This is a genomic window from Segeticoccus rhizosphaerae, from assembly GCF_005222685.1.
GTDB lineage: Bacteria > Actinomycetota > Actinomycetes > Actinomycetales > Dermatophilaceae > Segeticoccus > Segeticoccus rhizosphaerae.
In genome coordinates this window covers 1-55,629 of the sequence record NZ_SWMA01000014.1, presented here as the reverse complement: position 1 = coordinate 55,629, position 55,629 = coordinate 1, and the positions used below count along the sequence as shown (strand labels likewise).

Sequence of the window (55,629 nt, the reverse complement as noted above, 5' to 3'; positions counted from 1 at the left end):
AGCTGACCCACGGCGTCACCCAGTACACCGCCGGACTGACCTACGTCGGCCAGTCGGGTGCGCTCAACGAGTCGGTCTCCGACGTCTTCGGATCCCTGGTCAAGCAGATGAAGCTCGGCCAGACCGCTGACCAGGCCGACTGGCTCATCGGGGAGGGGCTGTTCACCGACAAGGTCCACGGCGTCGCCCTGCGCTCGATGAAGGCCCCCGGGACGGCGTATGACGATCCGCACCTGGGCAAGGACCCGCAACCCGCCACGATGGACGGCTACGTCGACCTGCCGCACGACCAGCAGCACGACAACGGTGGGGTGCACACCAACTCCGGCATCCCCAACCATGCGTTCTACCTGGCTGCCGTGGCGATCGGCGGCGAGGCGTGGAAGGCGCCAGGGCAGATCTGGTATGACGTGCTGACCGGCGGGAAGATCGCCAAGGACGTCGACTTCGCGGGCTTCGCCGCGGCGACGATCGATGCGGCCACCGCGCGGTTCGGTGCGGACAGCTCACAGACCAAGGCGGTCCACGATGCCTGGCTGCAGGTGAAGGTCCTCACCGAGTAGTCCGCTCGGACGGGCCGCCGCCGGGCAGCCGGCAGGGGTCAGTCGCGCCACCCCGCTCGTCGCGCCCACTCCCGCTGCTCCTGCCTGCTCCTGATCCGGTCGGCAGGCGCCCGCTGGCCTTCCGCCGCAGCTCGTTCGCGCAGGCGATGCAGCGCTGCCTGCACGGGCTCGAGCCCGACCTCCGCCCGGCGCTGATCAAGCCCGGAGGGATCCTCCACCGTGTGGGGAGACAGCTGCCCGTGCTCGTCCCAGTCCAGTTGGGTCCCATACCTCTGCGGGCGACCCTCGAACACCGCGATGCGGTCCTCCAGCATGGCCCACCGCGCCGCCGAGGCCTCGCCGCGAGCGACCGCGTCGGCCAGCAGCATCGCACCGCGTCGCTGCAGCGGCGGGTCACCGATGGCGTGCTGGAGGACCAACCAGGCGGCTTCGCAGGCTTGCTCGCCGACGTCAGCCGGACTCGGCCAGCCATGGTCGTCCAGGATGTCGGTGAGGCGCTGTGCGTGTCGGCGATGCAGCGCTTCCATCCCCGGGGCGTACCCGTCGAACAGCTCACCCGTCGCGGCGAGCTCGGCCCGCAGTGCCTCGTCCGCCTCGGCCATGGCGACCAGCTCGCGAGCAAGGCCGGCAGACCGCTCGTCCGCTGACATCAGTGGATCGCCCCCTCAAAACCCCAGTCGTTGCAGCTGTTTGGGATCGCGCTGCCAGTCCTTGGCGATCTTGACGTGCAGGTCGAGGTGCACCCGCTGCCCGAGCAGCTCCTCGATGCCTTGTCGCGCGGTCGTGCCCACCTCCCGCAGCCGGGTGCCGCCCTTGCCGATGATGATCGCCTTCTGGCTCTGCCTCTCGACGAAGACGTTGACGCGCACATCGAGCAGCGGCTTGCCTGCCGGCCGACCCTCGCGCGGGAGCATCTCCTCGACGACCACGGCCAGGCTGTGCGGCAGCTCGTCGCGCACCCCCTCGAGGGCTGCCTCGCGCACCAGCTCCGCCACCATCACCACGTCCGGCTCGTCGGTGAGCACGCCGTCGGGGTAGAGCTGCGGCGAGACCGGCAGGTAGGAGGCGAGCACCTCGGTCACCTCTTCGACCTGGTCACCACGGGTGGCCGAGCAGGGCACGATCGCGGCCCACTCCCCCAGCCGGTCGATCGCGATGAGGTGCTCGGCGAGGCGCTGCTTGTCGACCCGGTCGCTCTTGGTGGCGATCGCGACGACCGGTCGCGCCTTCCTCGCCTGCTGCAGCTCGACGAGCTCGCGGGCGATGAACCCGTCGCCCGGGCCGATGCGCTGGTCGGCGGGAAGGCAGAAACCGATCACGTCGACCTCGAGCAGCGTCTCGCGCACGAGGTCGTTGAGACGCTCACCGAGCAGGGTGCGCGGTTTGTGCAGACCCGGAGTGTCCACGAGGATCAGCTGGGCGCGCTCGGTGGTCGCGATCCCGCGGATGGTGTGCCGCGTGGTCTGCGGCTTGCTCGAAGTGATGGCCACCTTGTGGCCCACCATGGCGTTCGTCAGCGTCGACTTGCCGGCGTTGGGCCGCCCCACGAGGCAGGCAAATCCGGCCCGGAACTCGTGCTTCATGCGGGGTGCCCGCCAGGTATCGGAGCGCAGCGGACAGCGGGGTCCCCGCGAAGTACCGAGCGAGGCACCAGCGAGGACCGCCGGGGTCCTCGCGAGGTATCGCAGCGAGCCCGCGAGCGGAGAACCTCGTGGGGTGGCTTTGTGGGGTGCTCTTTGTGGGGAGCGATCATGACGCCTCTTCCCTGCTCTGCCGCGAGACGCCGGTCGTCCCGTCCTGTCCGCCCTCGGCGTCGTCCTGTGCCCCCACCGGCTCCACCAGCACGGTCGCGATGCGGTGGCGTCGACCGGCCATCCGCTCCGCGGTCAGCGACAGCCCGGCCACCTCGGCGTGCGAACCCGGGATCGGCACCAGTCCGATCGCCTTGCCGAGCAGCCCGCCCACGGTATCGACCTCGTCCTCGTCGATGGTGACGCGGAAGAGCTCGGCGAGGTCATCGACATACATGGTCGCCGGGACCCGTGTGCGGCCGTCCTCGAGCCGCTCGACGCCAGGGGCCTCCCGGTCGTACTCGTCGGCGATCTCACCCACGATCTCCTCGAGGATGTCCTCGATCGTCACCAGACCGGCCGTGCCGCCGTACTCGTCGATGACCACGGCGAAGTGCGTCTGGTCGCGCTGCATCTCGCGCAGCAGGTCGTCGATCGGCTTGCTCTCCGGCACGAAGTGTGCCGGACGCATCAGCTGCGACACCGGCAGCGACTGGGCCTGGTCGTCGGCGTTGACGCGACGGGCGACGTCCTTGAAGTAGAGCAGGCCGAGCACGTCGTCCGGTCCCTCGCCCACCGCCGGGATGCGAGAGAAGCCCGACCTCAGGAAGAGAGACATGGCCTTGCGAAGCGGATGCGTGGCGTCGATCGTGACCATGTCGGTCCGCGGCACCATCACCTCGCGCACCACCGTGTCACCGAGCTCGAAGACCGAGTGGATCATCTCGCGCTCGCCCGCCTCGATCAGCGCGTTCTCGCCGGCGAGGTCGACCAGGTCCCGGAGCTCCGCCTCCGAGTCGAACGGCCCGTCGCGGTAGCCCTCGCCGGGAGTTACCGCGTTGCCCACGACGATCAGCGCGCGGGCCACCGGGCCGAGCAGCCGCCGCAGCCACACCAGCAGCGGTGCCGAGAGGAGCGCCACCCGGTCCGCGTGCTGGCGCCCGATCGTGCGCGGAGACACGCTCACCAGGATGAAGGAGACCAGCACCATGATGCCGATGCTGACCAGGAGCAGCCACCAGAAGCCGTCCACCAGGTCGACCACGACCAGGGTGACCAGGACCGCCGCCGCGGACTCGGCGCCGACGCGCAGGAAGGTCGCCACCGACAGGTATGACGCGCTGTCACCGACGATGGCCGACAACGCGGCCGATCCGCGACGGGAGTCGTCGACCAGCTCCTGGACGCGCGGTCGCGACATCCGCATCAGGGCGGCCTCGCAGGCGGACAGCAGGAACGCCACCACGACGCACAGCAGCGCGGCGACGACCAGACGGGTGATCATGACGCTTCCTCAGGAGGGGGAATCGCCGTCACCGGCGCTACGCCCGGCTGAGTCCGACTGCCTGCTGCGCCCGGCTGAGTCCGACTGCCTGCTGCGCCCGGCTGAGTCCGACTGCCTGCTACGCCCAGCAAGAAACGTCAGCAGCAACGTCCGCTGCAGCTCGAACATCTCCGCCTGCTCCTGCGGCTCCGCATGGTCGAAGCCGAGCAGGTGCAGGATGCCGTGGACGGTGAGCAGCAGCAGCTCCTCCTCGGTCGCGTGACCCGCCTCCTTGGCCTGCCGCTCGGCCACGCTCGGGCACAACACGATGTCACCGAGGACGCCCTCCTCGGGCTCCTGGCCGTCGCGTCCGGGACGCAGCTCGTCCATCGGGAAGCTCATCACATCGGTCGGCCCCGGCAGGTCCATCCACTGGACGTGCAGCACCTCCATCGCCGCCTCGTCGACCAGCTTGAGGCACAGGTCCGCCTGGGGGTGGACGTGCATCTCCCCCAGGACGTAGCGCGCGCACTCGAGCAGCTCGTGCTCGTCGACCGTCGGGTCGGCCTCGTTGAGGACCTCGATGCTCATCGCGGCCCACCCGAGCGCGGACGGCGAGCCGCGCGCTGCGGGCGGTAGCCCCCGCTCTGCTGGATCTGGGTCTCGTCCCAGCGCCCGTAGGCATCGACGATCGCGCTGACCAACCGGTGCCGGACCACGTCCTGCGAGCTCAGCTGGGCGAAGTGCACGTCGTCGACGTCCTGCAGGATCTCCCGCACGATCTTCAGCCCGGACGTCGCACCACCGGGCAGGTCGATCTGGGTGATGTCACCGGTGACCACCATCTTGGAGCCGAACCCGAGCCGGGTCAGGAACATCTTCATCTGTTCCGCCGACGTGTTCTGCGCCTCGTCCAGGATGACGAACGCATCATTGAGCGTCCTGCCCCGCATGAACGCCAACGGGGCGACCTCGATCGTGCCCGCCGCCATCAACCGCGGGATCGAGTCCGGGTCGACCATGTCGTGCAACGCGTCATACAGGGGACGCAGGTAGGGGTCGATCTTGTCGTTGAGCGTGCCGGGCAGGAAGCCGAGGCTCTCTCCCGCCTCCACGGCCGGTCGGGTCAGGATGATGCGGTTGACCTGCTTGGCCTGCAGCGCGGCGACCGCCTTGGCCATCGCCAGGTAGGTCTTGCCGGTCCCGGCGGGCCCGATCCCGAAGATCACGGTGTGCGCGTCGATCGCGTCGACGTAGCGCTTCTGGCCGAGCGTCTTGGGCCGGATCGTGCGTCCCCGGTTGGAGACGATGTTCATCGTGAGCACGTCGGCGGGGCGCTCCGCGGTCTGGGCGCGCAACATGCCGATCGACCGCTCGACGGCGTCACGGTTGAGCGGCTGTCCTGCCTCCAGCACTCGGAGCAGCTCGTCCAGGAGCCGCTCGACGAGCGCGATGTCGGCACTGGGACCCGTCAGGTGGAACTCGTTGCCGCGCACGTGCACGTCGAGGTGCGGGAAGGCACGTTCCATCGTCCGCAACATCTCGTCACGGGGCCCGAGGAGGGTCACCATGGACACCTCCGGGGGGATGACGATCGTCTGGGTGGGGGCGTCGGGCGCGGGGTGGTCTTCACTCATCGTGCGGTCAGTCTACGGTGCGGCCGAGCCCGGCGGTCGCCGCTCAGCCTCGTGGTCGCACTCCTCGGCGCTCCGGGCCTCGCTCGTTCCTCGCTCGTTCCTCACGCTGTCGTCGCCGCTCAGCCGGGGGGCCAGGTCATGGCGCGTCCACCCACCACGTGCACGTGGGCGTGCGGGACGGTCTGCTGTGCGTCCTGGCCGCTGTTGGCCACCAGCCGGTAGCCGGACCCGGCGACGCCCTCCTGCTCGGCGACCGCGCCGGCGGCGCGCAGCACCTCGACCGCATGGTCGGGCGCGGCGGTGGCGAGCGCGACGAGGTCGACGTGGTGGTCACGCGGGATCACCAGCACGTGCGTGGGGGCCTGCGCGTTGATGTCGCGGAAGGCCACGCTGTGCTCGGTCTCGTGCACCACGTCGGCAGGCACCTCGCCGGCGACGATCTTGCAGAAGAGGCAGTCCGGCTCGGGCCCGCGCCCGGCCGTGTCAGGTGTCGTGTCCATGCGCACGAGGGTAGGCCAGGTCAACCTCGAAGCGCTCTCGCGCGTGGAGAGTGCGTGAGAGGCTTGGCCATGGCGGAGCGCGACGCCCGCGGGCGGGACACTCGTTGGGCCGCCGACGAGGCCCTCTCCGAGATGTATGCCGTGCACTGGCACTCGCTCGTGCGCCTGGCGTGGCTGCTGCTCCACAACCAGCAGGTCGCCGAGGAGGTCGTGCAGGACGCCTTCGTCTCGATGCACTCCCGCTGGAACGGCCTGGCCGAGCCCGACAAGGCGCTGGCCTACCTGCGGCGCTGCGTGGTCAACGGGTCTCGCTCCGTGCTGCGCCACCGCGCCGTGGAGCAGCGCCACCTCTCCACCGAGCTGACCTACAGCACTCACGACCACCTGGCGGGGCCGAGCGCTGAGGAGCAAGCGCTCGAGCGCACCGAGGGCGACGCCCTGCTGGTCAGCCTCGCCGATCTGCCACGACGACAACGAGAGGTGCTGACCCTGCGCTACTACCTCGACCTGAGCGAGAGCCAGATCGCCGACGCCCTCGACATCTCGCCCGGGTCGGTCAAGGCGCATGCACACCGCGGACTCGCGGCACTGCGCGAAGCCATGAAGGAGACATCATGAACGGCGGGGAGTTCGGGGACCTGGAGCGGGAGCTCCGCGCGGCCCTGGACGCTGAGGCGCGTCGGATCGAGCCCAACGAGCGCCACGCCCAGATCCTGGCAGCCGCCCGAGCCCGCACAGCCCGCCGCTGGCTGGGCGAGAGTCGATCCGTCCGACGCTGGCTCGTCCCCCTCGCCACCGCGGCCTCGGTGGCCGTCCTGGGCGGGGCGGTCTACAACGTGATCGGTGAGCCACCTGACCGGTTGCCGGCACCGGCCCTGTCGACCAGCGCCACCACCACGCCACCGACGACCGGTGCTCCGACGACACCGTCCCCGACGGGCTCGCCGTCCAGCGGTCCGAACCGCACAACCACCAGCCATTCCTCGGCCACCTCGCCCGGTCGGGCCACGACTGCGAGCGGGTCCGGCGCGGTGCCCGTCGTCCCGCCGGCGGTCACCGCACCACCGCGCTCGACCACCCCGAGCAGCGAGCTTACCTCGACCGCGGCCCGGGCACTTCCTGCCTACTTCGTCGGCCCGGACGGAGGCGAGGACGCACGGTTCGGGCTGTTCCGGCAGTTCGTCAGGGGACAGGTGCCCGAGGGCGCCACACCGGCCCAGCTCGGCGAGGCTGCCCTGTCGGTGGCGATGAGCCGGCCGGCGGTCGCGTCGGCCGACTACCTGCAGCCGTGGACCGGGGTGCAGGTCACCGGTGTGGAGGTCGGCAGCAACCGCATCGATGTCTCCCTCAGCCACCCCGGGTCGGCGAGCGGACTCTCAGCCGAGCAGAGCCGGTTGGCGGTCCAGCAGCTGGTCTGGACGGTGCAGGCCGGGGTCGGCCAGGGCAGCACGCCCGTCCGCTTCACCATCGACGACGGCTCGACCTCGTTGTTCGGCCGCTATCCGACCAGCCGCACCTACGACCGGCCCGGTGCGGACACGGCATACCAGGACCTTGCCCCACTGTGGATCGACGACCCGGCACCAGGCACCACCGTGAACGGCTCCTCCCCCGTGGTGGCCACCGGACAGTCCTGCACCTTCGAGGCCGTGGCGCAGTGGCAGCTGCGGAGCGGCGGCAGTCTGGTCGACTCCGGCTCCACCACCGCGACCAGCGCGTGTCCCACCCGGGGCACCTGGCAGATCGGTCTCGGCGACCTCCCGAAGGGCACCTACACCCTGCGGGTCTTCACGACCAGTGCCGGCGACGGCAAGACCGTGACGGCCCAGGTCTCCTCCCGCTTCACCGTCGGTTAGACCTTCCGCCCGGATCCCCTGGCTTCGAGCGGCACCGTTGTCGATGAGCGGCACAGGGTAGAGCTGTGCTGCTCGCCGCGAGGTGTGCGACTCGATGGCGTCACGACCTCAGAGCGGCTGGACGAACTTGACCTGGTGACCCTCCGGGTCGCGCACCCAGCTGTAGTGCAGGCGTCCGTCCGGCGAGTCCGTCGGCGCGGTCACCTCGGTCGCCCCCGCCCCCAGCGCGCTCCCGTGCAGCGCCTCCACGTCCAGACACCAGAGGACCAGCTCGGTGCTCACCGGTGAACGCGGCACGACGCCGAGCCCGGCGAGCCGGTTGGCGGCCTCGGCGGACGTGAGACCGATCCGGGTGCCCGCCGCCTCGATCTCGACGTGCTCCACCGGACCCTCGGCGGGGGCCCGGAACCGCTCGAGCAGACCCAGACGCGTGTAGAACGCCCGGCACGACTCGACGTCATGACAGAACAGGTTGACCTGCATGCCGGTCAGGGCGGGCGCCGCCCCGGCCCCACTCACTGGTGCACCAGCGCACTGGCCGCCCGGGCCAGGTCGCGCAGATCCCGCGTCCACCCGCCGGTGACCCCACGCCGCACGGACGCCGCGCCGGCCGCGTGCGCCCCGAATCCGCTGTGCGCCACGTGCACTCGCGTCCCGCCGTCGACCGGTGCGAAGGTGATCTCGGCCCGGCTGGCGTGCCCCGGATCGGGGTCGAACGCCCAGGGCCCGGTCGCTGCGCCCACCATCCAGGCGAGCAGCAGGCGGCGCGGCGGGTCCCACTCCAGGACACGCCCCCACTCGTGCTCCCGGCCGTCCGGTCCGCGTTCGTACCATCGGCCGCCGGCGAACGGCTCGTAGACGATCTCGCCGGTGCCCCCGGAAAGTCCTTCCTCCGGGTGCGTCCGGCCGGGACGAGTGACATAGAGCCGGAAGGCGGTCTCCGGTGGCACGGGCACGTCGATCTCGGCGGTCACCGGAGTGTTCGGGTCAGTCATGCGCAGTCGCCTTCCGTGGTGGCGGGATGGTGCCGTGCGCGCCGGCCTCGCGGTCGACGAAGTCGGCGAAACGCTGCAGGTCGTCGCGCCAGAAGGCGTCCAGGAAGGCGCGGATCTGGTCCACGCCCGCGTGATCGAGCGCATAGATCCGACGGGTTCCCTCCGCCCGGTCGCGCACCAGCCCCGCGGCCTTGAGCACCTTGAGGTGCTGCGACACCGCGGGCCGGCTGATGGGGAGCCGATCGGCCAGGCGACCCACCGTTGCAGCTCCGGTCGACAGCTCCGCGACGATCGCCCGGCGACTGGCATCACCCAACGCGTCGAGCTGCGGAGCCCCTCGGTAAGTCGTCACGAACGGTAAGTTATCACTAACGATCGGCCGTTGGCCAGCCGTCCCCTGCCGGGTCAGCGCCAGCGGGTTGCCGCGGACAGCACGGCGAGCGCCGCCGGTCCGGCGCTGGACGAGCGGAGGACCGTGTCGCCGAGCCGCACCGGTCGCGCGCCGGCGGCGGCGAACTCCTCGGTCTCCTCCGGAGCGACACCGCCCTCGGGTCCGACGATGAGCAACACCTCGCCGTGGTCGGGCAGCGGCTCGAGCGCGAGCGGTGCGTATGCCGTCTCGTCCAGCAGGAGTGCCAGGTCGGCCCGTTCGATCCGCGCCACGACCTCACGGCGAGTGGCGGGCGGGGCGAGCGACGGCACTGTCGCCCGGCGCGACTGCTTGCTCGCGGCGCGCAGCACCGACCGCCACTTGCGCAGCGACTTCGCGGCACGGTCGCCGCGCCACACCACGATGCTGCGGGCCGCCTGCCAGGGGACCACCTCGTCGACCCCGAGCTCGGTGGCCGCCTCGATCGCCTGCTCGTCGCGGTCGCCCTTCGCGAGCGCCTGCACGAGGACGAAACGCGGCTCCGGTCGTGGTCGGTCCTCGACCCCCAGCAGCCGCACGGTGAGCTCGGCGCGACCCACCGCGACGACCTCGGCGGTGGCGACCCGCCCGCTGCCGTCGGCCAGCAGCACGGCCTCACCCACGGCCAGCCGTCGGACGGTCGCCGCGTGGCGGCCCTCGTCGCCGGTCAGCCGGACCTCGTCGCCGGCAGCCGTGTCGCTCAGCCGACCCTCGTCGAGGAAGAACAGCGGGGCGGTCATGCGGCCGTGCTACTTGCCCATGAAGGCGCCGCGCAGCTTGCCGAAGAGGCCGTGGGAGTTGGGCGTCAGCCGACCCTCCGGCCGCTCCTCCCCGCGCAGCTCGGCCAGCCGCTGCAGCAGCTCCTCCTGCTCGGCATCCAGCCGGGTCGGCGTCTGCACCTCGATGTGTGCGATGAGGTCGCCGCGGCCACTGCCGCGCAGATGGGTCACCCCGAGCGAGCGCATGGTCACCACGTCGCCCGACTGGGTCCCGGCCGCGATGTCCAGGTCGCTCTTGCCGTCGAGGGTGTCGAGCTTGAGGCTCGTGCCCAGCGCCGCAGCGGTCATCGGCAGCTCGATGGTGCAGTGCAGGTCATCGCCGCGTCGCTGGAAGACCTCGTGCGGGCGCACGTTGATCTCGACGTAGAGGTCGCCGGCCGGTCCGGCGCCGGGCCCGACCTCACCCTCGCCGGCCAGCTGGATGCGGGTGCCTGTGTCGACACCGGCAGGCACCCTCAGCTTGAGGGTGCGCCGGGTCCGCACCCGGCCGTCGCCGGAGCACTCGAAGCACGGGTTGCTGATCACGGTGCCGAACCCCTGGCAGGCCACGCACGGACGGGAGGTCATGACCTGGCCCAGGAACGAGCGCTGGACCTGTTGCACCTCGCCGCGGCCGCCGCAGATGTCGCAGGTGCGGGTGCCGGAGCCCGGTTGCGAACCGTCGCCGTGGCAGGTCGAGCACTCGACCGCGGTGTCGATGGTGACCTCCTGCTCCCCGCCGAAGACGGCATCGTGCAGGTCGATGTCGAGGCGGACCAGGGCGTCCTGACCGCGTTGGTGCCGGGAGCGCGGGCCACGCTGGCCGGCCGCGGCGCCACCGAAGAAGGCGTCCATGATGTCGCTGAACGAGAAGCCCTGGCCGAAGCCACCCGCAGCGCCGCCATAGGGGTCGGAGCCACGGTCGAACGCCGCGCGCTTGCTCGGATCGGACAGCACGTCATACGCCTGCGAGACCCGCTTGAACTTCTCCTCGGCCTCGGGACCGGGGTTGACGTCAGGGTGCAGCTTGCGCGCCATCTTGCGGTAGGCGCGCTTGATCTCCTCGGCACTGGCGTCACGGCTGACGCCGAGGTCCTCGTAGTAGTCGTTCAACAGGTGTCCTTCTCAGGGGCTGGTCGGAGTTCTGGGGCGGCGGGATCGGCGGACCGGACGCGCGTCACGACTCGAGGATGTCGGAGACGTAGCGCGCCACGGCCCGGACCGAAGCCATTGTCAGGGGGTAGTCCATGCGGGTCGGACCGAGGACGCCGAGACCGGCGACTCGTCCGGTGCCGTAACCGGTGCTCACCACCGAGGTCGACTGCAGGCCGGCGTGCGGGTTCTCGGCGCCGATGCGGACCGCGACGGCCTCCTCGTCGTGGCCCATGGTGCCGAGCAGCTTCAGCAGCACGACGTGCTCCTCGAGCGCCTCGAGCACCGGCCCGATGGACAGGGGGAAGTCGGTGCCCGACCGGGCCAGGTTGGCGGTGCCCGCAAGCACCACGCGCTCCTCGCGCTCCTCCACGAGGGCGTCGTCCAGCGACCCGACCACGGCCCGCACCAGTTCACGGTCGTCGGGCTCGAACCTGCCCGGCAGCGACTCGAGCTCTGCCGCGGCATCACCGAGCCGGCGGTCGACGGCGAGCTCGTTGATGCGCTGCCGCAGCTCTGCCACGAGCCGCTGGCCCTCCGGCGTCGACATGTCGCGCGTGGCGTCGATCATCCGCTGCTCGACCCGCCCGGTGTTGACGATGAGCACCACCATCAACCGCCGGGCCGTCATGGGCACGAGCTCGATGTGCCGGACGGAGGAACGCGTGAGCGAGGGGTACTGCATGACGGCGACCTGGTGGGTGAGCGACGCCAGCAGGCGCACGGTGCGGTCGACGACGTCGTCGAGGTCCACCGCCCCCTCCAGGAACCTCGCGATGGCGACCCGCTCCGCCGCACTGAGCGGCTTGATGGAGGCCAGCCGGTCGACGAAGAGGCGGTAGCCCGCATCGGTCGGGATGCGGCCGGCGCTGGTGTGCGGCGCGGCGATGAGCCCCTCCTCCTCGAGCGCCGACATGTCGTTGCGGATGGTGGCGGCCGAGACGCCGAGCTGGTGGCGCTCGAGCAGCGCCTTGGAACCCACCGGCTCCGAGGTGTGGACGTAGTCCTGCACGATGGCGCGCAGCACCGCCAGACGTCGCTCCTCGCTCATGGGCCTACCTCCCACCCGATGCTCGTTCCGGTCCGCGGTCCCGCCGGCAGGCTCACCTGAGGGGGTGTGCGGCCACTGGTCGTCACTCACGCCAACGCACCTTGGCACTCAGGTATGCCGAGTGCCAAGTCTACGTCGTCCCTCCCCTCCTCGCGGACACGCCCGAGACCGGCCTGCGCGGCCGGGTGACCGGCACGACATACGCTCGCCTGTCGTGACCGACCGATATGGCTCCGACGTGCTCTCCGGCGACTGGCGCGCTCCCCGGCGCGGGCGGGCCCGCGAGGTGGAGGCCGAGCACGGGCTCGTGGTCGAGGACGTCGAGACGGGCTGGTGCGGCGCGGTCGTGCGCGTCGAGAAGGCCGGCGGCATGCAGGTCGTCCACCTCGAGGACCGCCGTGGCCGCAGCAAGGGCTTCCCGCTCGGCCCCGGGTTCCTGCTCGACGGCGCCCCTGTGGTGTTGACGCCGCCCACGGCGGCCAGCCGCCAAGCGCTGGGTCGGGCGAGGGCAGAAGCGGCGCGGACCGCGAGCGGGTCGCGGGCGGTGGCCGGTGCGCGCGCGAGGGTGGCGTCGGGGTCGCGGATCTTCGTGGAGGGCCGGCACGACGCGGAGCTGGTCGAGAAGGTCTGGGGCGACGACCTGCGCATCGAGGGCATCGTCGTCGAGCTGCTCGAGGGGGTCGACGACCTGGCGGCGGTGATTCGCGACTTCCAGCCGGGACCCGGACGCCGCATGGGGGTGCTCGTCGACCACCTCGTGCCCGGCAGCAAGGAGACCCGGCTCGTCGAGGAAGCCCGGGCGCTGCGGAGGTTCTCGCCGCACGTGCTCATCGTCGGCCACCCCTACATCGACGTGTGGCAGTCGGTGCGGCCGGCTCGGCTGGGCTGGGAGCGGTGGCCGGCGGTACCGCGCGGCACGTCCTGGAAGCACGGCATCCTCACCGAGCTCGGGTGGGCGCACACCACGCAGGCCGACGTCGCCCACGGCTGGAAGCGGATCCTCGGCACGGTGCGCACGTATGCCGACCTGGAACCCGAGCTGCTCGGCCGCGTCGAGGAGCTGATCGACTTCGTGACCGATCCCGCCGGGTGAGGGTTTGCCCTGAACGGCCCCTGAGCGGGCCCCGTGCGGACCCCGAAGACGGAATCTTCGGTCCCTCCGGTGCGGTTGACTGGGGTGACACCACCCAAGGAGCGAACCACCATGACCTACTCGACGCAGCCGTATGGCGTCGCGCCCGCCACGTCCGAGGAGCGCACCTGGAGCATCCTCGCCCACCTGTCGGCACCGATCGCCGCGGTGGTCAGCCTTGGCTGGCTGAGCATGATCGGCCCGCTGGTCGTCTGGCTGGTCAAGAAGGACTCGAGCCCGGCCGTGCGCCGCGCCGCCGCCGGGGCGTTCAACTTCAACCTGTCGTTCTGGCTGCTCTACCTGATCAGCTGGATCCTGATCTTCACCTTCATCGGCGCCATCATCGGGGTCCCACTCCTGGTCATCATCTTCGTGGTCGCGCTGTGGTGCCACATCAAGGGCGCCATCCGGTCCTCCCGCGGCGAGGCCTACGACTACCCCTTCCAGATCCGCGTCCTGTCCTGATGGCGCCCCGGTGACCTCCGCTGTTGCTGGGGGATGGCGTCATCGACGACGCTGGGTCCCAGCAACAGTCGGGGGAGTCACCAGGCAAGCAGGCGGCGGACGACCGTGTCGGCCAGCAGCCTGCCGCGCAGGGTGAGCACGACCGCACGCTCGCGCATCGCGGCCCCGCCGTCCACCAGACCGTCGGCGATCAGACCGGCCACCGCCTGCCGGCCGGCTGGTAGCAGGTCGTCCACCGGGAGCCCGTCCACGAGCCGGACGGCGAGCAGCACCCGCTCGTCATACCGTTGTTCGTCGGTGAGCAGCTCACGACCTGCCGCGGGTGACTGGCCCGAGTTGAGCCGGTTGGCAAACGGATTGGGGTGCTTGACGTTCCACCACCGGACGCCTCCGACGTGGCTGTGCGCGCCGGGTCCGACGCCCCACCAGTCGCCGTCGGACCAATAGCCCTCGTTGTGCCGGCAGCGGTCGGCCGGTGTGCGCGCCCAATTGCTCACCTCGTACCACCCGTAGCCGGCACCGGAGAGGACCCGCTCGGCCAGCTCGTACTTCGTCGCCTCGTCGTCGTCCTCCGGCGCCGGCACCTGGCCGCGCCGCACCTGGGCGGCGAGCTTGGTGCCTTCCTCGACCACGAGGGCGTAGGCGGAGACGTGGTCGGGTGCCAGCGCGATCGCCGCGTCGAGGCTGGTGCGCCAGTCGTCGACCGACTCCCCCGGCGTGCCGTAGATGAGGTCGAGGCTGACCCCGAGACCGGCCGCCCGAGCACCCTGCACCGCCCGCCCGACATTGTCGGGGTCGTGGGTGCGCTCGAGCACCTTGAGGACGTGCGGCACCGCGGACTGCATCCCGAAGCTCACCCGGGTGAACCCGCCGGCGGCCAGCTCACGGAGGGACTCCGCGGTCACCGAGTCGGGGTTGGCCTCGGTGGTCACCTCCGCGTCCTGCGCCAGCCCGAACCGATCACGTATGCCGTGCAGCACCCGCACCAGGTCGGCCGCCGCCAGCATGGTGGGTGTGCCCCCGCCGAAGAACACGGTCTGCACCGGCGGGGTGGACGGGCCGAGCACGGCCAGGGCAAGGTCAAGCTCCCGCAGAGCGGCGTCGGCGTAGGTCGCGACGCTGGCCCCGTCGGCGCCCAGCTCGGTCAGCGTGTAGGTGTTGAAGTCGCAGTAGCCGCACCGGACGATGCAGAACGGGACGTGCACGTAGATGCCGAACGGGTGTGAGCCGAGCGTCGCGAGCGCGGCCTGCGGCAGCTCGCCGGACGGCGGCGCGGGTTCGCCCTCGGGCAAGGCACTCGGCATACCCAGCAGTGTCTCAGCCGCTGGTCGCCGTCCCGGCAGCGTGGGTGCCCGGACGAGTTTGCCCCGATGTCGGCGTGTCGCGGGCGACACGCCGGATCTTCCCACCAGTTTCGCGAAACCTCTTGTGTGCCGGACGATCTGGCACTACTAATAGTCCTACGCCACCGGCAACGGAGGCGGGACCGGATGGACACCGTGGATTCCCCGCGACGGGCTTGCTCGTTGCAGTCGTCAGTGATGTGACGACGGAGCCACATCGCTCCAACCGCGTCGGTCGGTGCATCTCCGCTGACCACACGTAGGCCCGGCGCACTCATACTGCGCCGGGCCTACACCTTTGTGCGGGCGGTCTCGGTTTGGGCGGCGAGGCAGTGGTCACGCGGCGGCCGGCGGCACGCCCGGTGCGGCTTTTCGGGCGCCCCCGCCCGTGACAGATGTCCTGCCGGGCCGAGGACGCGCGGCCCTGCCGGCGCGTCCGCGCTCTCCGTAGCGTCGAGGACAGGTCGATCGTCGACCCCTCGCACGGAAGGCAACAACATGACCCTCACCTCACCTCGCGCCCGTCACGATCCGGCGCACCTCGCCTTCGGCCATGCCGTTGGTCGCCGGGGTGCTCATCCTCGGAGGGTCGCGACGCCTTCGCTGCAGGACCGTCGGTGACCAGCACAATGGATGACATGAGCTCGAGCTGGTCCCCAGCCGTCGACCGGACCCGTCGGCCGCGCATGGCGGACCCGGCGGTGGGGTGGCTGTGGGCAGGGGTCTGGGGCGTGGGCGTGCTCCTGCCGGCGGCCCTCTATCTCGACGAGGCACCACGCCCCTGGGTGGTGGGCGCCGCGCTGGTCCTGGTCCTCGGCTGCTTCTGCCGGTCCGTGGTGGGTCGCCTGTCCTCCTCCCGCGGTGGGGCCGCGCGGCTGCCCTGGTTGCTGCTGGCCGTCCAGGCGATCGTGACGGGCGCGCTCGCGACCTTCGCCTGGAGCCAGTGGACGATGGTGGTCCTGCTGTTGGCGATCGCCGTGGGAGCGGTCGTCCCCACGCCCTGGGCGCCCGCGGTGGTGCTGCTCGTGGCCGCCCTCGCCGTAGGTGTCACCCGCGGCCACGGCGCCTTATGGGGCGACACCGTCTGGTCGACCGGCCTGACCGTCCTGCTCGCAGGCCTGGTCACCCACGCCTTCACCCGACTGTCCGTGACCATCGCCGAGCTCCAGGCGGCCCGGGAGGAGCTGGCGCGGTCCGCCGTCTCCCACGAGCGGTTGCGCTTTGCCCGCGACCTGCACGACCTGCTCGGCCACAGCCTGTCGCTCATCGTGGTCAAGGCGGAGGCCACCCGGCGCATCGCTCCCGCAGACGCCGGCGCCGCGGCGCGGCATGCCGCGGACATCGAGACGATCGGCCGGCAGGCCCTCGACGAGGTCCGCTCGGCGGTGCGGGGCTACCGCGACGCCGGACTGAGCGAGGAGCTGGCCGGTGCCCGTGACACGTTGGGCGCGGCGGGTGTGACGGTCGAGCTGCCCGAGCACCGCGTGCCCACGACGGCGGAGCAGGAGGCCCTGCTCGGCTGGGTCGTGCGTGAAGGCACCACCAACGTGCTGCGGCACGCGCGGGCCCGCCGCTGCACGATCACGCTCGACGGCGACGAGGAGCGGCTGCGGCTGCGGATCGTGGACGACGGGGTCGGCCACGCCGCCGGGCACGACGTCCTGCCAGGCTCCGGCCTCACCGGTCTGCGCGAACGCCTGGTCGCGGCCGGTGGGCAGCTCGAGACAGTCGGCTCGCCGACGGGATTCAGCCTGACCGCGAGTCTGCCGCGCAGCGACTACGGCCGGACGGAGCGGATCTGCCCATGACCTCGACCACCCGCCTGCTCATCGCCGAGGACCAGGCCATGATGCGCGGTGCGCTTGCGATGTTGCTCGACCTGGAGGATGACCTGCAGGTGGTGGCCGAGGTCGGCTCCGGCGACCAGATCCTGCCCACCGCGGTCCGGGTCGAGCCGGACGTGGCGCTGCTCGACATCGAGCTGCCAGGTGGCAACGGGCTCGACGCGGCGGCGGTCCTGCGCGACCGGCTGCCCGGCTGCGCGGTCGTCATCGTCACGACGTTCGGCCGCCCCGGCTATCTGCGACGAGCCCTCGAGGCGGGCGCCCGCGGGTTCCTCGTCAAGGACGGTCCGGTCGAGGGCCTCGCCGACGCCATCCGCCGCGTGCTGGCCGGAGAGGTGGTCATCGACCCGGCCCTGGCCGCAGAAGCCCTCTCGGCCGGGCCCAACCCGCTCACCGGTCGCGAGCAGGACGTGCTGGCCGCGGCCCATGACGGCGCGACGGTGGCCGACATCGCGGGCCGCCTGCATCTGTCCCAGCAGACGGTGCGCAACTACCTGTCCTCCAGCATCGGCAAGACCGGCACCCGCAACCGGATCGAGGCCGCACGTGCCGCTCGTGACCATGGCTGGCTCTGAGCCGGCACCGGTGCGAGGTCAGGGCAGGTGGCGACCGGTCTGGCTGCCGAACCCTCGGTCCACACGCTCGTCGTGCACCTGATTGGCCCGCTTCAGCAGGTCCAGCAGCTCGTCCTGCTGGCGGAGGTGTCGCCGCTGCTCCTCCGGCAGCAAGGTGAGAGCAGCGGTCTCCCGCTGCAGCCTGGCGTAGGTCTGCTCGCGCAGCAGCTGGTCCGCCTCGTAGTCCAGGTCGAGGTAGCGCTCCGCGTGGCGCCGGGCGCCGGCCACCGCCGTCTGGGCCTTGCCCCGCGGGCTCAGCAGGGAGGCAGCGACGGTGACCACCAGGCAGGCCACGATGAGCGACAGGGACAGTCCCGTGCTGATCTCCACGACAGGAACCGGGCTGCCCTCGTTGATGAACGGCAGGGTGTTCTCGTGCAGGGCGTGCAGGATCAGCTTGATCCCGATGAGCACCAGGATCGCGGCGAGCCCGTAGCTGAGGTAGATGAGCCGGTCGAGCAGGCCCTCGAGCAGGAAGTACAGCTGCCGCAGCCCCATCAGCGAGAACGCCGTGGCCGTGAAGACGAGGTAGGTGTTCCGGGTCAGGCCGAAGATGGCCGGGATCGAGTCGAGGGCAAACAGGATGTCGGTGCCACCGATCGCGATCATCACCAGCAGCATCGGGGTCATGGCGCGCCGTCCGTCCACCATGGTGAACAGCTTGTCGCCGTCGTAGTGGTCGGTGGTGTGGATGACCTTGCGCGCCAGGCGAACGACGACGTTCTCCCCGCCGTGGCTGTCCTCCCCCTCGGACTTGAGCATGTTGCCCGCCGTGAGCAGCAGGATCAGGCCGAACAGGTAGAACACCCACGCGAACCGGTTGATCAGTCCCGCCCCCACGAAGATCAGTCCGGTGCGAGCCAGCAGGGCAAACACGATGCCGAACAGCAGCACCTTCTGCTGGTCCGCAGCGGGCACCCGGAAGCTGGACATGATGATCAGGAACACGAACAGGTTGTCCACCGACAACGCCTTCTCGGTGATGTAGCCCGCGAAGTACTCCCCGCCCATCTCCGCGCCGCCGAACACCAGCACGAGCACGCCGAAGACGAGCGCGATCCCGACGTAGATCGCTGACCAGGTGGCCGCCTCCTTCAGGCTCGGGGTATGGGCCTTGCGCACGTGCGCGAAGAAGTCGAAGAGCAGCAGGCCGACGATCGCCGCTGCCGTGACGATCCAGATGGCCGTGGGGACCATGGCATACCTCCTGCGCGGCGAAGGCGGAAGCCGTCACCGTAACCCAGGCGGGGCGGTGGCCAGCGCAACGGCGAGCAGCTCGCCGGCTGTCGGGGTGGGTCGGCCCGGCCCCCGCCAGATGGCCCGTATGCTGCGCTCCAGCCGGACGTCCGCCGTATGACGGGTGCTCGCCGACACGCGCGCCACGCCAGGCGTATCGCCGTCCGTGCCGGCGGCGACGGACAGCGGGATGCGGACCAGCCGGTCACCGGCCAGCTCCTCGCGGACCGCGAGGGCGGACACCACCGCTGGTCCGACCCCGCCGAGCACCGCCTGGACGATCGCGGTCGTGGAGGCGAGGACCACGCCGGGGTGTGGTTCGTGTCCCGTGGCAGTCATCCACTGCTCGAGCACCTCGCGGGTCCCGGAGCCGGACTCCCGCATCACCAAAGGCGTCTGCTCGAGATCGGCCGGGGTGACAGGACGGCGCCGGCGCGCCCACGGGTGGCCCGGCGCGACGATGAGCACGAGCTCGTCGCCGCAGACGGTGCGCGAGCGCAGGCCGTACGGCGCCCTCACCCCCTCGACGAAGCCGAGTTCGGCCGTGCCTGCGCGCACGGCCGCTGCCACATCGCTCGAGTTGCCCATCCACAGCGACACCGACACTTCGGGAGCCCGGCCGGCCAGACCGACGAGCCAGCGGGGCACCAGGTGCTCGGCCACGGTGAGGCTGGCGCTCACGGTCAACCGGCTGCGCCGCTCGCCCCGGAGCATCTCGGCCCCCTCGACCAGCTCCGCCGTCGCGGAGAGCACCGGGCGGGCCCAGTCGACGACGGCCGCTCCCTCTGCGGTCAGGACCGAGCCGGTCGGGCTGCGTCGCACCAGCGTGAGACCCAGCCGGCCCTCGAGGACCCGGAGCCGTTCGCTGGCGGTGGGTTGGCTGATGCCCAGGCTGCGCGACGCCGCGCTGATCCCGCCCTCGTCCGCGATCGCCGCCAGCAGGTCGAGGCCGGCGAGGTCTGGGGCGCGGTGGGACAGAGCCATAGCCGCACCCTATGACCTGAACGGAGATCCCCCGCTAGTCAAGCGGCAGCTCACGCGAGAAGGTCGTGCCATGCCCGACCCCTCCGCGCCGCGCGCCTCGGTGCCTGAACCGCCGTCGGCCGAGTCCGCGACCCACGAGCCGCGGCTTGCAGGCCGCGACCACACCCCCGCGATCTGGGCCGGGCTCGCAGTCGCGTTGGCGGTCGGGCTGGTGGCCACCGGCCTCGGCCGGCTGGCTCCGCTCGTCGGCGGACCCGTGTTCGGCATCCTGCTGGGCGTCGGTGTCCGGCGGCTGATGGGCGACCGCCCTGCCCTCGCCCCCGGCGTCTCGTTCTCCGCCAAGGTGGTGCTCCAGGCGGCCGTGGTGCTGCTCGGCGCCGGGCTGTCGCTTCGTCAGGTGGCCCACACGGGAGCCAGCGCGCTCCCGGTCATGGTCGGCACGCTGACCGTGGCGCTGGTCGGGACCGCCCTGGTCGGCCGGTGGCTCGGCATCGGCCGGGAGACCCGCACCCTGATCGGCGTGGGGACCGGCATCTGCGGTGCGTCGGCCATCGCCACGGTCAGCGCCGTGATCGGGGCCTCGGAGGTCGCGATCGCGTTCTCCATCACCACGATCTTCATCTTCAACATCCTCGCGGCCGTCCTCTTCCCCGTGCTCGGCCACCTGATGGGTCTGTCGCAGAGCGCCTTCGGCCTCTGGGCCGGCACGGCCGTCAACGACACCTCGTCAGTGGTCGCGGCGGCCACGGTCTATGGTGCCGCGGCCACGTCATACGCCGTCATCGTGAAGCTCACCCGCACCCTGATGATCATCCCGATCTCCATCGGTCTGGCGATCGGCAACCACCGCCGGGCCCGGGCCGCGCCCTCCGGCCAGACCCCCACCGGCCTGCCGTGGCGGCGGCTGGTGCCGCCCTTCCTGGTCCTGTTCATGGTGGCCGCCGCGGTGAACAGCCTCGGGGTCGTCCCGGCGGGGTGGCACCCGTCCATCTCCTGGACGGCGACCTTCTGCACCACGGTGGCGCTCAGCGGCGTGGGCCTCTCCACGCCCCTCGGCGCCATGCGGCAGGCGGGCTGGCGTCCGCTCGCCCTGGGCGCGATCCTCTGGGTCGCGGTCGCCACGAGCAGCCTCGGGCTGCAGGCCCTCACCGGCCAGCTCTGAGCCGCCCGTGCGCCGTTCGGACCGGGGGGAGGCGACAGGATCCTGTCGCCTCCCCCCACGTTCATTCGCTACGGCGGTGGGCGGTGAGGTCGCGCACCGTCCGTCCGGCGTCGGTGCCCTTGCGTTCGAACTTGGTCACCGGCCGCCCCTCGAAGCGCGGGGCGAAGCCCGCCTCCGGGTCGTCACGGTCGCACCGGCCGCCATGCGGATTGTCCAGGACCGGACAGGCTCGTATGACGTCACGCATCCGCAGCGCATAGGGCGCCCAGTCGGTGGCGAGCCGCCAGGCGCCGCCCGGGCGCAGAGACCGCCCGACGACCAGGGCGAAGGAGTCGTCGACCAGACGACGCTTGTGGTGCTTGGACTTCGGCCACGGGTCGGGGAAGAACGTCCACACCTGCGAGAGGGTGCCGGGCTCGACCCAGTGCTCGAGGACGTCGACGCCGTCACCACGCACCATCCGCACGTTGGTCAGCCCCTCGCGCAGGAGGGCAGCGAGCGTCCGGGCGTTGCCGGGTCGGTAGACCTCGACGCCGAGGAAGTCCATCTCCGGGTGGCTCTGCGCCGCGTGGATGAGCGACTCCCCCACGCCCGAGCCGATCTCCACGACCAGAGGTGCGATGCGACCGAAGGCGGCGACCGGGTCCAACCGAGAGCCCGGCGCGATCGACGTGCTGGTCTCCCCCCGTGGCGGCTCCAGCATGAAGGCGCGGCCGGCCTGCTCGGAGGCATGGTCGCGGCGGCGCAGGGCGCGCCCGTCGGTGCGGGCGAAGGAGACGACCCGGCGCTGCACTCCCTCGGCCGAACGCGGCTGCGGCACGCGAGCTACTTCTTGGACTTGTCGGACGTGGGGTCGTTGGACAGAGCGGCGATGAAGGCCTCCTGCGGCACCTCGACCCGCCCGACCATCTTCATCCGCTTCTTGCCCTCCTTCTGCTTCTCGAGCAGCTTGCGCTTGCGGCTGATGTCCCCCCCGTAGCACTTGGCCAGCACGTCCTTGCGGATGGCCCGGATGTTCTCCCGCGCGATGATCCGGGCTCCGATGGCGGCCTGGATCGGCACCTCGAACTGCTGCCGCGGGATGAGCTCGCGCAGCTTGCCTGCCATCATCACGCCGTAGCCGTAGGCCTTGTCGCGGTGCACGATCGTGCTGAACGCGTCGACCTGCTCCCCCTGGAGCAGGATGTCGACCTTCACCAGGTCCGCGGTCTGGTCACCGTCGGGTTCGTAGTCGAGAGAGGCGTATCCGCGAGTGCGCGACTTCAGCTGGTCGAAGAAGTCGAAGACGATCTCGGCCAGCGGCAGGGTGTAGCGCATCTCGACGCGGTCCTCGGACAGGTAGTCCATGCCGCGGAGGGTGCCGCGGCGCTGCTGGCACAGCTCCATGATCGCGCCGATGAACTCGCTCGGTGCGAGCAACGTCGCGCGGACCACCGGTTCGCTGATCGAAGCGATCTTCGCGTCCGGGAACTCGCTCGGGTTGGTGACGACCACGGTCCGCCCGTCATCGAGGGTGACCTCGTAGACCACGCTCGGCAGCGTCGAGATCAGGTCGAGGTCGAACTCGCGCTCGAGCCGCTCGCGGACGATCTCGAGGTGCAGCAGCCCGAGGAAGCCGATGCGGAACCCGAACCCGAGTGCCGTCGACGTCTCGGGCTCATAGACCAGGGCCGCGTCGTTGAGCTTGAGCTTGTCGAGGGCGTCGCGCAGGATCGGGTAGTCGGAGCCGTCGATCGGGAACAGCCCGGAGAACACCATCGGCTTGGGGTCGCGGTAACCACCGAGTGACTCCTTCGCCGGCTTCGAGGCGCCCGTGACGGTGTCGCCCACCCGGGACTGGCGCACGTCCTTGACCCCGGTGATGAGGTAGCCGACCTCACCGACCCCCAGCCCCTGCGACGGCGTGGGTTCGGGTGAGCTGACACCGATCTCGAGCAGCTCGTGGGTCGCCCGGGTGGACATCATGACGATCTTCTCGCGCGGGTTGAGCGACCCGTCGACAACCCGCACATAGGTGACGACGCCACGGTAGGTGTCGTAGACCGAGTCGAAGATCATTGCCCGCGCGGGCGCGTCCGCGTCCCCGCGGGGCGGCGGCACCTGAGTGACGATCTGGTCCAGCAGCGGCTCGACGCCCACGCCGGTCTTGCCGGAGACCAGCAGCACCTCCTCGGGCTCGCAGCCGATCAGCCCGGCCAGCTCCTCGGCATACTTCTCCGGTTGCGCGGCCGGCAGGTCGATCTTGTTGAGCACCGGGATGATGGTGAGGTCGTTCTCCATCGCGAGGTAGAGGTTGGCCAGCGTCTGCGCCTCGATGCCCTGGGCCGCGTCGACGAGCAGGATCGCCCCCTCGCACGCGGCGAGCGAGCGCGACACCTCGTAGGTGAAGTCGACGTGCCCGGGGGTGTCGATCATGTTCAACGCGTAGGTCGTGGGGGTCCCCGTCGAGCCCTCGACCGCCCACGGCATACGGACTGCCTGGGACTTGATGGTGATGCCGCGTTCGCGTTCGATGTCCATCCGGTCGAGGTACTGCGCCCGCATGGCCCGCTGCTCCACGACCCCGGTGATCTGCAGCATCCGGTCGGCCAGTGTCGACTTGCCGTGGTCGATGTGGGCGATGATGCAGAAGTTCCGGATCAGATCCGGTGGCGTCGCGGCGGGCTGCAGCGCGGTGCGGGCCATGGGTGACACTGGTGGGCTACCTCGTCGGTCTCGGGGTCGGTGCGCTCAGTGTCCCACGTTCGGGCCCCTCGGCACGCATCCGCACCGCGTGCCGGAGGGCCCGTATGCCGTGTGCTCACGCCGGCTGCGCGGGCGGGCTAGGTTCGGGGCATGACACCCACGACAGGGATCGGCCGGCTGCGCCAGGAGGCCGTCTACCGGGCCGGCGTCAGCGGTGCGCGCCCCGCCGTGCCCACCGACTGGGGACGGCTCGAGGCCGCGGCCGAGCGCGCGATGAACCGCCGCGCCTTCGCCTACGTGGCGGGCGGCGCGGGCCGCGAGCGCACCATGGACAGCAACCGCGACGGGTTCGACGCCCTGCAGATCGTGCCGCGGGTCCTGCGCGACGTGTCGGAGCGCGACCTGTCCACCAGGCTGTTCGGCCGCACCATCCCGGCTCCCCTCCTGCTGGCGCCGGTGGGTGTGGCAGAGATGGCTCACCGCAGCGCCGACGTGGGTGCCGCCCGGGCCGCGGCCGCCGAGGGGATCCCCATGGCCTTCTCCAACCAGGCCTCACGTTCGATGGAGGAGTGCGCGGCGCAGATGGGTGGCGCACCTCGATGGTTCCAGCTCTACTGGAGCACCATCGACGAACTGGTGGAGAGCTTCCTCGGCCGGGCCGAACGCTGCGGCTGCGAGGCCGTCGTGGTCACGCTCGACACGACGCTGCTGGGTTTGGCGCAGCCGCGACCTCGACCTCGGGTCGCTGCCCTTCAGCCGGGGTCTGGGGATCGCGCAGTACACCAGCGACCCCGTCTTCCGGCGGCTCGTCGCCGAGCGCGTCAGTGCTTCGCGAGGACGGCCGGCACCGCAGCGTCCACTCCTGCGCGCCGCGACGGTCCGGACCCTGATCGACCTGACTCGTGCGCACCCCGGGTCGTTCTGGGACAACCTGCGCTCCCCCGTGCCCCGCGCGGCCGTGGAGCTCTTCCTGGAGAGCTACTCCCGCCCGACGATCACGTGGGACGACCTGGCGTGGCTGCGGGAGCGGACCCGGCTGCCCATCGTCCTCAAGGGAGTCCTGCACCCCGATGACGCGCGCCGGGCTGTCGACCACGGCGTCGACGGGATCGTCGTGAGCAACCACGGCGGGCGGCAGGTCGACGGCGCGATCGGGAGCATGCAGGCGCTGCCGGCCGTGCTCCAGGCGGTCGGCGGTCGCGCGACCGTCCTCCTGGACAGGGGGATCCGCGGGGGCGCCGACGTGTTCAAGGCGCTGCACGTCGGCGCGGAGGCGGTGCTGGTCGGGCGCGCCTGGGCCTACGGCCTGGCCGTGGCGGGCTCGCCGGGGTGCGCGAGGTGATCCGCAACCTGGTGGCCGAACTCGACCTCACGATGGGCCTGTCGGGGTGCCGCACCCTCGCCGACCTCCGCGACGCCACGGTGGTGGCCGAGGGGTGAACCCGAGTTCTCGAGCGGGCACGCCGAACAGCGCTCCGGAGACCAACGGGTGCACCGCGAGCTGGACACCCGCCTCTCCACTCGGCCGGACGACGGCCGTCACCACAGCGTGGTCACCGTCCGGAGTGGCGGTTCGGAGCTGGTGAGCTGGTCGACTTGCGCACGATGAGTTCGGGGCGGAGCGGATCAAGAGCATCCGCAGGAGAGATGGCGTGATCCTGCATGGCGGACAGCAGTCCATCCACGGCACGCCGCCCCACGACGTCGAAGTCCTGGTGCACGGTGGTGAGCGGAGGCAGGTAGTGCTCTGCCTCCGGGATGTCGTCGAATCCGACCACTGAGAGGCCATTCGGGACGTTCACTCCGTGGTCATGGGCAGCGTGGATGAAACCGAGAGCCATCTGGTCATTTGCGCAGAAGGCGCCGGTGAAACCGGCATCGGCGATCTGTTGGAAGGCCTCGTAGCCTGACGCCGACGACCAGTCACCATCAGCGACGGCAACCGGGACCGCGCCGACTGACGACAAGAATCGCGCGAATCCTCGCGTCCTCGCTCCGGATTCGGCCCAATCAGATGGGCCCGCAACGAGAGCGACTCGGCGGTGTCCGAGATCCCACAGGTGCTGCGCAGCCAACTCCCCGCCGACCTCGTTGTTGACCGAGAGCGCCGGATCTACGTCTGCGCACTGGACCATCACGACAGGCACCGGCTCGCGCAGCTTCGTCATCGCCTCGGCGGCGCGAACTTGAGGCGCCACCACGATGATTCCTTCGACACCTTCATGGATGAGGTGGTCGACAGCCGCGCTGAACTCGGACACGTCGGTGTCGCGCGGACTGGCCAGCAGGATGGAGTACCCGGAGTCGCGAGCCGCGTCCTCGACGGCACGCAGCACGCTGCTGGGTCCGTAGTAGGCGTGGCTCGCGGTCATGAGCACGCCAACCGTGTAGCTGCGGTTGGTGGCGAGCATCCGCGCCGCCCTGTTCGGCCTGAAGCTGAGCTCGGCCACGGCGTCGAGCACGCGCTGACGGGTGGCCGGGCGCACACTCGGGTGGCCGTTCAGCACACGTGAGACCGTCTGGTGCGAGACATTCGCGAGTTTGGCGACATCACGGATGCTCGCGGTATCACTGGAGTGAGCATGTGTTGTCACACAGTCACCATAGTCAGCGCGGGGAGGGCGCACCTCGATCAGCACGAGTCGGTGGCGCGAGAGGGCAGATCCGACGAGGGTCTTGTTACCGGTCACATTCAGTCGTATCGTGGTCCTCGGACGCACCAAGGACCTGTGCTCGAGGCCATTGATCACCGCTGATGTGCGGCATGTGGCCTTCGCGGACTCTTCGTCGGTCTCGCCGCCGATGGGCCCTGCCCACAAGTGAATAAGGGTCGCATTCCTCTCCTGTTGCCAGGAGAGCTGAGTCGGGTAGTTCGACCACAGAAGGTCATCGCTGGTGAGGCGTTGCGCCGTCCGGGCGCTGCAAAGGAGCAGATGATGGTGAGCAGCTCAACGAACAACAATCAGACGGAGCCGGCGTCGCGGGAGATAACTCGTCGACGGGTCATGCGAAACGCCGGCGTGCTGGGGATCGGCGTGCCCGCACTGACCATGCTGCTCGATGCGTGCAGCGGTGGAAGCAGTGGGGACAAGAGCACTGCCGGGTCAGGCGGTGGACCGTACCCCGGGCACAAGAAATACAAATTCACTCTGGTCAACCACGTCACGACCAACTCGTTCTTCACTCCAACTCGCTACGGCGCCGAGGACGCGTGCGCCATCCTGGGCTGTGACTACAGCTGGACCGGATCTGCGGACTCCATCGTCTCCCAAATGGTCGACGCCATGAACAGCGCGATCACGTCGAACGCCGACGGCATCGGAGTGCCGGTGATCGACAAGACCGCGTTCACCGGCCCGACCAAAAAAGCGTTGGCTGCTGGAATTCCGGTCATCTCGTACAACGCCAACCCGCCGGTTGGCAGCGACACCCCGGTGATGTCCTATATCGGCCAGGACCTCACCCAAGCCGGGGTGGAGGCGGGCAAGCGGATCCTCGCTCAGGTCAAGAAGGGTGACACGGTCGCCTGCATGATCGCCACCCCGGGCACAGGCAACATCCAGCCGCGGGCGGACGGCGCGAAGAGCGTGCTGGAGCCGGCGGGGATCAACTTCGTCCAGGTGGCCACCGGCGCTGCCGAGAGCCAGGAGGTCTCGGCCGTCGAGTCCTGGTTCCAAGGGCACCAGGACGCCAAGTTCCTCTACGCGGTGGACGCCGGCAGCGGCATCGCCGTCGCCAAGACGGTGGCGAAGTTCGCGTCGACCGGCGTCAAGGGCTCCGGCTGGGACGTCGGCACACCGACCCTGCAACAGGTCCAGAAGGGAAGCCTCGACTTCACCATCGACCAGCAGGCCTACCTACAGGGCTTCCTGCCCATCCTGCAGCTGTTCCTCTACCAGGTGTCGGGCGGACTGGTGGCGCCGGTCCAGACCAACACCGGTCTGAAGTTCGTCACCAAGGACAACGTCGGCCCCTACCTGAGCAGCGAGGATCGCTACGAGGGATCCAGCAAGAAGCAGCAGGTCCTCAAGGCTCCGTCGAGCATCTAGGCGAGCTCACCGTGACCAGTCCACCCTCGTCAGAGTCGACTGTCGCCGACGACCAGACGCCGCAGGCCCGTGCCGTCGCACGTCGGCCCTGGTCGAGTCGACTGTTGCAGGGCCAAGAAGTCGTGATCGCGCTGATCGGCGTGGCTCTCGCGATCTTCTTCAGTGTCTATTCCTCGGCGTTCGCCAGTGTCTCGAACGCGTCCACCCTGTCCACGTACGTCGCACCCATCATGATCTTCGGCATCGCCGAGGTATTCGTGCTCACCCTGGGCGAGATCGACCTCTCGGTCGGTGAGGTGTACGTCCTCTCCCCCTTCCTGGTGGTCTACCTGAACGATGCCGGGCTCGGCGTGATCGCCGCCATCATCGTGACGCTGATCATCTGCGCAGTCATCGGATGCGTCAACGGTTTGATCACGGTGCGTCTCGGCGTTCCATCATTCATCACGACGTTGGGCACGGTGTTCGCTCTGAAGGGCATCGTGCTGTTGTCCTCCAACGGGATCCAGGTCAATCCGGCCGGTACCGGCACCATCGCCAACGTTCTTGGCGGCTGGTCCTACTCGTCGATCATCTGGGCGCTCGCCATTGCCGTCGTGGGCCACACCCTCTTTCGGCGCACGACCTTCGGTCTGCACATCACTGCCGTCGGCGGCAACCAGACTGCCTCGGCTGAGGCAGGCGTCAAGGTGGGTGTCGTGAAGATCTGGTGCTTCGTGCTCTGTTCAGTGCTGGGCGGATTCGTCGGATTCCTCGACGGCTACCGCATCGGCAGCCTCAATCCTGGCACCGACGGGCTGATCCTGATGTTCTACGGGGTGGCCGCCGCGGTCATCGGCGGCACGGCGCTGACGGGCGGGCGCGGCACCATGATCGGCGCGGGCATCGGAGCCATTGTGCTCGGAGTCCTCCAAGACGGCTTCAACATCATCGGCATCAACGCCTTCGCCTACCAGCTCGTGCTGGGCTTGGCGATCCTCGGTGCCATGATCCTCAACGTCCAGCTGGAACTGGCGAGATCCGGGCAGGGAGCTGGAGTCTACGGATCACTGGCCCGAACGTTGATGCGGTTGCGGACCGGGGGAGCCGGCCGCCGGCGACGAGAACGAGTCGCCAAATGAGCGCGGCGAACGGCAGCGGGACGACCATACGGGTGACCAAGGGCCGGGAGTGGGCGAGATGACCCAGGAAGCAGTGGCCGGGAGTCCGGCACCCTCAGCTGAGCACGTCATGCAGGTGGAAGGAATCACCAAGAGCTTCGGTGCGGTGAGCGTGCTTCGTGGCGTCGACCTGCACCTGGAGCCCGGCGAGGTGCTGGGCGTGGTCGGGGCCAACGGCGCAGGCAAGTCCACCCTGGTCAAGATCATCACCGGCTATCTGTCGCCGGACAGCGGCCAGATGTATCTGGGTGGCGAGCCGGTGCACCTGAGGTCTGTGCAGGACGCTCGACGCCATGGCATCGAAACCGTCTTCCAGGACCTGGCACTCGTCGACCAACTATCCGTTTACCACAATCTCTTCCTGAACCGCGAGACGACGACCGGTGGTCGACTGCGGTTCCTGAACAACCGGCGGATGCGAGCCGACGCGCGGCGATACCTGCACAACATCCAGGTCGACATCCCCTCGGTGGATGTGCCCGTGGAGAAGCTGTCCGGCGGTCAGCGACAGGCGATCGCCGTCGCTCGGGCCACCAGACGAGATGATGTCAAGATCCTGCTGCTGGACGAGCCCTTGGCCGCCATGGGGGCCAAGGAGGCGAAGCTCATCATCGACCTGGTGCAGAACCTCGCCCGGACCCGTGGCGTGTCGATGCTGGTGATCGATCACAACTACACCCACATCTTTGAGCTCTGCGACCGGGTCAACGTGGTCGAGCAAGGGCGGGTCACCCTCGACAAGCGCACAAAGGACACCTCCCTGGCAGAGCTCACCGAGTTCATGGTCTCTTCCTACCGCCAGCAAATCGAAGAGGACTCCGCCTAGCCCAGTGTCTGCATCGGTCTCCCAGGAGATCGCCGCAAGAGATGGGAAGGGCCGCGGTTGTGGCCGATTTATCGTCGCCACCTGATCAGAAGGACGTGGACATGGCTCAGGAACAGGTCGGGCGTCGCCTGGGCACGTCGAGCGGGTCGGATTCAGCCGGCGCGGACGATTCGCGCCGAGCGGTCGCCGAGGGCAGGACCTGTCTCGGCCTCGAGCTGGGATCCACCCGGATCAAGGCATGCCTGATCGGGCCGGACCATCGTCCGATCGCGACCGGGAGCCATAGCTGGGCGAACGAATTCGACCACGGCACCTGGACCTACGACCTCCTCGACGTCGTGGCCGGCCTGCAGGCCGCCTTCAGCGACCTCTCCACCCAGATCGAGCAGCGCTACCAGGTGCGCCCGGCCACCTTCCGAGCGCTCGGTGTGTCGGCGATGATGCACGGCTATCTCGCGCTCGACGCCGACAACCTGCCTCTCGTCCCGTTTCGAACGTGGCGCAACACGTCGACAGGGCGCGCAGCTGCCGAGCTGAGTCATCGGCTCGGGCAGAACATCCCGCTTCGCTGGTCGGTCGCCCACCTCTACCAGGCAGTCCTCGACGACGAGCCGCACGTGCGGCAGATCGATCACCTGACGACACTGGCCGGATACGTGCACTGGCGCCTGACCGGGCTCAAGGTACTCGGGGTGGGCGACGCCGCCGGCATGTTCCCGATCGATCCGGCGACCGGCACCTACGACGCGCACATGCTGGCGTCCGCGAACGAGCTCCTGGCCGAGCACGGCTACGAAGGTGAGCTCGCGGCCGTTCTCCCGTCCGTGCTCCTCGCGGGCCAGGAGGCCGGTCGCCTCACGCCCGGCGGCGCGGCCCTCCTCGACCCAAGCGGCACACTTCAGCCCGGCATCCCGCTGTGTCCACCCGAGGGAGATGCCGGCACGGGAATGGTGGCGACGCACTCGATCTCGCCACGCACCGGCAACGTCAGCGTGGGGACCAGCGTGTTCGCGATGGTGGTCCTGGACAAGCCACTCCAGCAGGTGCACCATGCGATCGACGTCGTCGCGACCCCCACCGGGACTCCCGTCGCCATGGTTCACTGCAACAACGGGGCAAGCGAGCTCCAGGCGTGGGCGTCCGTCTTCGAGCAGTTCGCAACGGCCCTCGGATGCGATGCCGATGCTGACGCAGTCTTCGAGGTGCTGCTGCGGGGGGCTCTGGCAGGCGAGCCGGACTGTGGCGGCATCCTCGCGTACAACCATCTGGCAGGCGAGCCGATCGCCGGTGACCTTGCCGGGGGCCGGCCACTGGTGGTGCGCACTCCCGACAGCCACCTGAGTCTCGCCAATTTCGCCCGCGCCATGGTCTTCGGGGTCTTCGGGACCCTGATGATCGGTATGCGGGTGCTTGCGGAGTCGGGAGTTCGCCTCGACGTGCTCTTCGCCCACGGCGGCCTGTTTCGGACAAAGGGGCTCGTGCAGGGGCTCCTCGCGGCGGCCGCCGACACGCCTGTCTCCGTGGGCCGCTCGGCACCGGACGGGGGCGCGTGGGGCATCGCCCTCTTGGCCGCCTTTCTGAAGTCGTCGGAGTCGGATCTCGAGCACTTTCTCTCCTCCGAGGTGTTCGTGGACGAAGAGCTCGAAGTGACAGACCCCGATTCCCGCGACGTGCGCGGCTTTGACGCGTTCCTCGAGCGCTACACGGCAGGACTTGAGCTGCAACGGGTGGCAGTCGATGTTCTCTGACACGGTGGCAGCCGCGGTGCAGTCCGCTCGAGGAAACCTGGCGTTGCTGCACGCCGAACTCCCACGCTGGGGCCTGGTCGTGTGGACCGCCGGCAATGTGTCCCAGCGGATCCTGGTCGATCCGCAGGCCGGCCCGGGCACCGGCGACCTGCTCGTGATCAAGCCCTCGGGAGTGACCTATGACGAGCTGACACCCGAGGCCATGGTCGTGTGCGACCTGGACGGCAACCTCGTCGAGGGAGAGCGGGTGCCGTCCTCGGACACCGCCGCGCATGCCTACGTGTATCGGCACCTGCCACACGTCGGCGGAGTTGCACACACTCACTCGACCTACGCCACGGCGTGGGCGGCGCGCGGCGAGGAGATCCCGTGCGTCCTGACGATGATGGCGGACGAGTTCGGCGGCCCGATCCCCGTCGGGCCGTTTGCCGTCATCGGAGATGACTCGATCGGCCGCGGCATCGTTGCGACGCTGCGCGAGTCGCGCTCCCCAGCCGTCCTGATGCGCAACCACGGCCCCTTCACGATCGGCGGTGACGCGCAGTCGGCGGTGAAGGCGGCGGTGATGCTCGAGGAGGTGGCGCGGACGATCCACATCTCGCGCCAGCTCGGCGCGCCCGTGCCGATAGCAGCGGAGGCGATCGACTCCCTGTACGACCGATATCAGAACGCCTACGGGCAAAGCGAGTCGGCGTCAGCGGAGTCGAGCATGAGCCAAGAAAGGCAGGGGCCAGCGTGACGATGGAGAACCCCTTTGAGGGTCGCGAGATCTGGTTTCTCACCGGAAGCCAGAACCTCTACGGCGAGGGCGTGCTCGCCCAGGTGACTCGGCAGTCGCAGGAGGTGGCCGCGCTGCTCGACACGGCCCCTGACGTGCCTGTTCAGGTCGTCTGGAAGCCGGTGCTGAAGGAATCGGAGGAGATCCGGCGGCTGATGCTCGAGGCCGCCTCGGATGACCGCTGCATAGGCCTGGTTGCGTGGATGCACACCTTCAGCCCGGCGAAGATGTGGATCCGCGGGTTGAGCATCCTGTCCACGCCGCTCCTGCAGCTGCATACCCAGGTCAACGTCGAGCTGCCGTGGTCGACCATCGACATGGATTTCATGAACCTCAACCAGGCTGCACACGGCGACCGGGAGTTCGGCTACATCCTGAGCCGTATGTCGATCAGGCGGAAGGTCGTCGTCGGCCACGTTTCCGACTCGCGAGTGCGGGCGGAGGTCGGCACGTGGGCCCGGTCCGCTGTGGCTCTGGCGGAGCTGCGTTCATTGCGGCTCGCCCGCTTCGGGGACAACATGCGCAATGTCGCCGTCACTGACGGGGACAAGACCGAGGCAGAGGCATCGTTCGGTGTCTCGGTGAACACGTGGGCGGTCAACGACCTTGTCGAGCACGTTCACGAAGCGTCGGATGACGCGGTCAGCGACCTCGTGGAGGAGTACCGGGAGCTGTATGACGTCGCGCCCGAGCTGCGCGCCGGTGGTGCCCGACACGAGTCCCTTCGGTACGGCGCCAGGATCGAGCTCGGGCTGCGGTCGTTTCTGGGAGAGGGCCGGTTCAGGGCGTTCACCACGAATTTCGAGGATCTCGGGGCACTGCGTCAGCTGCCCGGGCTCGCGGTGCAGCGACTGATGGCCGATGGTTACGGGTTCGGGGCCGAAGGCGACTGGAAGACAGCGCTCCTGGTGCGCGCCGCCAAGGTCATGGGATATGGCCTGCCTGGCGGAGCCTCTCTCATGGAGGACTACACCTATGACCTCACACCCGGGGCCGAGTTGATCCTTGGCGCACACATGCTGGAGGTCTGCCCCAGCCTCACCACATCGCGGCCGCGGGTCGAGCTCCATCCGTTGGCCATCGGCGCCCGGGAGGATCCGGTCCGCCTCGTGTTCGAGGCCGACTCCGGCCCCGGACTCGTCGTCGCCATGATTGACGTGGGTGACCGGCTGAGGCTTGTCGCGAACATCGTGGAGGTGGTCCCGTCGCCCCAGAAGCTTCCGCGGCTGCCCGTCGGTCACGCCATCTGGGCCCCGCAGCCGGACCTCTCGACGTCAGCGACCGCGTGGTTGCTCGCAGGTGGGGCACACCACACGGTCATGACGACCGCGCTCACCCGTCAGGCCTTCGAGGATCTGGCCAGGATGGTGGCTGCCGAGCTCGTCGTGATCGACCGTGGCACCACTGTGCGCGAGATCGAACGGGAGCTGCGGTGGAACGCCGCCTACCACCGAATGGCCAACGGGATCTAGTGCCGCTCGTCGCTCCTTCGCTGGCCGGACTCGTCGTCGCGAATGCTGTGCCATTCAGTCAGCCGGGCACCCTCGCGAAGACGTCGCCGTGCGGTGTCAGCCCGCGCGGCGGAGCGCCTCCAGGACCGCTGTTTTGACCGCCCGATGGCTGAGTCCCAGCTCGGCGAACACGGCGCCCACCACTCCCTGGTCGATCCGCAACAGGCCCAACAGGATGTGCTCCGTGCCGATGTAGTTGTGCTTCAGGGCGATGGCCTCGCGCAGGGCCAGCTCGAGGACCTTCTTGGCGTCCTTGGCAAAGCGGAGGTGGCGGCTCTTTCCCGACTGTGACGGGTCTGCGCACTCGGCGCCGAGGTTGTCCTCGACGCTCTTGCGGACCTCGTCGAGGTCGATCCCGATGGCCTGGAGCGCTTCTGCGTCCCCTTCGTCCAGTCCTCCGCGGCGACGGTGGTCCTGCAACCTCACCACCGCCGCGCGTACCTGCTCCGACCCGACCCCGAGGTCGCCGAGGACGCGCACGGCGAGCGATTCCTCGTCTTCGAGCACCCCCAGCAGCAGGTGGTCTGATCGGACCTCGCTCGCTCCCGCGTCGCGAGCAACCCGCTGGCCACGCTCGACGACGGTGCGTGCGCGTTTGGTGAACCGTTCGAACATCACGCCTCCCGACCTGTGCGCCCGACGAGCCGGCCTCGCCGGGCATGCTTCTTGTGGACTGCCTGCCGGCTGACTCCGAGGACCTCGGCGATCTCCTGCCAGGACCACCCACTCGCGCGGGCGCTGGCCACCTGGGTCGCCTCCAGCTGCTCGAGCAACCGACGCAACGCGGCGACGGCCCGCAGGCCCGTCGCCGGGTCGCGGTCGGCCGCCGCACTGGCCAACTTCGTCGCGTTCGACATGACGTCAACCTACGTTGACGCGGCGAGTCTGTCAACCCATGTTGACGAGAGGCGTCGTCGCGGCACTACTCGACCCACGGCATACATTGTGGCTGGTGGATGACCGCGAAGGAGCAGCGATGAAGCGTGCCGACGACTCGGACCGTTCCGGGTCAACCGGCGACTGCGGCGGGCTGGCCGCTCCCCCGTCCGTCAACCGGCGCGGTGTCGCCCTCATCAGCGCGGCTCACGTGGTCGACGACATCTACCAGGGCGCCGTCCCCGCCATCTTGCCGTTCCTGGTCGCGGAACGGCACTACACGTATGCCGCCGTCTCCGGCCTGACGCTCGCCGCGACGGTGCTCTCGTCGGTGGCTCAGCCGGCGTTCGGCTGGTGGACCGACCGCAAGCCTCGGCGGTGGCTGATTCCCCTGGGCATGCTCACCGCCGCTGTGGGAATCGCCCTGTCCGGGCTGACCTCCAGCTATGCGTTGACCTGGCTGGTGATTGCAGTGTCCGGGCTGGGGATCGCCGCCTTCCACCCCAGCGCGGCGCGGGCCGCTCGACAGGCCTCTGGTAACAGCACCAGGGCCATGAGTGTCTTCGCCCTGGGCGGCAATGCCGGATTTGCGCTCGGATCGCTGCTGACTACACCGATCCTCATCGTCGCCGGCCTGCGGGGCACGGTGCTGCTGGTCGTGCCGGCAGTGCTCATGGCCGTCCTACTCGTGGTCCGCCTTTCCCACGTCCTGGACGGCCGACCCGGCCGACCGAGGAACAGGAGCATGCCGACCGGAGTGGACAACTGGTCTGCCTTCGGGCGACTCACTGCCGTGGTGGTCGTGCGCTCGGTGCTGTTCTTCGGCATCTCGTCGTTCATCGCGCTCTACTTCATCCATCGCCTCGGGGCGTCCACCGCGGTCGGCGGAGCAGCCCTGACGACCTTCCTGGTGGCCGGAGCGATGGGAACGCTACTCGGCGGCTGGATGGCCGACCGCTACAGCCGGCTCGCCTCCGTCCGCACTGGATTCGCGCTGACCGTGCCGGGCGTCGCGGGGCTGGTCCTGTCGCCCGGCCTCGAAGTGGCCTTCGTGTTCGTCGTGATCACCGGGATCGCGCTCTACCTGCCATTCGGCGTCTTCGTGGTGCTGGGCCAGGACTACCTGCCGAACCGGATCGGCACGGCCAGCGGCGTGACCGTCGGCCTGGCTGTGAGCGTCGGTGGCCTGTTCAGCCCGCTGCTCGGCTGGCTCGCCGACCAGACCAGCCTTCGGGTCTCGCTCGCCGTGCTGGTCGTGCTGCCCCTGGTCGCACTCCTGCTGACCAGGGGCCTGCACGACCCGGCAGCCGGTCGGCCGCAGCGCGTTACTTGATCTCGGAGCGCAGCAGCCGCCAGAGCCCGCCGGCGAGCGGCAACACCACCCAGATCGCGACCGCCGACCCGAGGTGTGCCCAGCTCGAGCCGTCGACGCCGCCTCCGCCCTGGTAGGGACCGAGAGCGAACTGCAGGTCGGCCCAGGGCTGGACGTGATCGTGCAGCCACGGCACAACGGATCCGACGATGGCCCAGGCGCTGGGCAGGGCGAAGATCAGCACGATCGCCGCGGCCGAGCTCATGATGAGCATGCCGAACCCGAATCCCTGGAGCAGGGCGATCAGCTGCCCCATCGAGGCGTAGCCGACCTCCGTGGCCGACAGGTTCCAGGAACCACCGCCGTCGCGCAACAGGCCAGCCAGGACGGTGCCGACGGCCCCGAGCACAAAGGACACCAGGATCGCGCCGGCAGCGGCGACAAGGCTGGTGAGCAGCTTTGCGGTGATCACGCGTGAGCGCCGCGGCTCCAGCGTGAAGGTGACCAGGCCAGTGCGCTGGCTCCACTCGCTGGTCACGAGGAGAATCGCCAGGACCGGCAGGAGGACGCCGGTCGGGATGTTCATCATGCCGAAGAAGGTGGCGTAGGAGAGGTCCTCGGCGTCGGCGAACACCAGCATGGCACCCGTGATGACCGCCGCGATGAGGCCCATCGACACGACGAGCCAGAAGCCGGCACGAGTGTCGACCAGTTTGCGCAGCTCGACCCTGACCAGACGCGTCATCGGCACCGGAGGTGCCGCGGTGTCCACCGGGACGGGCGGGGCGGGTGGCGCGATCGTGAGTGCATTCATACCGGGGTAACTCATGCCGGGACTCCTTCGAGGACGGGCTCGGCCGCTGCGCGCTCTTCGCGCTGGGTGTCGGCGGTGAGCTGCAGGAACATCTCTTCCAGCCCGGCGCCGTCAGCAGCGCGGAGCTCTTCGAGCGCGACGCCCGCAGCCGCGGCCGCCCGCCCGACGTCGGCGGGTGAGGCCTCGGTCCGCAGGCCGGCGTCCCCCGACGTCACTGCCTCGATCCCTGCCTCTCGCAGCGCTCGCTGTAGTGCTCCCTGGTCCAGTGCCTTGACGAACGTCCCGGCGTTTCGCAACAGCTCCGCCTTGGTGCCACGCGCCACGATCCGCCCCTGGCCGATCACCAGCAGCTCGTCGGCGATGACCTCGACCTCGTGCAGCAGGTGCGAGGACAGCAGGACCGTGCCGCCCTGGTCGGCGTAGTCCCGCAGCAGTCCACGCATCCAGTGGATCCCGGCCGGGTCGAGACCGTTCGCCGGCTCATCGAGGATCAGGATCCTCGGGTCACCGAGCAGGGCGTGAGCGATGCCGAGCCGCTGACGCATTCCCAGCGAGTAGTTGCGGATCCGCCGCCGCGACTCGTCGGGGGCCAGGCTGACGCGTTCGAGCATCTCGTCGACCCGACGCGACGGCAGCCCCATCGCCAGGGCCCCGAGGGTCAACACCTCGCGACCGGTCCGTCCCGCGTGCTGTGCAGACGCGTCAAGAAGGATCCCGATCTGGGTGCCCGGGTTGGGGACGTCGTGGTAGTGGTGACCCCCGATGGTCGCCGTGCCGCTGGTGGCCGGCGTCAGTCCGGCGATGATGCGCATGGTCGTGGTCTTGCCCGCGCCGTTGGGCCCGAGGAACCCGGTCACCGAGCCCGGCCGGCAGGCGAAGGAGACGTCGTCGACGGCACGGAAGCTGCCGTAAGTCTTGCTGAGTCGTTCAACTGTGATCATGCCTGAGAGTCTTCTGGCAGCAAGGGGATTCCCGCTATGGGGGACGCACCTGATTCGAGGTCCGCAAGGTCAGGGTGCCCCTGAGAGGCGCTCAGGGTCACCCTGAGTCCGCGGCCCGCCGACCGGGCCCCGCCTCCGATCCACCAGGACCGAGACGCCGGCGACGACGAGTCCCGCCAGCGCCAGCACCACGCCGATCCGGCTGGGCCACTCGTAACCGTAGCCGGCCGACAGCACGAGGCTGCCCAACCACGCGCCGAGGGCGTTGGCGATGTTGAGGGTCGAGTGGTTGAGGGCCGCCGCGAGTGACTGGCCCTCCCGGGCCACGTCCATCAGCCGGGTCTGCAGCATCGGCACCAGGATCGAGGGGACGAGTCCGAGCAGGAAGACGACCAGCACCGCCGTCACGGGTTGCCGCACCGCGAACCCGAAGGCCCCCAGCACCATGGCGACCGCGACGAGGGACAGGACGATTCCGCGCATGACCCCGCGCTGGGCAACCCGCCCGGCCAGCATGGCGCCCGCCGTCATCCCGACCCCGTAGATCGCGAGGACCACCGGGATCGCCCCGTCGGGGAAACCGCCCAGCGTGGTCATCGTGGGCGCGATGTAGGAGTAGGTGGCGAACATCCCGCCGAATCCGACCGTGCCGATGAGGAGCGCCAGCCAGACCTGTAGCCGCTTCAGCGCTCCCAGCTCGGCCCGCATCGAGGCCTGTCCTTCGTGCGGCTGGGGCGGCACCCATCGCCGGGTGGCCACCAGGGTGACGAGCGCGATCACCCCGACCAGGGCATACGGGTACTGCCACCCGAGGCGCTGCCCGACCCAGGTGGTCACCGGCACGCCCACGACATTGGCGGTGGTCAGCCCCGCCAGCACCATGGACACCGCCCACGTGCGGCGGCGCAGCGGCACGAGGGACGCGGCAAGCAGAGCGGCCACCCCCAAGAAGGCACCGTGCGGGAGCCCGGAGACGAATCGGGCGATCATCAGCAGCGGATAGCTGGAGGCCAGCGCGGAGCTCACGTTGCCGAGGGCGAACGCCACCGATCGCCAGCGCGAACAGGGCGAGGTTGACGTGGGTGCGGTCGTTCCGCTCCACCCGCCGGCGCCTGGAGTGGCGGGCGGGGGCTGGCAGGGGCGTGCTCACTGGATGGGGTCTCCGGAGATGGTGGTGGCGGCGCGGCGACAATGGTCGCATGACCGCCTTCCGCTCTGCCTTGTGCGCGGGCCCCCTGGTGCTCGACGGTGGCCTCGCGACCCAGTTGGAGGCCTTGGGCCAGGACCTGTCCGGCCACCTGTGGTCGGCCGGCCTGCTGGCCGAGGCACCCGAGGCCATCACGGCGGCGCACCTCGACTTCTTCCGCGCGGGCGCCCGAGTCGCGACGACGGCGACCTACCAGGCGAGCTTCGACGGTTTCGCCTCGGTCGGCGTGCCACGGTCGGAGGTGGCGACCCTGCTGCGGCGCGGCGTCGAGCTGGCCGACGTCGCCCGACAGCGGGTCGACGCGTCGGAGCCGCTGTTCGTCGCCGCCTCGGTCGGCCCCTACGGTGCTGCCCTCGCAGACGGCTCGGAGTACACCGGCGACTACGGGCTCGACGTCGCGGCGTTGCGAGCCTTCCACCGTCCGCGGTTGGAGGTGCTGGCCGACGCGGGAGCCGACGTGCTCGCCCTCGAGACCATCCCGTGCCTCGCCGAGGTCGAGGCCCTGCTGCTCGAGCTCGAACGGCTCGGGGGCGTCGAGGCGTGGCTGTCGCTCTCGTGTGCTGACGGCCGGACGCGGCGTGGGGAGGACCCGGCGGTGGCCTGGGCGATGGCCCGCGACGTGCCACAGGTCGTCGCCGTCGGCGTCAACTGCACCGACCCGCAAGAGATCGACGCACTGCTGCCCGCCGCGCCACAAGCCGGCCGCCCGGTGCTGGTCTACCCCAACAGCGGCGAGGGGTGGGATCCGGTCGCCCGGACCTGGACGGGCGATCCGAGCTTCCGCCCCGGCCAGGTCGACGGCTGGCTCCGCGCCGGGGCCAGCGCGGTGGGCGGCTGCTGCCGCGTCACGCCGGAGGAGATCGGTCGGGTGGCCGAGCACGTGCGCGCCCGCGACCTGGACTGAGGGATGCTCCCGGTGACCGGGCCGCCCGTGCCCTACCCGCCCGTGCGGAGTGACACCACCATCACGGACGCGACCGCTCGCTCTACGATCCGGCCATGGCACAACGCGAGATCATCGAGCCCGTCGACCTCTGCGACGATCGCGGCCGGCTCAACCCGGACGCCCTGGGCTGGACCCGTGCCCCGCTGCACCGTTCGAACCTGAGGGGTTGGGGTCGCACGAAGCGTTGGGAGCACTGGGGCATCGTCACACCGACTCACGTGCTGGGGCTGACCGTCTCCTCGCTCGACTACGCCGGCGCGCACGGCATCTACGTCCTCGACCGCCGCAGCGGCGAGGAGACCCGCCGGGACGTGGTCGCGCCGCTGGCCCGCGGCACGCAGCTGCCCGAACTGGCTGCCGGGGGACCGGTGCGGGCCAGGGCTGGTGGCTTGGACATCTCCGTCGACGAGTCCCTACGTGGCACCCGCCTGCACGCGGAGGCACAGGGCGTCCGGGTCGAGCTCATGGTCGAGCGGCTGGAGGAGCACGAGTCGCTCGGCGTGGTGGTGCCGTGGTCGGAGCGCCTCTTCCAGTACACCCTCAAGGACGTGGCACGGCGGGTTGGGGGCCGGATCTGGCTGGACGGGCTCGAGCACCCTGTGCCGATGGAGGACTCGTGGGCCGTGCTCGACCACGGCCGCGGCCGCTGGCCCTACGCGGTGACCTGGAACTGGGGAGCCGGCAGCGGCGTGGTCGACGGCGCGGTCGTCGGGCTGCAGCTCGGCGGAGGGTGGACCGACGGCACGGGCGCGACCGAGAACGGCATCGTGGTCGACGGGCGTCTGCACCACTTCGACGACCTCCTCGACTGGCAGTATGACGTCCGCGCACCGATGCGGCCGTGGCAGGTCCGGGGGCCGCACGTCGACGTCGTGCTGGAGCCGTTCCACCAACGGGTCGCCACGACCAACCTCGGCATCGTCGCCTCCCGCACCCACCAGGCCTTCGGTCACTGGCGCGGTCACGTGGTCGTCGACGGCCACCGGCAGTCTGTCGAGGGCCTGGTCGGCTGGGCCGAGGAGGCACGCAACCGCTGGTGAAAACCGGAATGAGGCCGACCTCCCGGACGCGTGAAACCGCTGGTCAGCCCGCCCGCTCGTCGAGCACCCGCGCGACGAACCGCGCCGAACGCTCCCGCAGCCCCTCGACCCGGCGCCGGGTCAGCTCCTCGGCGGCCCACGCGTCGTCGCTGTGCAGCTCCGCGCGCGTCGGCGCGCGACGCACGTGGGCAGAGCAGTCGAAGTCGGTGCAGATGAGGGTGCCGAGGGTGTCGCCACGGCGACCCCGGGTCCCGGCCCGACGGGCGACGTAGAGGCTGACGTCGGCGTGCACGACGACGTCCTCACACCAGGCGCACACCATCTTCCGGCGCCGGCCGTCGCGCGGCCCGGTGGACCGCAGCAGCACACCGACCGGAGCCGTGTCGACCTCGACGACGGCGTAGGACGCGAGCGGTTGCTTGGGGTCGCGCCAGCCCAGGTAGTCGCGCTGCTCCCAGTCCACGGCGGACAGGTCGGGCACAATCACCCGGTTCACCTCGCGTCGTGAGGCGTTCACGAACGAGGCGCGGATCTCTCGTTCGGTCAAGGGAGTCATGATCGTACTTTCCGGATCGCCACGGATCCGCTGCTCCCCCGGGAGAGGGACGGGCGGGCCGAGCAAGCGCTCGACAGTCGCACCGATGGGCAGGACTCAGCGTGCGCACCAGTGTGGCACACGCCGGCCGCGCCGGGGATTCGCCGCGAACTCAGGTGCCGCCGCCTTGGTGACTGGCGTAACGTCGGAAGCACACGGCATACACGAGTCCAAGGAGCCCCATGTCCACCGCACTGTCCGCCGATCAGGTCCAGCAGCTCCAGAAGGATTTCGAGGCGGATCCGCACCACCGGGTGATGCAGAACGCGGTCACCCAGACCCGGGTCAGCGACATCGCACTGGACCGTGCCGTGGTCACCTCGATCGACCACACCATGTCCAACCTCCTGGACGACTGGAAGGTCACCAACCAGAAGAAGAGCGGACGCTGCTGGCTGTTCGCCGGTCTCAACCTGCTGCGCTCCGAGACGGCGAAGACGCTGGACGTCAAGGATTTCGAGTACTCGCAGAACTACCTGCTCTTCTGGGACAAGCTCGAGAAGGCCAACTACCTCTTCGAGGCCCTGATCGAGACCGCCGACCGCGACGTCGACGACCGGACGATCGCCCACCTGCTCTCCGACCCCACCGGCGACGGCGGCCAGTGGAACATGTTCATCGCCCTGGTCCAGAAGCACGGGCTCGTGCCCAAGTCGGCCATGCCCGAGACACAGAGCTCCTCCGAGACGCACCCGATGAACGGGATCCTGCAGACCTTGTTGCGCCAGGGCGCCCGCGACCTTCGGGCCATCGCCGACCAGGGGCCGGATGCGATGCGCGCCCGCAAGGACGAGCTGCTGACGGGCATCCACCGCGTGCTGTCGATCCACCTCGGGAGCCCGCCGGAGAAGTTCCTGTGGCAGTGGAAGGACAAGGAGGGCGGCTTCCACCGGGACGGCTGGATGACGCCGCGGGAGTTCGCCGACAAGTATGTCGAGCTTCCCCTCCAGGACTACGTCTGCATCGTGCACGACCCCCGCAAGAGCAGCCCCACCGGCACGGTGTTCACCGTCGAGTACCTCGGCAACGTGGTGGGGGCTCCTCGCGTGACCTACCTCAACGTGGAGATGGACCTGCTCAAGCAGCTCACCATGGAGACGATCGTGGACGGTGAGCCGGTGTGGTTCGGCTGCGACACGGGCAAGATGTCCAACGGCGACCTCGGCATCTGGGATGCCGCCCTCTATGACTACGCCTCTGTCTACGGCACCGCCTTCGATCTCGACAAGGCCGACAGGTTGCTGCACGGCGAGGCCATGATGACCCACGCGATGCTCTTCACCGGTGTGGACGTCGTGGACGGGAAGCCGCGCAAGTGGCGGGTCGAGAACAGCTGGGGCGACGAGAAGGCCGACTCCGGGTTCTTCACCATGAACGACTCGTGGTTTGCCGAGCACGTCTTCGAGATCGCCGTGCGCCGCACCAAGCTCCCGCAGGAGCTGCAGGACGCACTCGACGCCGAACCGATCGTGCTCCCGGCCTGGGACCCCATGGGCGCCTTGGCCGGCTGACCCTGCCGGCGCGCGTGGTGCCGGTCACCGGAGCCGGGACCAAAGTCTCGGATACGGGACGAAACCCCGGGTTCTCCCCCTATCGCAGGTCAGGTGGGCAGGAGTCTGATGGCATCCATGTCCACCAAGGAAACTCGGATGGGCCGCGCTCACGCGAGCGCGGCACCCGACCAGACGGCCCCCACCAGAACCCTGCGCGTGGAGCGCCGTTCCATCGACGTCGTGCCCGACGACGAGCGCCACGGCTCGCCATGGAGCCAGTTCACCCTGTGGTTCGGCGCCAACATGCAGATCACCGCCATCGTCGATGGTGCCCTGGCGGTGGTCTTCGGTGCCGATGCGCTGTGGGCGATCATCGGACTGCTCATCGGCAATGTCCTGGGCGGCGTCGTCATGGCCCTGCACTCCGCGCAGGGACCCCGTCTGGGCCTGCCCCAGATGATCTCGAGCCGCGCACAGTTCGGGGTCTACGGCGCCGTCGTCCCTCTCGTGCTGGTCATCCTGCTCTACCTGGGGTTCGCCGCGACCGGTGCCGTGCTCGCGGGTCAGGCCGTCAACGCCCTGCTGCACGTCGACGCGACCTGGGTCGGCATCATCGTCTTCGGGGCCCTCACCGCCGTCATCGCGACGCTGGGCTACCGGCTGATCCACATCATCGGGCGGATCTCGACCGTCGTGGGCACCCTCGGGTTCATCTACCTCGCGATCCGTCTCTTCACCGTCCACGACGTCGGCAGCGCCGTGAACGTCAACCGTTCGAGATGGCGACGTTCTTGCTGGCCATCTCCCTCAGCGCGGGCTGGCAGCTGACCTACGGGCCCTACGTCGCCGACTACTCCCGCTACCTTCCGCGGACCACGACGGAACGCAAGGTGTTCACGACCACCTGGCTGGGCAGCGTGATCGGCTCACAGTGGTCGATGACCTTCGGCGCCCTGGTCGCCGCCGTTGCCGGCGACGCCTTTCTCAGCGAACAGGTGGAGTGGCTGGGCGGCCTCGCCGGGCCCGCCGCCATTGCCTTCCTGATCTACCTGGTGATCCTCGTCGGCAAGCTGACCGTCAACTGCCTCAACGCGTATGGCGGCTTCATGTCCTCCGTCACGACCGTCACCGCGTTCACCGGCGGACGTGGCATCTCGCCCCGGCGGCGCTCACTGCTGATCACGGTCTTCGTCACCATCTCGGTGCTGATCGCCCTGCTGGCCTCGCAGGACTTCCTCGACAACTTCAAGAACTTCGTCCTGACCCTGCTCATGGTGTTCACGCCGTGGAGCGCCATCAACCTGACCGACTACTACCTCATCTCCAAGGAACGCGTCGACGTGCCGGCGCTCTACGACCCGAAGGGCCGGTATGGCGGGTGGAACGTCGGCGCGCTGGTCGCCTACGGCGTCGGCATCGTCGCGCAGATCCCCTTCCTCGCCCAGACGCTCTACACCGGCCCGGTCACCAAGGCCCTTGACGGCGCGGACATCTCGTGGATCGTGGGCCTGGTCGTGACGGTGGTCGTCTACCTGCCGATCGCGAGACGGACGGCCAACCCTCCGGCGGAGATGATCTACCCGGCCGACCTGGAGGAGCTCGACATGAGGAAACCCGCCCTGACCCCCTGACTCGTGGTCGCCCCGCCTCGCTGCCGGCCGGATCGCAGCGGGGTGGCTCGTCCGCCGACTCACTCCTTCACAGCGCCCGAGAGCATCCCCTCGATGAACTTGCGTTGCAGCGCGATGTAGACGAGGACGACGGGAAGCGCCACGAGCACGGCACCTGCTGCGAGCAACGAGATGTCCGAGGAGTGCTGACCCTGGAAGAAGACCAGGCCGAGCGGGACGGTGCGCCGCGACTCCGAGGTCACCATGACCAGCGCTAGCAGGAACTCGTTCCACGTCCACATGAACGTGATCACCACCATCGTGGTGATGGCCGGCCTGCCGACCGGCACGAGGACCCGCCACAACGTCGTCCAGCTCGAGCAGCCGTCGATCCGGGCCGCCTCCACCATGCTGCGCGATGCCCCCAGGAAGTACGTCCGCATCCAGAACGTGCCGAAGGCGATCGACTGTGCGGTCTGGGGCAGGATGAGCGCCCAGTAGGTGTCGGTCAACCCCGCTCCGCGCAGGTCGTAGTAGAGCGGGATGACCAGCGCCTCCTCCGGCAGCGTCAGCCCGATCAGGAACACGTAGAAGAGCATCGTGGAGCCGGGGAAGCGCATCGTGCCGAAGGCATAGGCCGCGAGCGTGGACAGCGCCGCCGACGCGACCACCACAACCACGGTCACCAGCACCGAGGAGCGCAGGTAGGCCCCGAAGTGGCCACGCTGCCAGGCGTCGACGAAGTTGCTCCAGTGCAGGCCGTCCGGGAGCGAGAAGCCCGTGTTGAGGGATGCCTGGCTCGCGAGGGCGGTCGAGAGGATCCCGAGGACCGGCACGAGCGCGATGACGGTGAAGAACACCAGGATCGCGTAGGTGACCACCCTGTCGGTGCGTGAGGTGATCACCGGCGCCCCTCGATCAGCCGCGACACGACCACGGTCACGACGAAGATGAGGATGGCGAGCGCGATGCCGATCGCCGCGGCACCGCCGACCTGTCCCACTTCGAAGGCCCGGTGGTAGACCTCGTAGGCCGGGACGCTGGTCGCGTCACCGGGCCCTCCACCGGTCGTGACGTAGATGAGGTCGAAGTTGCGCAACCCGGCGACGATCGTGAGGGTCGCGGCGACCGCGATCTGGGGACGCAGCTCCGGCAGGGTCACCGCGAAGAACTCCCGCACCGCCCCCGCGCCGTCGAGCCGGGCCGCCTCGTAGAGCTCGCGCGGAATCCGCTGGCAGCCGGCGAGGAACAGCACCATGCACAGGCCGAACTCGACCCAGGTGCCGACGATGCCGACGGCGGGCAGCGCGAAGGTGAAGTCGCCCAGCCAGGGACGGGTGATGCCGCCCAGCCCGACGGCGCTCAGGCCCGCGTTGAAGAGCCCGTCGGGGGCGAAGATCCACCGCCACGCCAGCGCCACCACGACCATCGCCAGGACCTGCGGCAGGAAGAGCACGGTGCGGAAGAACGTCATACCGCGAATCCGCATGCGCGACAGGGTCGCAGCGATGAGTAACCCGATCACGATCGGCAGCAGTGCATAGAAGAGCAGCAGAATCAGGGCATGCACGAACGGGCCGCGCAGGCTCGGATCGGTGAACAGGGCCGTGTAGTTGTCGAGCCCGACCCAGGTGGCCGGCGTCAGCCCGTCCCAGTTGAACAGTGAGTACCAGATCGACTGGAAGAAGGGCACCAGGATGAACAGCGAGAAGACGGCGAGCGCCGGGAGGATATAGAGATACCCGACGGCCCGCGGCTCACCCGGCGCCCGGCGTGCGTAGAGGCTGCGCAGGCGGCCGAGCCGGGACCGCGAACGGACCACCGGCTCGGAACGCTGCGCCTCGCGGACCGCCTGCGTCATCCGACCGCCCTACTTCTGGTGGAACTTCTGGTAGTCGGCCTGCAGCGTCTGGGTGAACTGCTCCGGCGTGGTCTGCCCGCCGATCAGGCTCTGCAGGGAGGCGGTGATGGTGTCATAGAAGGTCGGCGTGGAGTAGTCGAGGTAGGGCACCAGACCGTCGACCTTGCTGAGGTCCTTCCAGCCGGCGACCATCTGCCCCTCGGGGCTGTCCGCCGGGAGCGCGTCGGCCGCCTTGCCGGGCACGGCGGGCAGGTTGCCGGTCTGGGTCATGACGTCGTCGGCGTGCGCGTTGGTGATGAAGTCGAGGTAGGCCGCCGCGACGTCCGGGTGCTGCGACTTGCTGGTGACGGCGAAGGCCAGGCTCTCACCCCCGGTCGTGGTCGGCTCTCCGCCCGCTTGGGCCGGCGGGGGCAGCATCAGGCCGAGGTTCTTGCCCATCGGCTTCTTCAGCACGGCGGCCTGCCAGGTGCCGGTGATCAGGTAGACCCCGGTGCCGTCCGCGAACTTCTTGGACGCATCGTCATATCCGAGCCCGTTGGCGCCCTTGGTGAAGTAACCCTTCTGCGCCCAGTCCTGCAGGATCTTGGCCGCCTTCACGGTCGCGGAGTCGGTCCATTTGGCATTGCCGGTGCCGAAGACCAGATTGCGGACATCCTGCTTGCCTGCCGTCTGCGCCTGGATCACCCCGAAGGTGTGGATGGCCGGCCACTTGTCGAGGTTGCCGAACTCGATCGGCGTCTGACCCTTGGCCTTGATCTTCGGCAGTTGGGCGGCGAAGTCCGACCACGTCTTCGGCGGGGTCAACCCGAGTGACTTGAGCTTGGACTTGTTGTAGTAGACGGTGATGTACTCGCCCATCTGTGAGATGCCGTAGAGCTTGCCCTCACCGAAGTGCTGGAAGTCGTCGCTGACCCGGTTGAGGTCGAGCAACGTCTTGGGGTAGCGCTGCTCCCAGCCGTAGAGCTTGGCGTACTTGTCGAGGGGCACGAGTTGCCCGGCCTTCACGAAGGTGACCATGTCGGGGTAACCCTGGTTGGCCTCGACGACGTCGGGCGGGTTCTTGCCGGAGAGTGCGAGCCGGAGCGTGGTCTTGAGGTCGGAGAAGCTCTTGGACGTCCGGTTGATCGTGACGTTGGGGTACTTCTCCTGGAACTCCTTGTTGAGCTGGGTCATCTCGGCGTTCTGGCCGCCCCTCACCTCCTGGTCCCACACGTTGAGCGTGACCTTGCCGCCCTTCGCCGGGTTGGTCGCCACGCTCGCCTTCGGCTGGCCGGTGTTGGTCGCCGGCGAGTTGTCGGACGAGCCGGGCGCCGAGCAGCCCGCCGCCACCAGCGAGGTGCTCACCAGCGCGAGCGTGACGAGGGCGCCGAGTCGGCGTCGGGGATGGGACATGGTGGTCTCCTTCGGTCAGCGTCCGCGCCGAGCGGGGCGGGCAGGGTCGGTCGGTGGCTTCTCCAGCGGCGCCGCCCAGGGCGGGTCGTGGTGGGCGCCCCGTGCGAGGCCGACGTCGGAGAACCGGGCGATCGTCGCAGCCGCGCGGCGCACGCCGCTGATCGGCCCCACCGGGAGCAGGTCGTCCAGGAATCCGTAACGGCGGACCAAGGACGTGTGATAGGCGTCCTGGCCGCCCTTGTCGCGTATGCCGTGCCACCAGTCGGCGAGGTCGCCCCAGCCAGGTGCGGCGAGTGACCCGCCGAACTGTTGCACGGCCAGGGCGGAGCAGGCCGTCGCGAAAGCCAACCGGTGCTCCAGGGGCCAGCCGGACAGCGTGCCGAGCACGACACCGGCACCGAAGACGTCCCCGGCTCCGGTCGGGTCGAGCGCCGGCACCCGCAGGGCGGGGGCGTGCGCTTCCTCGCCGGTCGTGGAGTCGATCGCGACGGCGCCGTTCGCGCCGTCGGTGACCACGGCGAGCGGAACCTTGTCGGCGAGGACGTAGAGGGCGTCCCGGACGCTGTCGGTGTGGGTGTAGGCCATCGCCTCGGCGGCGTTGGGCAGGAACGCATGGCAGTGGCCCAGCTGGTCGAGGACGGCTGGCGACCACGTGCCGGTGGCGTCCCACCCGACGTCCGCGAAGACCAGGGCTCCCTCCTCGGCTGCCCGCGCCGCCCAGGCCTCATCGTGGTCGGCCCCGACGAGCTCGTCGGCGGTGAGGTCGACCATGACCGCACGTGATGGCGGCGGCTTGCCGATCATCTCGCTGGGGGGCACCGGTGCCGCGTGCCCGTGGGAGACCATGCTGCGGTCGCCCTGGGTCGCCATCGACACCGTGACCGGTGAGTGCCAGTGCTCGAATCGCTCAGAATGAGAGAGGTCGACGCCTTCCTGCTCGGACAAGGTGCGCCAGCAGAACTCGCCGTAGTCGTCGTCGCCGAAGGCGGCCGCGAGAGACGTCCGGAGCCCGAGCCGGCTGGTGGCGATGGCCAGGTTGGCGATACCTCCGGGACACGATCCCATCCCCTGGGCCCAGACCTCGGTGCCGTTGGAGGGCAGCGCGGCCAGCCCGGTGAAGATGATGTCGAGGAACACCGTGCCGTGCAGGAAGACATCGAACTCCGCGCCGGGGTCGGCGAGGACGGGCGAGCCGTCGGTGTCTTCGAGCATCTGCGGGAGACCTTCCTTCCGCTCCTGGCTGGGCGTCGCGACTTCTCCGAGGTTAGCTGTCGGCGGCTGCGCAGAACAAGGCCTTACCGCGCAATGCTGCGCATTTCTGCGCGTCTCTGTTGCTACGGTGGAGGCATGTTGCCCCACCAGCGCCACGTCGAGATCGTGCGGCGGTTGCGGGGCGAGGGCGTCGTGGCGGTCCACGAGCTGGCGGCTGCCCTGGGGGTCACCGCGTCGACGGTCCGCCGCGACCTGGCCCGCCTGGACGAGCGTGGTTCCGTCCGCCGTGTGCACGGTGGGGCGTGCCTGCCGGACGACGCGGACGACGACCGGCCGTTCGAGGTCGTGATGCGGTCGGACGCCCCCGACAAGGACGCCGTGGCGCGGGCTGCGGCCGAGCTGGTGGCCGACCACGAGGTCGTGCTGCTCGACATCGGCACCACGGCCGCGAGCCTGGCCCGCCGGCTGCGCGGCAGGCAGATCACCGTAGCCACCTCGAGCCTCGCGGTCCTCGATGTCCTGCGGGACGATCCGGTGGTCGAGCTCATGCTGCTCGGTGGGATGGTGCGCCGCCCCTACCTGTCGATGGTGGGGGTGCTCACGGAGGACGCGCTCGCCCAGGTCCGGGCGGACCGCGCCTTCCTCGGCACGAGCGGCGTGCGGGACGACGGGGCCGTGCTCGACAGCACCAGCGTCGAGGTCCCGGTGAAGCGGGCCATGATGCGGGCTGCCGAGCAGGTCGTTCTCCTGGCCGACCGGCACAAGTTTCCCGGCACGGGGGCGCTGCGGGTGTGCGACGTGGGCGACATCGACGTCCTCGTGACCAATGAAGGAGCCGACGAGAGGTCGTTGCGCGCGTGCGCGCGCGCCGGTGTGGAGGTACGACTGTCATGAAGCTGACCATCCTGGGAGGCGGCGGGTTCCGGGTTCCGTTGGTCTACGGCGCCCTGCTGGGCGACACGTCGGAGCAGCGAATCCGCGACGTTGCCCTGTACGACGTGGATCCGGTTCGGCTCGAAGCGATCTCCCACGTGCTGGCCCAGATGGCGCAGGGCCACGAAACGGCGCCGACGGTGACGACCAGCACCGACCTGGACGAGTCGCTACGCGACGCACGCTTCGTCTTCTCCGCGATCCGCGTGGGCGGCCTCAGGGCGCGCACCGCGGACGAACGGGTCGCCCTCGAGCTCGGCGTGCTCGGCCAGGAGACGACCGGGCCGGGCGGAATCGCCTACGGGTTACGCACGATTCCGGTGGCTCTCAACGTCGCCGAGCGGGTTGCCGCGGTCTGCCCGTCGGCCTGGGTGATCAACTTCACCAACCCCGCCGGCATGATCACCGAGGCGATGCAGGCAGTCCTCGGTGACCGGGTGGTCGGCATCTGCGACTCCCCCCTCGGTCTCGGTCGGCGCGCCGCGCGCGCCCTGCACCTCGACCCATCCCGCACCTCGTTCGACTACGTCGGGCTCAACCACCTCGGCTGGCTGCGACGACTCATGTATGACGGACACGACCAGTTGCCGAGGCTGCTCGCCGACGGGGATGCGCTGGGCCGGCTCGAGGAGGGGCAGCTCTTCGGCGCCGAGTGGATCCAGTCGCTGGGCATGCTTCCCAACGAGTACCTCTACTACTACTACTTCACGCGCGAGGCGGTCTCGGCGATCCGTGGTGGGCCGCAGACGCGTGGCGAGTACCTGTTGCAGCAGCAGGAAGACTTCTACGCACGCGTCGCGACGGATCCGGACCTCGCTCGCCAGGAGTGGGACCGCGTGCGGCGCGAGCGCAACGCGACCTACATGTCCGACGTCCACGACGAGGAGGACGAGCGCGACCCGGCGGACGTCGAGGGAGGCGGTTACGAGGGGGTGGCTCTGGCCCTGATGGCGGCCATCGCCCGAGGCGAGTCGACCACGATGATCCTCAACGTCCGCAACGGTTCCAGCGTGCCGGGCCTGCCCGGTGACGCCGTGGTCGAGGTGCCGTGCGCGGTGGGTTCGTTCGCGCCCCGCCCGCTGGCGACGGCGCCCCTGGGCCTTCCAGAGCTCGGGCTGGTGCAACAGGTCAAGGCGGCCGAACGACTGACCATCGAGGCGGCCCGCACGGGATCGGCCAAGGTGGCCGTCCGGGCCTTCGCCACACATCCCCTGGTGGACTCGGTGGGCACGGCCCGCGTGCTGCTCGAGGGCTACCGGTCGAGGATTCCCGAGCTCGCGGTCCTCCGCTGACGCGCAGATCCACCCTGCTGGGCTCCCGGGACCATTGACCGCCGAGTTCTGCGGGTCTAGCGTCGGACGGTGCACATTTGAGTCATCGTGATCGAGTGCGTGGGTGGGACGACGCTGCTGACCTCGACGGGGTCCCGCTCTCGAAGGAGCAGCACATGAAGAAGACCCGTGCCCTGGGGGCTCTCGCCACCTGCGCAGCCGCAACCCTCGCCACCGCGATGACGATGCTACCGACCGCCGCCGCGAGCCCAACCTCCGCTCCCCCCGGATCCGTAGCGAAGACAACGGCGTCCGCAACGTCCTTGTCCTCGGCCGCCCACCACGGCAAAGGCTACGTCGCAGGCAAGAACACCAAGATCAACGTCATGGGCGAGTGGGCGCACCCCGACGACGACACGAGCATCATCGGGCCGTGCGGCGTCTGGCACGATCGCTTCGGCACGAAGTGCGGGATCATCATGATCACCCGCGGCGAGGGCGGCGGCAACGCGGTCGGCACCGAGTCCGGGCCTGACCTCGGCCTGCGCCGCGAGAACGAGGACCGCGTCGCCCACTACCGCTCCGGCACGATCGACATCTACAACGTTGACCGGGTGGACTTCTTCTACAACCAGAGCGCGCCGCTCACCCGCTCCATCTGGGACGAGCACGAGACCCTGCGCCGCGTCACCCGGATCATCCGCACGACCCAGCCCGACGTCTACGTGGGCTTCACCCCCACCCTGGCCGCCGGTCACGGCAACCACCAGGACGCGGGCCGGCTGATCTGGGAGGGCATGCAGGCCGCCGCGGACCCGACGATGTTCCCCGACCAGCTGCGTGGTCCGCACGCCCTGGCCACCTGGCAGGTCAAGAAGGTCTTCTCCGGCGGCAGCACGGCCGGCACCGGCGGCACGACGACCAGCGCCGACTGCACGCAGGGCTTCACGCCGACCCCGGGTCAGAACCTCGACACGGTGACCGGCGTGTGGACCGGCTACGACTCGCCATACCTCTGGCCGCAGGGCAACCTGCAGGGCCAGCCGGCGGGATCGGCCAAGATCTGGCAGCAGGTCGCCGACGAGGGCCGCTCGGCCTACCCGACCCAGAGCCGGGTGATGTACCAGGGCACCTCACAGCCCGCCTGCCCGAGGTTCGGCATGACCGACGCCTTCGTGCCGTTCCAGCCCAACACGTCACCGGACGGATCGCCCAACCCACTCGCCGGCAGGGACGACGCGATCCTGCTCGGCGCCACGAAGCAGGATCCTGGCGGTCTGCCGCTCGGCACGCTCGAGCACCTGACGTTCTCCCGCTTCTACAACGTCCCGGGTGTCCCCTTCCAGGCGACCCTGCACGTGAAAGCGCCTGCCCACCAGTCGATCCCGCGCAGCACGGTGTCGCTCACCGTGCCGGACGGCTGGTCCGTGGACGGACCCAAGCACCTCAATCGGGTCACCCACCGGCGTGAGTCCACCGTGACCTTCACGGTGACTCCGGGAGCCGGCGCCACGGTGGAACAGAACGCCAAGATCTCCGCCCTGCTGCGCACCACGCACCAGCGCAGCGGCTACACCGACAACGTGGTGCGCGTCGTCTCGCCTGCCGAGGGTCGGTTCCAGCGCTGGGGCAAGTGGGCCGAGTACGACCAGTGGCTGGAGCAGACCGCGCCCGAGGCTCGGCGCCTGGGTCGGTCCGACGCCGTGACCACGATCGGGCTCGGTGAGAGCGCCGACGTCCCGGTCGTGGTGCACAACTGGTCGGACACCCCGCAGAGCGGCGAGGTCTCGCTCGACCTGCCCTCCGGCCTCACCGCCGACACGACCTCCACGTCATACGGCCCGCTTGCCCCGGGGGCCGACACCACAGTGACGTTCAGGCTGACGAGCACCGCCAGCACGCTGCCCGACGGCCAGCTGTATGACGTGCCGATCACCACGTCATTCAGTGCACCGGCCGGCACCGGCAGCGAGACCTTGAGCGTGTCGGTCGTGCCGGACACCGCGATCCCGCAGGCGAGTTCGGTGCCGACCGTCGACGCCAAGCCCGATCCAGGCGAGTACCCCGGCCCCAAGCTCGACATCGGCCGGATCTGGCAGGGTGACCGATACTGCACCGGCGGCACGGCCGACTGCGGGGTCTCCGGCACCGGCGACCCGGACAGCGACTACGCCCAGGTCAGTCGGGCCGACGACGCGCTCTACTTCTTCGTGCACATCCGCGACGACTACCAGTCGTATGCCGTGACGCCGCGTGAGTGCGTGGCGCACTGGCTCGCCGACTCGGTGGAGTTCCAGATCGACCCACGGGGCAACGCATCCCAGGTCAACATGGACACGGCCAACACCTTCAAGCTCGGCGTCTTCCCTTACACCAACGACCCGTCGAACTCCAACGGCAACGGCGTCAACGGCCCGTGCTGGGAGCGCGATGCGGACAACCACCAGGGGTACTCGACCGGCCCGTTGGCGGACACGGTCGCGGACGCCCCGAACGCACCCGGGGTCGAGGTCGCCTCATCGGCCACCTGGGTCGGGGACAACCAGACGACGACCGACCACGCCTACACAGGCGGCGGCTACGACCTGGAGGTCAAGATCCCGATGGCCGACCTGCCGGCGGCCGTCGACCCGGCCCACATGGGGCTGAACATCACGCCCTACGACAACGACGACACGGCGGCGGCCGGCACGACGACCCTGCGGCACATCGACAACAGCACCCGCCTCGGGTGGTCGGCCTTCGGCAGCGTGCAGTCCGACCCGTACCGATGGGGACAGGCGACCGTCGAGGGCTACACCCCACCGCCGGGACGAGCGACCACTCCCCCCGCGCCGATCCTCGGGCACCCGAACCTGGATGGGGTGAACTCGCCCCAGACGATCTGGCAGTCCGCACGTGACGGCGTGCCGATCGCGGGCCGGACCCCGGCGCCAGCAGGCGACCGGATCACCTGGGTGGGCAAGCCGGTGCTGACCTCCGACGGTGCACGGATCGCCTTCACCGCCACCGGGCCGGGCAGCGCCCACCTCTTCCTGTGGACCGGCGCCGTGGGCCAGATCCCCGTCTACCTGACGAGCTGCCCGAAGGCCGCCGACCCGCCGCCGGACTGGGGGCTCACCCCCTGCTCGGTCACCGACGGAGGCATCCCCCCGTGGTCGCCCGACATGAGCGGGCGAGTGCTCGGCGACGCGATCGTGACGGTGCACGGCGGTCGCCAGCACATCACGATCCCTCTGGGCAGCGCGGCACGGAGCAAGCTGGCTCACGGCGGCCGGGCGCTGATGTCCTTCGAGACGGCTGCGGGTGCGGTGCAGGCCTTCGACGTCGCTGCCCGACGCTGACAGCACTCAGGCCGCTCCGGCGACACCTGCGCCTCGTCCGACGTATCTGGGCGGAGCCGACCCACTCCTGAACCACTGAACCGGCGGCACCGGGCAACCTGCTCGGTGCCGTTCGGTCGTGCCCGGCGGGGGGAGGCCGTCCTGGAAGAGCCAGCGGCCTCGTCTGCTCCAGGAAGCTCGCGGTTGCCAACGTCCGGCGGTGGCCGGACGTCTCAAGTACGGAAGCAGGAGATACCGCTTCCAGCCTCTCGGGGAGGTCATTCGATGACACACACCATCCGCAGCCGATCTGCCGCAGCAGCACTCACCGCCGCAGCCGGTCTCGCGCTCGCCGTCACAGCCGGAGCACCGGCGCAGGCGGCACTTGTCGCGCAGTCGCCGACCGGATCCAGCATCCACGCGAGTCAGGTGACCGCCGTCAGCGCCACCACGTATGCCGACCGGCTGGTCCGGGCGTGGGGCCGTGGCGATTACTCGGCCACGCGCTACTACGCCACCGCCGCCGTGACCGACAAGCTGTTCGACCAGGCCGATCCGGGCGGTATCCACTGGCGGCGGACCCGCGTGGAAGGAACGGCGGGCACCATCTACGCCACCTACCGCGACGAGGCTCGCGGCGGCACCCTCACGGTGGGCGTGAGCGACATCGCGCTGCATGACGGCAACCCGGCCCACTCCGTCTACACCGCGCTGTTCGAGGACGAGCCGGCCTCCCTGGGCGCGGTGGCGTGGGCCGACCACCTGGTGCGCGCCTGGGGTCGTGGCGACCACTGGACAGCGTCCTACTACGCCACACCCGACGTCCTCTCCCAGTTGTTCGGTTATGCGAATCCCGGTGGCTCGCACTGGGACCGGGTCAGCGCCCAGGGTGCGGCAGGCACCATCTTCGTGACCTACCGCAACACGGCCACCGGCGCGCACCTGACACTCGGCGTCAGCGACGTGGTCCTGGGTGAGGGCGGTGCCCACGCGGCATACACCCTGCGCTTCTGACCCACCTAAGTGGGAATCTTCGTGAGGTTCCGGCCCTTGGCCTCAAGGGGTGACTGCAACACCTGGCGTTGAGAGGTGTGCAGATGAGTGCTCGTCGGGGTAGTCCGCGGTTGCCGGTTGAGGTGGAGTATCGGTTCTGGGCTCAGGTCCGCGATTGCCTGACGGTTGAGCAGGCCGCGGTGGTGGTGGGCGTGTCGGCGACCAAGGGGCGGGCCTGGTTTCGAGATCGTGGCGGGGTGATGCCATCGGCGGATGCGGGACGACGCAAGCGATGTTT

General features: G+C 69.7%; 54 protein-coding genes and 1 pseudogene (1 of these 55 only partly in view). 27 read left to right on the top strand and 28 right to left on the bottom strand.

All coding sequences use genetic code 11. The annotated features are described in order from the left end of the window. Positions 1 to 563, top strand: the end of a protein-coding gene (locus tag FCN22_RS11375; protein ID WP_137121669.1) for a M4 family metallopeptidase. The gene continues 607 nt to the left of window position 1, outside the view; only the last 563 of its 1,170 coding nucleotides appear in the window; the start codon falls outside the window, past its left edge; it ends in the stop codon at positions 561 to 563. Between the two features lie 38 nt (positions 564 to 601). Here the strand turns inward: FCN22_RS11375 and FCN22_RS11370 are convergent, their stop codons facing one another. The 6 genes from FCN22_RS11370 to FCN22_RS11345 form a co-directional block, all read right to left on the bottom strand. Beyond that, positions 602 to 1,213, bottom strand: a complete 612-nt coding sequence (locus FCN22_RS11370) for a DUF6624 domain-containing protein (protein ID WP_137121668.1) — start codon at positions 1,211 to 1,213, stop codon at positions 602 to 604. A gap of 15 nt (positions 1,214 to 1,228) precedes the next feature. Further along, positions 1,229 to 2,146: a GTPase Era gene (gene era / locus FCN22_RS11365; RefSeq protein ID WP_137121667.1), complete on the bottom strand. Its 918-nt coding sequence runs from the start codon at positions 2,144 to 2,146 to the stop codon at positions 1,229 to 1,231. A 166-nt stretch (positions 2,147 to 2,312) separates the two neighbouring features. Next, positions 2,313 to 3,638, bottom strand: a complete 1,326-nt coding sequence (locus FCN22_RS11360; protein ID WP_137121666.1) for a hemolysin family protein — start codon at positions 3,636 to 3,638, stop codon at positions 2,313 to 2,315. Between the two features lie 9 nt (positions 3,639 to 3,647). Beyond that, positions 3,648 to 4,208, bottom strand: coding sequence for an rRNA maturation RNase YbeY (gene ybeY / locus FCN22_RS11355; protein WP_137121665.1), 561 nt, complete (start codon positions 4,206 to 4,208; stop codon positions 3,648 to 3,650). After that, on the bottom strand, positions 4,205 to 5,254 hold the full coding sequence (locus FCN22_RS11350) for a PhoH family protein (protein ID WP_137121664.1): 1,050 nt from the start codon (positions 5,252 to 5,254) through the stop codon (positions 4,205 to 4,207). The genes ybeY and FCN22_RS11350 overlap by 4 nt, the downstream gene beginning before the upstream one ends. 119 nt (positions 5,255 to 5,373) lie before the next feature. Further along, positions 5,374 to 5,754 (bottom strand): histidine triad nucleotide-binding protein, encoded by a 381-nt coding sequence (locus FCN22_RS11345; protein WP_137121663.1) that lies wholly within the window; start codon positions 5,752 to 5,754, stop codon positions 5,374 to 5,376. Positions 5,755 to 5,808: 54 nt separating this feature from the next. Between FCN22_RS11345 and FCN22_RS11340 the strand changes: the two genes are divergently transcribed. Both FCN22_RS11340 and FCN22_RS11335 read left to right on the top strand, forming a co-directional pair. Further along, positions 5,809 to 6,372, top strand: a complete 564-nt coding sequence (locus FCN22_RS11340) for a SigE family RNA polymerase sigma factor (protein ID WP_238384682.1) — start codon at positions 5,809 to 5,811, stop codon at positions 6,370 to 6,372. Then, entirely contained in the window at positions 6,369 to 7,610 is a 1,242-nt protein-coding gene (locus tag FCN22_RS11335) for a Gmad2 immunoglobulin-like domain-containing protein (protein WP_137121662.1), read from the top strand. The genes FCN22_RS11340 and FCN22_RS11335 overlap by 4 nt, the downstream gene beginning before the upstream one ends. Positions 7,611 to 7,718: 108 nt before the next feature. Here FCN22_RS11335 and FCN22_RS11330 read toward each other — a convergent pair whose 3' ends face one another. The 6 genes from FCN22_RS11330 to hrcA all read right to left on the bottom strand — a co-directional run bounded on the left by FCN22_RS11330 (position 7,719) and on the right by hrcA (position 11,975). Continuing rightward, a complete protein-coding gene (locus FCN22_RS11330) occupies positions 7,719 to 8,129 on the bottom strand; it encodes a VOC family protein (RefSeq protein WP_137121661.1) in 411 nt (136 codons plus the stop codon). Beyond that, positions 8,126 to 8,605, bottom strand: a complete 480-nt coding sequence (locus tag FCN22_RS11325; RefSeq protein WP_137121660.1) for an SRPBCC domain-containing protein — start codon at positions 8,603 to 8,605, stop codon at positions 8,126 to 8,128. The genes FCN22_RS11330 and FCN22_RS11325 overlap by 4 nt, the downstream gene beginning before the upstream one ends. After that, the gene (locus tag FCN22_RS11320; RefSeq protein ID WP_137121659.1) at positions 8,598 to 8,957 is read right to left on the bottom strand and encodes an ArsR/SmtB family transcription factor; all 360 of its coding nucleotides are present in this window, start codon (positions 8,955 to 8,957) and stop codon (positions 8,598 to 8,600) included. Before FCN22_RS11320 ends, FCN22_RS11325 begins: the two co-directional genes overlap by 8 nt. Positions 8,958 to 9,010: 53 nt before the next feature. Continuing rightward, positions 9,011 to 9,754: a 16S rRNA (uracil(1498)-N(3))-methyltransferase gene (locus FCN22_RS11315; RefSeq protein ID WP_137121658.1), complete on the bottom strand. Its 744-nt coding sequence runs from the start codon at positions 9,752 to 9,754 to the stop codon at positions 9,011 to 9,013. Positions 9,755 to 9,763: 9 nt separating this feature from the next. After that, positions 9,764 to 10,885 carry a molecular chaperone DnaJ gene (dnaJ, locus tag FCN22_RS11310; protein WP_137121657.1) on the bottom strand — a complete coding sequence of 374 codons (1,122 nt, stop codon included), beginning with the start codon at positions 10,883 to 10,885 and terminating at the stop codon, positions 9,764 to 9,766. Positions 10,886 to 10,949: 64 nt separating this feature from the next. After that, positions 10,950 to 11,975, bottom strand: coding sequence for a heat-inducible transcriptional repressor HrcA (gene hrcA / locus FCN22_RS11305; RefSeq protein ID WP_137121656.1), 1,026 nt, complete (start codon positions 11,973 to 11,975; stop codon positions 10,950 to 10,952). A 214-nt stretch (positions 11,976 to 12,189) separates the two neighbouring features. Between hrcA and FCN22_RS11300 the strand changes: the two genes are divergently transcribed. After that, positions 12,190 to 13,068, top strand: a complete 879-nt coding sequence (locus FCN22_RS11300) for a DUF3097 domain-containing protein (protein WP_202911537.1) — start codon at positions 12,190 to 12,192, stop codon at positions 13,066 to 13,068. A gap of 111 nt (positions 13,069 to 13,179) precedes the next feature. Beyond that, complete coding sequence (locus FCN22_RS11295; protein ID WP_137121655.1) at positions 13,180 to 13,572, top strand: DUF4870 domain-containing protein; 393 nt, start codon at positions 13,180 to 13,182, stop codon at positions 13,570 to 13,572. A gap of 77 nt (positions 13,573 to 13,649) precedes the next feature. Here the strand turns inward: FCN22_RS11295 and hemW are convergent, their stop codons facing one another. Further along, on the bottom strand, positions 13,650 to 14,876 hold the full coding sequence (gene hemW / locus FCN22_RS11290) for a radical SAM family heme chaperone HemW (RefSeq protein ID WP_137121654.1): 1,227 nt from the start codon (positions 14,874 to 14,876) through the stop codon (positions 13,650 to 13,652). Between the two features lie 677 nt (positions 14,877 to 15,553). On the opposite strand from hemW, the gene FCN22_RS11285 reads away from it, so the two are divergent. Beyond that, complete coding sequence (locus tag FCN22_RS11285; protein ID WP_202911536.1) at positions 15,554 to 16,723, top strand: sensor histidine kinase; 1,170 nt, start codon at positions 15,554 to 15,556, stop codon at positions 16,721 to 16,723. Beyond that, positions 16,720 to 17,334, top strand: coding sequence for a response regulator transcription factor (locus tag FCN22_RS11280; RefSeq protein WP_137121653.1), 615 nt, complete (start codon positions 16,720 to 16,722; stop codon positions 17,332 to 17,334). The genes FCN22_RS11285 and FCN22_RS11280 overlap by 4 nt, the downstream gene beginning before the upstream one ends. Before the next feature lie 18 nt (positions 17,335 to 17,352). Here FCN22_RS11280 and FCN22_RS11275 read toward each other — a convergent pair whose 3' ends face one another. Further along, positions 17,353 to 18,570, bottom strand: a complete 1,218-nt coding sequence (locus tag FCN22_RS11275; protein ID WP_137121652.1) for a TerC family protein — start codon at positions 18,568 to 18,570, stop codon at positions 17,353 to 17,355. Positions 18,571 to 18,603: 33 nt separating this feature from the next. Beyond that, the gene (locus tag FCN22_RS11270) at positions 18,604 to 19,593 is read right to left on the bottom strand and encodes a LysR family transcriptional regulator (protein WP_137121651.1); all 990 of its coding nucleotides are present in this window, start codon (positions 19,591 to 19,593) and stop codon (positions 18,604 to 18,606) included. Positions 19,594 to 19,663: 70 nt separating this feature from the next. Between FCN22_RS11270 and FCN22_RS11265 the strand changes: the two genes are divergently transcribed. Continuing rightward, the gene (locus FCN22_RS11265) at positions 19,664 to 20,755 is read left to right on the top strand and encodes a YeiH family protein (RefSeq protein ID WP_137121650.1); all 1,092 of its coding nucleotides are present in this window, start codon (positions 19,664 to 19,666) and stop codon (positions 20,753 to 20,755) included. Positions 20,756 to 20,816: 61 nt separating this feature from the next. Here FCN22_RS11265 and trmB read toward each other — a convergent pair whose 3' ends face one another. Both trmB and lepA read right to left on the bottom strand, forming a co-directional pair. After that, entirely contained in the window at positions 20,817 to 21,575 is a 759-nt protein-coding gene (trmB, locus tag FCN22_RS11260; RefSeq protein WP_137121649.1) for a tRNA (guanosine(46)-N7)-methyltransferase TrmB, read from the bottom strand. Positions 21,576 to 21,580: 5 nt separating this feature from the next. Next, a complete protein-coding gene (gene lepA / locus FCN22_RS11255) occupies positions 21,581 to 23,440 on the bottom strand; it encodes a translation elongation factor 4 (protein ID WP_137121648.1) in 1,860 nt (619 codons plus the stop codon). 150 nt (positions 23,441 to 23,590) lie between these two features. Here lepA and FCN22_RS22715 point away from each other — a divergent pair, with 150 nt between their 5' ends. Together FCN22_RS22715 and FCN22_RS22710 are read left to right on the top strand one after the other, a co-directional pair. Next, positions 23,591 to 24,514, top strand: coding sequence for an alpha-hydroxy-acid oxidizing protein (locus tag FCN22_RS22715; protein WP_338016656.1), 924 nt, complete (start codon positions 23,591 to 23,593; stop codon positions 24,512 to 24,514). Further along, positions 24,399 to 24,782, top strand: coding sequence for an alpha-hydroxy acid oxidase (locus FCN22_RS22710; protein ID WP_338016655.1), 384 nt, complete (start codon positions 24,399 to 24,401; stop codon positions 24,780 to 24,782). Before FCN22_RS22715 ends, FCN22_RS22710 begins: the two co-directional genes overlap by 116 nt. Before the next feature lie 211 nt (positions 24,783 to 24,993). On the opposite strand, the gene FCN22_RS11245 is transcribed toward FCN22_RS22710, so the two are convergent. Beyond that, positions 24,994 to 26,079: a LacI family DNA-binding transcriptional regulator gene (locus tag FCN22_RS11245; RefSeq protein WP_238384681.1), complete on the bottom strand. Its 1,086-nt coding sequence runs from the start codon at positions 26,077 to 26,079 to the stop codon at positions 24,994 to 24,996. 366 nt (positions 26,080 to 26,445) lie between these two features. On the opposite strand from FCN22_RS11245, the gene FCN22_RS11240 reads away from it, so the two are divergent. From FCN22_RS11240 to araA, 6 genes are all read left to right on the top strand, one after another. Continuing rightward, a complete protein-coding gene (locus FCN22_RS11240) occupies positions 26,446 to 27,489 on the top strand; it encodes a substrate-binding domain-containing protein (protein WP_202911535.1) in 1,044 nt (347 codons plus the stop codon). 104 nt (positions 27,490 to 27,593) lie between these two features. Further along, entirely contained in the window at positions 27,594 to 28,610 is a 1,017-nt protein-coding gene (locus FCN22_RS11235; RefSeq protein ID WP_137121646.1) for an ABC transporter permease, read from the top strand. 58 nt (positions 28,611 to 28,668) lie between these two features. Continuing rightward, positions 28,669 to 29,475, top strand: a complete 807-nt coding sequence (locus tag FCN22_RS11230) for an ATP-binding cassette domain-containing protein (RefSeq protein ID WP_137121645.1) — start codon at positions 28,669 to 28,671, stop codon at positions 29,473 to 29,475. Positions 29,476 to 29,576: 101 nt separating this feature from the next. Further along, a complete protein-coding gene (locus tag FCN22_RS11225; protein WP_137121644.1) occupies positions 29,577 to 31,223 on the top strand; it encodes a xylulokinase in 1,647 nt (548 codons plus the stop codon). Continuing rightward, a complete protein-coding gene (locus FCN22_RS11220) occupies positions 31,213 to 31,962 on the top strand; it encodes an L-ribulose-5-phosphate 4-epimerase (RefSeq protein WP_137121643.1) in 750 nt (249 codons plus the stop codon). Before FCN22_RS11225 ends, FCN22_RS11220 begins: the two co-directional genes overlap by 11 nt. Positions 31,963 to 31,964: 2 nt before the next feature. Next, positions 31,965 to 33,473, top strand: coding sequence for an L-arabinose isomerase (gene araA / locus FCN22_RS11215; RefSeq protein ID WP_137121700.1), 1,509 nt, complete (start codon positions 31,965 to 31,967; stop codon positions 33,471 to 33,473). A gap of 96 nt (positions 33,474 to 33,569) precedes the next feature. On the opposite strand, the gene FCN22_RS11210 is transcribed toward araA, so the two are convergent. Beyond that, positions 33,570 to 34,127, bottom strand: coding sequence for a Clp protease N-terminal domain-containing protein (locus tag FCN22_RS11210; protein WP_137121642.1), 558 nt, complete (start codon positions 34,125 to 34,127; stop codon positions 33,570 to 33,572). After that, positions 34,127 to 34,369 (bottom strand): helix-turn-helix domain-containing protein, encoded by a 243-nt coding sequence (locus FCN22_RS11205; protein WP_137121641.1) that lies wholly within the window; start codon positions 34,367 to 34,369, stop codon positions 34,127 to 34,129. The genes FCN22_RS11210 and FCN22_RS11205 overlap by 1 nt, the downstream gene beginning before the upstream one ends. Positions 34,370 to 34,488: 119 nt before the next feature. Here FCN22_RS11205 and FCN22_RS11200 point away from each other — a divergent pair, with 119 nt between their 5' ends. Beyond that, the gene (locus FCN22_RS11200) at positions 34,489 to 35,721 is read left to right on the top strand and encodes an MFS transporter (RefSeq protein ID WP_137121640.1); all 1,233 of its coding nucleotides are present in this window, start codon (positions 34,489 to 34,491) and stop codon (positions 35,719 to 35,721) included. Here FCN22_RS11200 and FCN22_RS11195 read toward each other — a convergent pair. From FCN22_RS11195 to FCN22_RS11185, 3 genes are all read right to left on the bottom strand, one after another. Further along, positions 35,714 to 36,529, bottom strand: coding sequence for an ABC transporter permease (locus FCN22_RS11195; protein WP_202911534.1), 816 nt, complete (start codon positions 36,527 to 36,529; stop codon positions 35,714 to 35,716). The genes FCN22_RS11200 and FCN22_RS11195 overlap by 8 nt on opposite strands. Further along, complete coding sequence (locus tag FCN22_RS11190; protein WP_137121639.1) at positions 36,526 to 37,455, bottom strand: ABC transporter ATP-binding protein; 930 nt, start codon at positions 37,453 to 37,455, stop codon at positions 36,526 to 36,528. Before FCN22_RS11190 ends, FCN22_RS11195 begins: the two co-directional genes overlap by 4 nt. A 69-nt stretch (positions 37,456 to 37,524) precedes the next feature. After that, positions 37,525 to 38,502 carry an MFS transporter gene (locus FCN22_RS11185; RefSeq protein ID WP_137121638.1) on the bottom strand — a complete coding sequence of 326 codons (978 nt, stop codon included), beginning with the start codon at positions 38,500 to 38,502 and terminating at the stop codon, positions 37,525 to 37,527. A 152-nt stretch (positions 38,503 to 38,654) separates the two neighbouring features. Between FCN22_RS11185 and mmuM the strand changes: the two genes are divergently transcribed. Both mmuM and FCN22_RS11175 read left to right on the top strand, forming a co-directional pair. Beyond that, a complete protein-coding gene (mmuM, locus tag FCN22_RS11180; protein WP_137121637.1) occupies positions 38,655 to 39,566 on the top strand; it encodes a homocysteine S-methyltransferase in 912 nt (303 codons plus the stop codon). 95 nt (positions 39,567 to 39,661) lie between these two features. Continuing rightward, complete coding sequence (locus FCN22_RS11175; protein WP_137121636.1) at positions 39,662 to 40,648, top strand: DUF2804 domain-containing protein; 987 nt, start codon at positions 39,662 to 39,664, stop codon at positions 40,646 to 40,648. 43 nt (positions 40,649 to 40,691) lie between these two features. Here the strand turns inward: FCN22_RS11175 and FCN22_RS11170 are convergent, their stop codons facing one another. Beyond that, complete coding sequence (locus FCN22_RS11170; RefSeq protein WP_137121635.1) at positions 40,692 to 41,204, bottom strand: FBP domain-containing protein; 513 nt, start codon at positions 41,202 to 41,204, stop codon at positions 40,692 to 40,694. Positions 41,205 to 41,425: 221 nt separating this feature from the next. Here FCN22_RS11170 and FCN22_RS11165 point away from each other — a divergent pair, with 221 nt between their 5' ends. From FCN22_RS11165 to FCN22_RS22700, 3 genes are all read left to right on the top strand, one after another. After that, positions 41,426 to 42,754 carry a C1 family peptidase gene (locus tag FCN22_RS11165; RefSeq protein WP_137121634.1) on the top strand — a complete coding sequence of 443 codons (1,329 nt, stop codon included), beginning with the start codon at positions 41,426 to 41,428 and terminating at the stop codon, positions 42,752 to 42,754. Between the two features lie 117 nt (positions 42,755 to 42,871). Then, the gene (locus tag FCN22_RS22705) at positions 42,872 to 43,564 is read left to right on the top strand and encodes a purine-cytosine permease family protein (protein WP_338016654.1); all 693 of its coding nucleotides are present in this window, start codon (positions 42,872 to 42,874) and stop codon (positions 43,562 to 43,564) included. Further along, entirely contained in the window at positions 43,516 to 44,367 is an 852-nt protein-coding gene (locus tag FCN22_RS22700) for a purine-cytosine permease family protein (protein WP_338016653.1), read from the top strand. Before FCN22_RS22705 ends, FCN22_RS22700 begins: the two co-directional genes overlap by 49 nt. 59 nt (positions 44,368 to 44,426) lie before the next feature. Here FCN22_RS22700 and FCN22_RS11155 read toward each other — a convergent pair whose 3' ends face one another. From FCN22_RS11155 to FCN22_RS11140, 4 genes are read right to left on the bottom strand one after another with little or no spacing between them, the layout of a single operon-like run. Then, positions 44,427 to 45,251, bottom strand: coding sequence for a carbohydrate ABC transporter permease (locus tag FCN22_RS11155; protein ID WP_202911533.1), 825 nt, complete (start codon positions 45,249 to 45,251; stop codon positions 44,427 to 44,429). Further along, a complete protein-coding gene (locus tag FCN22_RS11150) occupies positions 45,248 to 46,207 on the bottom strand; it encodes a carbohydrate ABC transporter permease (RefSeq protein ID WP_137121633.1) in 960 nt (319 codons plus the stop codon). The genes FCN22_RS11155 and FCN22_RS11150 overlap by 4 nt, the downstream gene beginning before the upstream one ends. Before the next feature lie 9 nt (positions 46,208 to 46,216). Then, on the bottom strand, positions 46,217 to 47,599 hold the full coding sequence (locus FCN22_RS11145; RefSeq protein WP_137121632.1) for an extracellular solute-binding protein: 1,383 nt from the start codon (positions 47,597 to 47,599) through the stop codon (positions 46,217 to 46,219). Between the two features lie 15 nt (positions 47,600 to 47,614). After that, on the bottom strand, positions 47,615 to 48,811 hold the full coding sequence (locus FCN22_RS11140) for a PfkB family carbohydrate kinase (RefSeq protein WP_137121631.1): 1,197 nt from the start codon (positions 48,809 to 48,811) through the stop codon (positions 47,615 to 47,617). 135 nt (positions 48,812 to 48,946) lie between these two features. On the opposite strand from FCN22_RS11140, the gene FCN22_RS11135 reads away from it, so the two are divergent. From FCN22_RS11135 to FCN22_RS22205, 5 genes and pseudogenes are all read left to right on the top strand, one after another. Beyond that, the gene (locus tag FCN22_RS11135) at positions 48,947 to 49,705 is read left to right on the top strand and encodes a DeoR/GlpR family DNA-binding transcription regulator (RefSeq protein WP_137121630.1); all 759 of its coding nucleotides are present in this window, start codon (positions 48,947 to 48,949) and stop codon (positions 49,703 to 49,705) included. Continuing rightward, entirely contained in the window at positions 49,702 to 51,036 is a 1,335-nt protein-coding gene (locus FCN22_RS11130) for a 6-phospho-beta-glucosidase (protein ID WP_137121629.1), read from the top strand. The genes FCN22_RS11135 and FCN22_RS11130 overlap by 4 nt, the downstream gene beginning before the upstream one ends. Positions 51,037 to 51,191: 155 nt before the next feature. Further along, on the top strand, positions 51,192 to 54,359 hold the full coding sequence (locus FCN22_RS11125) for a PIG-L family deacetylase (protein WP_137121628.1): 3,168 nt from the start codon (positions 51,192 to 51,194) through the stop codon (positions 54,357 to 54,359). A gap of 264 nt (positions 54,360 to 54,623) precedes the next feature. After that, entirely contained in the window at positions 54,624 to 55,352 is a 729-nt protein-coding gene (locus tag FCN22_RS11120; protein WP_137121627.1) for a hypothetical protein, read from the top strand. A gap of 83 nt (positions 55,353 to 55,435) precedes the next feature. Beyond that, positions 55,436 to 55,629 (top strand): annotated as a pseudogene (locus tag FCN22_RS22205) (IS30 family transposase); the annotation flags it as partial.

Excerpts from the sequence above, each read along its gene's own strand:
- era (WP_137121667.1), bottom strand. The coding sequence starts at position 2,146 with ATGAAGCACGAGTTCCGGGCCGGATTTGCCTGCCTCGTGGGGCGGCCC.
- FCN22_RS11210 (WP_137121642.1), bottom strand. The coding sequence starts at position 34,127 with ATGTTCGAACGGTTCACCAAACGCGCACGCACCGTCGTCGAGCGTGGC.
- FCN22_RS11285 (WP_202911536.1), top strand. The coding sequence starts at position 15,554 with ATGAGCTCGAGCTGGTCCCCAGCCGTCGACCGGACCCGTCGGCCGCGC.
- FCN22_RS11265 (WP_137121650.1), top strand. The coding sequence starts at position 19,664 with ATGCCCGACCCCTCCGCGCCGCGCGCCTCGGTGCCTGAACCGCCGTCG.
- FCN22_RS11370 (WP_137121668.1), bottom strand. The coding sequence starts at position 1,213 with ATGTCAGCGGACGAGCGGTCTGCCGGCCTTGCTCGCGAGCTGGTCGCC.
- FCN22_RS11200 (WP_137121640.1), top strand. The coding sequence starts at position 34,489 with ATGAAGCGTGCCGACGACTCGGACCGTTCCGGGTCAACCGGCGACTGC.
- FCN22_RS22715 (WP_338016656.1), top strand. The coding sequence starts at position 23,591 with ATGACACCCACGACAGGGATCGGCCGGCTGCGCCAGGAGGCCGTCTAC.
- FCN22_RS22700 (WP_338016653.1), top strand. The coding sequence starts at position 43,516 with ATGGCGACGTTCTTGCTGGCCATCTCCCTCAGCGCGGGCTGGCAGCTG.
- FCN22_RS11120 (WP_137121627.1), top strand. The coding sequence starts at position 54,624 with ATGACACACACCATCCGCAGCCGATCTGCCGCAGCAGCACTCACCGCC.
- FCN22_RS11195 (WP_202911534.1), bottom strand. The coding sequence starts at position 36,529 with ATGAGTTACCCCGGTATGAATGCACTCACGATCGCGCCACCCGCCCCG.
- FCN22_RS11150 (WP_137121633.1), bottom strand. The coding sequence starts at position 46,207 with ATGACGCAGGCGGTCCGCGAGGCGCAGCGTTCCGAGCCGGTGGTCCGT.
- FCN22_RS11190 (WP_137121639.1), bottom strand. The coding sequence starts at position 37,455 with ATGATCACAGTTGAACGACTCAGCAAGACTTACGGCAGCTTCCGTGCC.
- mmuM (WP_137121637.1), top strand. The coding sequence starts at position 38,655 with ATGACCGCCTTCCGCTCTGCCTTGTGCGCGGGCCCCCTGGTGCTCGAC.
- FCN22_RS11315 (WP_137121658.1), bottom strand. The coding sequence starts at position 9,754 with ATGACCGCCCCGCTGTTCTTCCTCGACGAGGGTCGGCTGAGCGACACG.
- FCN22_RS11225 (WP_137121644.1), top strand. The coding sequence starts at position 29,577 with ATGGCTCAGGAACAGGTCGGGCGTCGCCTGGGCACGTCGAGCGGGTCG.
- FCN22_RS22705 (WP_338016654.1), top strand. The coding sequence starts at position 42,872 with ATGTCCACCAAGGAAACTCGGATGGGCCGCGCTCACGCGAGCGCGGCA.
- lepA (WP_137121648.1), bottom strand. The coding sequence starts at position 23,440 with ATGGCCCGCACCGCGCTGCAGCCCGCCGCGACGCCACCGGATCTGATC.
- FCN22_RS11145 (WP_137121632.1), bottom strand. The coding sequence starts at position 47,599 with ATGTCCCATCCCCGACGCCGACTCGGCGCCCTCGTCACGCTCGCGCTG.
- FCN22_RS11345 (WP_137121663.1), bottom strand. The coding sequence starts at position 5,754 with ATGGACACGACACCTGACACGGCCGGGCGCGGGCCCGAGCCGGACTGC.
- FCN22_RS11270 (WP_137121651.1), bottom strand. The coding sequence starts at position 19,593 with ATGGCTCTGTCCCACCGCGCCCCAGACCTCGCCGGCCTCGACCTGCTG.
- FCN22_RS11175 (WP_137121636.1), top strand. The coding sequence starts at position 39,662 with ATGGCACAACGCGAGATCATCGAGCCCGTCGACCTCTGCGACGATCGC.
- FCN22_RS11275 (WP_137121652.1), bottom strand. The coding sequence starts at position 18,570 with ATGGTCCCCACGGCCATCTGGATCGTCACGGCAGCGGCGATCGTCGGC.
- FCN22_RS11360 (WP_137121666.1), bottom strand. The coding sequence starts at position 3,638 with ATGATCACCCGTCTGGTCGTCGCCGCGCTGCTGTGCGTCGTGGTGGCG.
- FCN22_RS11350 (WP_137121664.1), bottom strand. The coding sequence starts at position 5,254 with ATGAGTGAAGACCACCCCGCGCCCGACGCCCCCACCCAGACGATCGTC.
- FCN22_RS11140 (WP_137121631.1), bottom strand. The coding sequence starts at position 48,811 with ATGCTCGAAGACACCGACGGCTCGCCCGTCCTCGCCGACCCCGGCGCG.
- hemW (WP_137121654.1), bottom strand. The coding sequence starts at position 14,876 with ATGCCGAGTGCCTTGCCCGAGGGCGAACCCGCGCCGCCGTCCGGCGAG.
- FCN22_RS11240 (WP_202911535.1), top strand. The coding sequence starts at position 26,446 with ATGCGAAACGCCGGCGTGCTGGGGATCGGCGTGCCCGCACTGACCATG.
- FCN22_RS11295 (WP_137121655.1), top strand. The coding sequence starts at position 13,180 with ATGACCTACTCGACGCAGCCGTATGGCGTCGCGCCCGCCACGTCCGAG.
- FCN22_RS11325 (WP_137121660.1), bottom strand. The coding sequence starts at position 8,605 with ATGACTGACCCGAACACTCCGGTGACCGCCGAGATCGACGTGCCCGTG.
- FCN22_RS11220 (WP_137121643.1), top strand. The coding sequence starts at position 31,213 with ATGTTCTCTGACACGGTGGCAGCCGCGGTGCAGTCCGCTCGAGGAAAC.
- FCN22_RS11165 (WP_137121634.1), top strand. The coding sequence starts at position 41,426 with ATGTCCACCGCACTGTCCGCCGATCAGGTCCAGCAGCTCCAGAAGGAT.
- ybeY (WP_137121665.1), bottom strand. The coding sequence starts at position 4,208 with ATGAGCATCGAGGTCCTCAACGAGGCCGACCCGACGGTCGACGAGCAC.
- FCN22_RS11170 (WP_137121635.1), bottom strand. The coding sequence starts at position 41,204 with ATGACTCCCTTGACCGAACGAGAGATCCGCGCCTCGTTCGTGAACGCC.
- FCN22_RS11135 (WP_137121630.1), top strand. The coding sequence starts at position 48,947 with ATGTTGCCCCACCAGCGCCACGTCGAGATCGTGCGGCGGTTGCGGGGC.
- FCN22_RS11280 (WP_137121653.1), top strand. The coding sequence starts at position 16,720 with ATGACCTCGACCACCCGCCTGCTCATCGCCGAGGACCAGGCCATGATG.
- araA (WP_137121700.1), top strand. The coding sequence starts at position 31,965 with ATGGAGAACCCCTTTGAGGGTCGCGAGATCTGGTTTCTCACCGGAAGC.
- FCN22_RS11205 (WP_137121641.1), bottom strand. The coding sequence starts at position 34,369 with ATGTCGAACGCGACGAAGTTGGCCAGTGCGGCGGCCGACCGCGACCCG.
- FCN22_RS11125 (WP_137121628.1), top strand. The coding sequence starts at position 51,192 with ATGAAGAAGACCCGTGCCCTGGGGGCTCTCGCCACCTGCGCAGCCGCA.
- FCN22_RS11230 (WP_137121645.1), top strand. The coding sequence starts at position 28,669 with ATGACCCAGGAAGCAGTGGCCGGGAGTCCGGCACCCTCAGCTGAGCAC.
- FCN22_RS11335 (WP_137121662.1), top strand. The coding sequence starts at position 6,369 with ATGAACGGCGGGGAGTTCGGGGACCTGGAGCGGGAGCTCCGCGCGGCC.
- FCN22_RS11130 (WP_137121629.1), top strand. The coding sequence starts at position 49,702 with ATGAAGCTGACCATCCTGGGAGGCGGCGGGTTCCGGGTTCCGTTGGTC.
- hrcA (WP_137121656.1), bottom strand. The coding sequence starts at position 11,975 with ATGAGCGAGGAGCGACGTCTGGCGGTGCTGCGCGCCATCGTGCAGGAC.